The sequence below is a fragment of the Loigolactobacillus jiayinensis genome, assembly GCF_003946445.1.
In the GTDB taxonomy this organism is placed as follows: domain Bacteria; phylum Bacillota; class Bacilli; order Lactobacillales; family Lactobacillaceae; genus Loigolactobacillus; species Loigolactobacillus jiayinensis.
In genome coordinates this window covers 1-57,671 of record NZ_RHOF01000003.1, presented here as the reverse complement: position 1 = coordinate 57,671, position 57,671 = coordinate 1, and the positions used below count along the sequence as shown (strand labels likewise).

Below are 57,671 nucleotides of genomic sequence, written 5' to 3'. Positions count from 1 at the left end.
AATCCAGTAGAAATTTACGAAAATAAAAACTTTGAAAATTTAACTGAAGCTTGGCTGGTATCTGGGACTTATGGTGATCATTATAAGTGGCGTCTAGAACGAGCAAATGGCGTTCCTGAAAAGCTGATCACTGGCGATGGCGATCCTTACGACAAATTCAAAGCTTGGGCCTACACCATTGAACATTCTATTGGCAATCCTCTGTATGAATGGACTCATTTGGAATTGAAACGTTTCTTCGGTATTGATACGCTTTTGTCCACTAAGACAGCACCAGAGATCTGGGAAAAAGCGAATGCCTTGTTGGCAACCGATGCTTTCAAACGGCGCAACTTGATCAAACGGTTCAATGTGCGTGTGGTTTGTACTACAGATGATCCTATCGATGATCTGAAATATCACAAGTTATTGCAATCCGAAAAAGCCTTCAAAACCTTACCAGCTTTTCGACCAGACAAAATTTTGAATATCACTAAGCCTGGCTATGGTGACTATGTGGCCAAACTAGCTGAAGTATCTGGTGTGGCCATTAACAGCTTCGCGGACGTGGTTGCAGCGTTACATCAACGCTTGGACTATTTTGCTTCCTTAGGCTGTAAATTAGCTGACCATGCTTTGGACATTGTGGTCTACGCTGACGCAACCGCTGCTGAATTGGACAAAGTTGTGGCCAAAGCACGGGCTGGGGAGAAATTATCTGACGAAGAGGTTGCGCAATACCGGACTGCTTTATTGAAGGCCTTCATGCGCGAATACCATCAACGTGATTGGACAATGCAATTCCATATCCATGCTTTCCGTGATTTAAATACAGCAATGTTCAACAAAGTTGGCCCTGACACTGGCTTTGATGCCATGAACGATCGGCCAATTGCGGAACCATTGACTAACTTATTCCAGTCGATGGAAGACGAAGATAACGTACCACGGACGATTTTGTATTCGTTGAACGCCAATGATTGGATGCCAATGGCAACAATGATGGGCTGCTACCAAAAAGACGTTAAACAAAAATTGCAATTAGGCTGTGGCTGGTGGTTTAACGATACCCGCGAGTTTATGCGCAAACAATTAACCGTTATGGCCCAAGAAAGCTGCCTACCAAACTTTGTTGGTATGCTGACTGATTCACGGAGCTTCTTATCTTGGACACGCCATGAATACTTCCGTCGTGTTTTGTGCGAATTACTTGGCGAATGGGTTCAACGTGGCCAATTACCAGATGACGACGCAACGCTCGGTAAAATGGTCGAGGATATTTCGTATAATAATGCCCACGACTGGTTCCACTTCTTTGAGAAAACTGAGTACTAATTGAGGATTAAATAAAAGCGCCGAGAAATAGGCAATAACACTCATTGTTAATCTTTGAGCAAAAAGCGTTATGGATAACTATTTAGATTAGGCTACTGAATGGCAGTAACATGATTATTTGGTAGCCTAATTTAAATACGCAAAATTAAGCTATTTTAGGCGGCTTTTATTTAATCATAATTGTGAATAATTTAACAGATTAATTGTTTGGGAGGCAATTTTATGCAACATACACAGCCAACAACACCACATATACCAATTAAGCCAACGGGTTCATCACAACGGCAACCAACGATTAGCCAAAAAATTTGTGATGATAATTTGAGCAAACAAATTCCGATGCGTCAAAAAATCGCTTATGGGTTCGGCGATTTTGGTAATGGCTTTATGTTTGATCTAGGTCAAGCGTACTTGACGAAGTTCTTCACCGATGCAGCTGGGATTGCTGCTGGTGCGGTCGCTGGTATTTTTGGGTTTACCAAAATATTTGATGCCTTTATGGATCCAATTGCGGGGACGTTTATTGATAATCGTAAACATATTGGTAGACGCGGTAAGTTTCGGCCAGTTATGTTAATCTCTGCAATTCTTTTAGGGGTTATGACGGTCGTCACTTTTACGATGCCTAATTTCTCAATGACTGGGCGAATTATTTGGGCTTACGGCACATATATGACTTGGGGACTGATCTATTCCTTCACCAATGATCCCTATGGTTCATTGGCCTCGGTTATGAGTCGTAACGTTGAGGATCGCAGCACCATGGCGACCACACGGCAGATTGGTTCTGTTGGTGCGCAATTTATTACCGGGATCGCCTTTATTCCAATCATGACCATGTTTTCCAATGAGCGGACAGGCTATTTTGTTGCCGCAGTGATCATGGCGATAATTGGTATTGTCAGTTTTATCATTTGTTATTTAGGTACCAAAGAAAATGTTAAAGTTCATCGTGATACGCATGCTAAAAAAGAAGGGTTCAAGGATTATCTTAAAGTGATTTTCACTAACGGTCCTTTATTCGCACTTATTTTAATGACTTTATTTACAATTTCAGCCATGAATACGAATAACCAAATGATGGTTTATTTCTGTCAATATAACTTGGGCAATATTGCCTTGCAGCCGTTAGTTAATGGCATTATGATGGGGACGTCGATCATTGGTGTTTTCATGATTCCGTTTTTAACCAAACACTTTGGTAAAAAGCGTACCGCAATGGCTGGGTTTATTGTTGGTGCGTCCGCTAACTTGATCAATTTTATTTTACCAACCAATTTGTGGACCTTCATTCTTTTTGTCACGATTGGTTACACCGGTTTAGCCATTCCAAATGGGATCACGTGGGCCTTTGTTTCTGACGTGATCGATTATGGTGAGTGGCATACTGGGATGCGTAAAGAAGCCATTACTTATGCAGCTTTTAATTTCTCACGTAAAATTGCCCAATCCTTGGCTGCCTTGGTTTCGGCTGGTGTATTAGCTGTTACTGGGTATGTGGCCAATAAACAGCAATCGCCCGATACTTTACGTGGCATTAAGGGTGCGATGACATTGTACCCAGGTGTTGCGCTGGTCTTAGCGATGATTATTGTTGGGTTATTGTACAAATTATCCGACACTCGTTATCGTAAAATTGCAACGGATCTAGACCATGGTAAATGGGAAAAAGGTCAGATTGGCGATAATGATGTTAAGTAATGATGAAAAAGAAAGGTAGATATTCTGATGGAACAACTTGAAAATGAGCAGTTCTTAGCTGTGATCGATGTTCATGGTGCTGAGATCAACCATATTTATAACAAACAAGACCACTTCGATTATATTTGGAACAACGATATTTGGCCGAAACATGCACCTGTTCTTTTTCCAGCAATTGGTCGTTCGAATGAAGATGCTTATCTATATCAAGGCAAAACTTATTCAATGCCGCAACATGGTTTTAGCAGTCAATATGATTTCACAGTTGTGTCTAAAACAGCGACTAAATTAGTTTTAACGTTAAGTGATAACCAGGAAACTTATGCATACTATCCTTTTCATTTTGCGTTGATTGTGACGTTCACCCTGACGACAACTGGTTTGCAGTTGAACTTTGTTGTACAAAATAAGGATGAAAAGGAACTCTCATTTTCGTTAGGGTCACACCCAGCTTTTAATTTACCAATTGCTGGTGAAGGCCAGTTTAGCGATTATCAAGTCACGCTTAGTCCAGCAGTTGCACAGATTAAGCAGTTTGAAATCGTTAAAACGCCGAATCCTTATCGATCAGGGAAAATTTTGCCATTAGCTGGTAGTAATAAAAACGTTATTTCGCTAACGCATAAGCTGTTTGATGCTGGCTTGATCGTTATTGAAAATAAGGGATTAACGGCAATTAAGGTCAGCTCACCAAAGAGCCAGCATGCAATTGAATTAAGTCTGAATGATTTTCGCTATGTGACGCTGTGGACTAAAGAAGGCGCTAATGCACCATTTCTGTGTGTTGAGCCATTTGCTGGACTACCAGATGTGGTTGGCACTAAGCGTGAATTATTGACTAAAGAAGCGAACACAGTCGTTGCCGCACAAGCAGCAAAGCAATTTACTTACGCGATGACGTTATCATAAACAAAGAGCAGAATAAGGACTGCAAAAACTTGCAGTTACTATTCTGTTTTTTGCGTTAATTTAAAAAGAAGGCCAATCTAAATGAAAACTTACGCCGGAGAACCGTTAAATATTTTGCACACGATTGGGTTAAAAACAATGTATCCAATCGTGCATTGTCAAATTGATTTTACGCAACCACTGGATAGCGACCGCTTAAAGTCCGCTGTCCAGCTAGTTGGCCAAGTCGTGCCGCAGATTTTTGGCCATTACGAATTGCGGCAAAATGCTTTTGTCGTGGCGCAAACTGATCCAGATAGTATTGTTAATAGTGTCGCTGCTACCGCACAGCCAGATGCGCTACCGTTAGACTTTATGCGCGATACGCAACTGAAGTTATATTTGCAGCCACAAGCTAGCGGACAGCGATTAATCATTATTATGAGTCATATTTTAAGTGATGGTGCGGGTTTCAAAGCATTGTTGTATCTGTTAGTTGATTGCTATAATCGAGGTGCGGTGGCAATTGCTGATCAACGGAATGATCAAAGTACGGCGCCGCTAAAACAGCTGATTGCGCAGCGTGGGCCTGCAGAAAAAGTTGGTGATGATCATCCGCGGCAGCCGCTATTTTTACCGCAATTAGCTGATCAAGCTAACGTCGAGTATCGGGTTGGCAGCACACGTTTTAGTGTAGCGGAAACAGCACGTTTAATCGCGTATGCAAAAAGCCAACAGGTCACATTGAATGATATGTTCATGGCCACCTTTGGTCAAATTATCCAACAATATAGTGGAGTACCTGATCTAACGTTAGCTTGTCCGACAGATATGCGCCAGTTCTTCCCACCAAGTCCAGCACTGCGCATCGCTAATTTCACGGCGCGTTACAACTTAGCTTTGCCTAACACCCGTGATCTGCCGTTATCCCAAGTGGTGCAAAAAGTTCATCAGCAGATGCAAACGTTGAAAGTCCGCCGCCAATTTTTGGATTCGGTGGCGGATCTATTAAAACGGGCGCAGACTGATTCGATAGTCGCTTTGCAGCAGGTCGCCGAGGCTAACTATCATGTGCGGCCAATCGCTTATACCAATTTTGGTGTGATTGATGCTAAACGGGTGAAATTCAGCGGTACTGCAATCACCAATTTTATTATGACTGGTTCGTTCCGTCGTGCGCCGATGTTTCAAGTTGCAGCAGGGACGTTCGCGGCACAACTGACTTTGGCCTTTAACATGATTGGCAGTCAACTAGAATATCAGTTTGGCACGATGATTTTACGACAAATGCGGCAGAATTTACTGGCACTCGGTGACAAAAATTAGGGCAACGTTCCGTGTTTCTAAGAATTTTGCTAAAAAACTAGCATTACTGCGTTATTTTGCTTAAGATAAGAATGAATATGAAAAGGCTAACATAGAGAGGATGTTTGAAGTGAAATTACTAACATTTGGTGAAATGATGCTGCGTTTGAAGCCACCAGTTAATAGTCGGATTTTACAAACTAATTCGTTTGAGGCAGCTTATGGCGGCGCCGAAGCCAACGTCGCTGTATCATTGGCATTGCAAGGTGATCAAGCGGCTTACTTAAGTAAATTACCAGCTAACTTGTTAGGCGATACTGCAGTTGGTACGTTACGCAAGTATGGCGTTGATGCAGGTGCTGTGTTACGTGGCGGCCCGCGGATCGGCATTTATTTCTTTGAAAAAGGGGCCAGTGTTCGTGGCACCAACGTGGTGTATGATCGTGCCGGCAGTTCTTTTGCGACTGCGACGGCGGATGAGTTTGATTGGGCCAAATTATTGCAGGGCGTCGACTACTTCTATTTCTCAGGGGTGACACCAGCAATCTCAGCTGAATTGCAACAAGCTGTTTTGAACGCGTGTGCATACTGTAAGGAAAATAACATTACCGTGGTTTGTGATATGAACTATCGGGGTAAAATGTGGACACCTGAGGCGGCGCAAGCCTTTGCGGCCAAAGTGATGCCGTTTGTTAATATTTGCTTGGCACATGATGAAGACTTTGAATCAACGCTGGGCATCAAAGCATTTGACGGTGATATGAGTAATGGTATCGCACAGAAAGATAGCTTTGAAGCGGCAATGAAGCAAGTCACAGAGCGCTATCCTAATTGTCACACTGTCGCGAGTGTGCTGCGTAACATTCATTCAGTTGAAGATAGTCAGTGGTCGGCCTTGATGTTACGTGACGGCAAGTTCTACGAAAGCCCAGTTTATCAGATGCACGTGTTTGAAGGCGTTGCGGCAGGGGATGCTTTTGGCGCAGGATTGATGCATGGGTTCCTGAATGACTACCAACCACAAGAACAGCTCAACTATGCGATTGCAGCTAGTGTATTAAAATTAACCATTAGCGGCGATCTTAATTTGGTCAACGAAGCAGAAATTTGCAACGTAATGACCAGCGGTAGTGGCTCAGCAATGAGTCGTTAAACGTGAACATAAGTCTTGTCAGCAATTATTTTGCCGTCAAGGCTTTTTTTATTACTAAAATTTTAAAAATGTAATATTCAGTATGCAATCTAAATCGATTTACCTAAATTATGGTAACTATCAAAAAAATACCTGAATATTTGTCAGTCGAATAAAAATTTGCGTAACTTTTTGATCATCTTTTCACGTTTTACTAAAAAATAAGTACCTTTTTCTTTGTCACATTATTTCAGCTGTAACAACTGGTTTCATTGCTTTTTCAATATAAAGCGATTACGCAATCTGTGAAATCGATACAAAATTCGGTAATAATGTATATTGCGTACAAGTACACAAATGCGTTTTAATGTACTCGTAAACGTTTACCGGTTCACGCAGAACCACAGGAATTTATGATCTTTATTTTTTATAATTATTTGTGTTTGGAGGAATCATTGTGCAAAAAGAAGGTACAATCTCAAGAGATGAATTGACAGGTACAATTGATCTATTAATTCACAATCTGGTTAACTTAAGCGATCCGACAGGTAAGTCGGCGGTTAAAGTTGCGGATGGTTCCATTATCGATAACAAGAGTTTTGACTTCTGGGAATGGACTTCTGGTATCGGTTTATATGGGATGATGAAGTATTACCAGATGACTCGTAAGCAGGAAGTTCTTGATCGTATCGTTAAGTGGTACGACGATCATTTGTTCCGCAAGACGCCAGTTGAGAAAAACATTAACACAATGGTCCAAATGTTAACGTTGGCATACTTGTATGAAGAGACTGGCAACAAAGCTTACTTGCCTTACCTACATTCATGGGCAGACTGGTTGTATTATGAATTACCACGGACTGAGCTGGGTGGTTTCCAGCATGTCACTTATGGTGATTTGAATCCTAATGAAATGTGGGACGACACGTTAATGATGAGTGTCTTGACCTTGACTAAATTAGGTAAAGTCTTTGGCAATCAGGATTACATTGAAACCGCTAAGGAACAATTCTTGTTACACATTCAATTTTTACAAGATCGTCACACTGGCCTTTGGTTCCACGGCTGGACTTTCAATGACAAAAATAACTTTGGTGCAGCCTTCTGGGGCCGCGGTAATTCTTGGGTGACTATTGTAATTCCTGAATTCTTAGATTTACTCGACTTACCAGAAAACGATGGCTTCCAGAAGTTCTTACTGACTAGCTTTAAGTATCAACTTGATGCCTTGAAGAAATACCAAGATGATAGTGGTCTTTGGCATACTTTGATTGATGATCCAAGTTCTTACGTTGAAGCTTCAGCAACTGCTGGTTTTGCTTATGGTGCGTTGAAAGCGGTACATGAACACTATGTTGGTGATGAATATCGTGAAATGGCCATGAAAGCTGTCAAAGCTTTATTAGCTAATATTGACGATAAAGGCGGATTAGCCCATGTTTCTGGTGGGACACCAATGGGTAAAGATAGAGATTTCTACAAGCATGTGCCGATTGATATTATGCCTTATGGTCAATCAATGGCAACGTTAGCTTTGATTGAATATTTGAAAGAATTTTATTAATCTGAAATACACGCTACAGGTGGTGCTGTAATGGCGCCGGTAACCTGACATTATAATATTTTTCGATTTTTGACTTGTACGTGTACGACTAAGATGAAATATAAGGAGAGTAGAACTTATGAAAGATTCAACAGATACACCAGCCCAAGCAGCTGCCGGTCTGAAAATGGTCAAAACCAATGCTCATCCCTTTGATTGGCGGGATAAGGTTGGTTATGCCTTTGGTGATTTAGGGAACTGTTTTATCCTAGGTTTGGTTAACAGTTTCTTAACAATTTATTATACGAATGCATTAGGTATCTCTGGTGCAACAGTTGGTATCTTGTTCTTAACGGCACGGTTTATTGATGCCTTTGCCGATGTTACTGTCGGTCGTCTCGCTGATATTACCCCATTAACCAAGAACGGTCGTTTTCGTCCTTGGATTCGTTGGGTGAAATATCCATTCTGTATGATCACAGTTATTTTGTTCTTACCATTCGTTAAAGATTGGTCAATGACTGGTCGGGTTATCTATGTCTTTATCACTTATTTAGTTTATGGGATCTTGAATTCATGTATCAACATTCCTTATGGTTCAATGGCATCCGCTATTAGTGATAACCCTGATCATCGTGCGTCATTATCAACTTCACGTTCAGTTGGTTCTGCCATTGGTGGTGCTACAACAGGTTTTGTTATTCCTTTGTTAGTATATCAAACGGCATCTAATGGCCAAAAGACCGTTTCTGCTTCACGTTTCTTCATGGTTTCAATTATGTGTGCGGTTATTGCCTTTGCCTGCTACTTAGTTATCTATAAGATGACGACTGAACGGGTTCAAGTTGAAAAGACTGAAAAAGTTTCTGTTGGTCATTTACTTAAAGGCTTGTTTACTAATAAAGCCTTAATGGCCTTGGTTTTCGCTGATTTCTTCTTAGTTATCAACCAAAACTTGTCTGGGACGTTAGCAACTTACTTGTTCACTGATTACTTCAAAAACAGTACGGCATTGTCCATTGCCTTGCTGTTCACTTACGGGACCGTTATTGTATTAGCCCCATTTGCCACTAAGTTGATTTCAGCTTTTGGTAAAAAAGAAGCCAGTATTGTCTGCTTGGCTTTTGGGACCGCAATGTACTTGATCATGTACTTCTTGCATTTAACTAATCCATGGGTTTACTTGGTTCTATTGTTCTTAGCAACAATTGGTTCAGGTATGTTTAACTTGATGGTTTGGGCATTTATCACCGATGTTATTGATTATCATCAATATTTAACTGGTTATCGTGAAGACGGTACCGTTTATGGTGTTAACTCATTTGCACGTAAAGTTGCCCAAGCCGTTGGTGGTTTCATTGGTGGTTTCATGTTAACTGCAATTGGTTATATTTCTTCAACTAGTGGTGGTGCAGTACAAACGCCACAAGTTGTTAATCGGATCTATGCTATTGGTAACTTGATTCCTGCAGCCTGTATGTTCTTAGGCATGTTGACCTTGATTTTCTTCTACCCATTGAGCAAAAAGAAGATCGACGCTGTTGATGCTTCATTAGCTGAACGTCGTGCTGAAGAATTAGAGAAAAATTAATTCAAGTTATTGATATCAGATAGATTGGAGTGAGATAAATGGCTAGTAGTCATGATGAAGTAGAATTAGATTGCGAAAAGTTTGCTTACGCGGTTGTTAATAGTTATTGTCCTGATGAAAAGGATGATTTAAAAGCATCCAAGGCGGTGTTGACTCGTTTCCTAACGGCTTATTATTTGGCTGATAAATTCAACCATATGGAAAAGCATCAGTTTGATGCAGCCGAAGCTAACGGCGACAGTTTGACAATGAAATTGTTGGCGGAAGGCTTGAACAATATTCGTTTGAGCTAATAGCAGATGACAAAAAGCGTGACTACTTAACGGTAGCCATGCTTTTTTGTTTAATGTTTAATTGTAGCAAGCCTGTTTATCGGTGAACAATAAAACTGTTTCATTATTTAACTTGACCTAACTATTTGTTAAAAATTCGAACTTGTTTATGAAAATGTTGAGTGGCCAGTCCAGGTTAAGATTGATGTAAATAAAGCGCATAATCATCTATTCTAATTAAGATATAACCATAAACAATTGATTTGGTTTCACTTAAATTAAGTACCTGTAAATCAAATACAGTTTTAAGAAACAAAACATATTGCGCATTAGTTAATGAATGCGGTTTAATATAACTGTAAACGTTTGCTGATAACCAAGAGAAATTAGTGCTGTCTTTTGTAACCGACTAATAAAAAATGATTAATGGAGCGATTAATGATGAATTTAGGACTACGCGCACATGATGTGCAAATATTCGATGATGTGCCTAATTTAGCTAAACAATTAAAACAACTCGGATTCAATTCTATTCAATTCGCACCACGAGTGTCGCTGCAAAAGACAACCCAGACTGGTGCCAACGTCAGTTTTGGCTTAGCCAATCAAGTTAAGTGGGATTTTGCCCAGCAGGGTGTCCAAATTGCGGTACTAGGTTGCTACGTCAATATTATTCACCCAGACGAGAAGCAACGTGCCCAAGCGCTGGCTCAGTTCAAGCGCTATCTAGCGCGCGTCACATCATTTGGTGGTGTGCTGGTTGGCACTGAAACCGGCAGCGTGGATCCTGATTTTAACTTAACACCAGCTAATTACAAGCCAGAGGTTGTCGCATTAGCAATCAAGCAAATTAAAGCAATGGCGGCTGAAGCTGAAAAATTAGGCGTGCTGGTCGGCATTGAACCAGGTGTCAATCATCCCTTGCATGACCTCACAACCACTAAGCAAATGCTTGACGAAGTGGCGTCACCCAATGTAAAAATCATTTTAGATGCTGGCAACTTAGCCACACCTGCAGCCACTGATATTGTGGCAACCATCAAGCAAGCCTTAGATTTGTTCGGTGATCAGATTTACGCCTATCACTTAAAGGATTTCGTGATGGAAAATGGTCGCCCTCAAGGGGTGCCAGTTGGTGAAGGAATTGCTGATTTACAAGGTGCGGTTAAATTAATTGATCAGGCCCAGCCGGGGGCATACGTTATTTTAGACGAAACGCCACAAGAACAATTTACGCGTTCAATTGAACGCTTTAAAGCAATGGCAGAATATAAATAATTTAATCATTTATAGAAATGGGGGCGTGTACATGGCAACTAATTATGTCGCGGTCGATATCGGCGCTTCTAGCGGACGATTAATGTTAGGCCAATTAAAGCAAGATAAACTGGTGTTACAGGAAATTCATCGGTTCACGAACGGTTTTGCCGAAAAAGATCAGCACGAATGCTGGGATATTGAACATTTAATGAAAGAAATTTTTACTGGCTTAGAAAAGGTTAAGCAAATGGGTATCGATGACGTCAAACTTGGCATTGATACTTGGGCCGTCGATTATGTGCTAGTTGGTATGGATGGTGAAAAAATTCATGACCCGATCAGTTACCGCGATAAACGCACAAGTACAGCGGTGGCGGAATTAACCAGTGCATTACCCAAAGACTACATTTATGAAAAAACTGGGATTCAATTCCTTGATTTTAATACCTTATACCAACTGTATAAGGAAGATAAAACGGCCTTAGCGAAAACCGATAAAATCATGATGATTCCTGATTATATTGGTTACGTGTTGACCGGCAATGCAGTTACTGAAGTGACCAACGCATCGACCACCCAAATGTTGAATTTGCGTGAAGGACTGTTTGACCAAGATTTGCTAAAAGAAGTCAATGTACACGCTGAACAGTTTCCGCGGTTGGTCGAAGCCGGTACGGTGTTAGGCAACATTCGTTATAAGTGGCATTTACAGTACGACATTCCCAACACGGAAGTGATTACTGTTGCCACCCACGATACGGCGTCAGCGGTGCTTGGCACACCAGGTGAAGGTAAAAACTGGGCCTTTCTTAGCTCAGGTACTTGGTCATTGTTAGGTGCAGAATTGAATACACCAGAAAATGGTCAGGCCGCATTTGCCGAGAATTATACCAATGAATGGGGCGCGTACGGGACCTACCGCTTCTTGAAAAACATCATGGGCTTGTGGATCTGTCAACGCGTTAAGCATGAATACAATGATCGCTATAGCTTCGCTGAATTAGCCGCTATGGCCGCTAAAGAAGTTCCCTTCCAGCAATTCATTGATGTTAATGACAAACGTTTTGAAAATCCAGCTAATATGATTACTGAGTTGCAAGATTATTGTCGTGAAACTGGTCAAGTGGTGCCGGAAACGGTGAGCCAAGTGATGATGGCAATTTATAGCAATTTGTCCTTGTTCTACGCTAATGAATTGCAAAAGCTTGGTCAAATTTTAGGGAAGCCAATCGATACGCTGAATATTGTTGGTGGCGGTTCTAATGTTGCCTTAATGAACCAAATGACTAGCACTTTGGCTAACGTTAACGTGTTAGCGGGCCCAAGTGAAGCTACGGCAGTTGGTAATATCTTAGTCCAAATGATCACCAATCATGACGTCAAAAACATTCAACATGGCCGCCAATTGATCAAGTCATCATTTAATATTAAAAAATTCACCGCAGAAGCTGATAAGTACCAAGCTGTTTTGGCTAATTATCAAGCCTTCTTACAAAAGCAGAATCGAGGAGTTGCCATTTGAAACGAATCGGCCAAATTATGTATTTGCACCACGACGCCTACGCCGAGTACCAAAAGCGCCACAACAACTTATTTCCAGAAATGCGTCAAGCATTAAAAGAAGCTGGCGCGCATAACTATTCGATTTTTCTAAATCGGGAAACTGGGCAGTTGTTCGCTTACTTAGAAGTCGATAACGTTGAGAAATATGACGCGATTGCTAAAACGGATGCCGCTAAAAAATGGTGGGCGTATATGGAACCGTTGATGGATACCAATCCAGATAAAAGCCCTGTTACAGTGGATCTGGATGAGGTTTTTCACTTAGATTGATAATGGCAACTGAACTAGTAGAAACGTGTTTTAGAAGGCAACTGCTTATAGGCACCAACCCAGCTAATTTATTGATTTAGGCTAGGAACACCTTTTAAAACACGCTTAAGGAGGAACACATAAATGGTAAATGTACAAAATGTTGAAAAAGCTTACGAAATCGCCAAACAGCGTTACGCTGATATTGGGGTTGATACAGAAAAGGTCATGGCACAATTGAAGGCCATTAAATTATCAGTTCATTGCTGGCAAGGCGACGATATTCATGGTTTCTTATTCCCCAACCAAGAATTAACTGGTGGGATTGGGGTCAGCGGTAACTATCCTGGGATTGCACGGACACCTGACGAATTAACTGGTGATTTACACGAAGCCTTATCACTGATTCCTGGCCAACATAAAGTGCAGATCCACGCAATTTATGCCGTCACTGATAAGAAAAAAGATTTAAATGAACTCGAACCAGAAGACTTCAAGTATTGGGTTGATTGGGCGAAACAAGAAGGCGTTGGGCTGGACATGAATGGTACATTCTTCTCCCATCCAATGGTTAAAAACAACTTCACGTTAGCTAGTCCTGATCCAGAAGTTCGTAGTTTTTGGATTGAACATGGCAAACGTAGCCGCTTGATTGCTAACTATTTAGGTAAAGAATTAGGTCAACAATCAGTTAACAACTTCTGGATTCCAGATGGCTTCAAAGACAATCCAATCGACAAAGAAACACCACGTTTACGCTTAGTTGATTCATTGGACCAAATTATCAAACAAGAATTACCAGAAGAAAACACAATTGAAGCTTTCGAAGGTAAATTATTCGGCACTGGGATTGAATCTTACACAGTTGGGTCACATTTGTTCTATAACAACTATGCGTTGACCCGCAATAAGTTATGGACGATCGACGCTGGACACTGGCATCCAACTGAAGATGTTTCCGACAAGTTCTCAGCCTTCTTACCATTTGGCAAAGGCTTGATGTTGCATGTTTCCCGTCCAGTTCGTTGGGATAGTGATCATGTTGTTATCTTTGACGAAGCATTAGTTCGCATCGCCCGTTCATTGGTTCGCGATAATGAATTAAGCAAGACGAACATTGGGCTTGATTTCTTCGATGCAACGATCAACCGGGTTGCTGCTTGGGTTATTGGCGCACGGGCAACTCAAAAAGCCTTGTTGCAAGCAATGTTGGCACCAATCGATCAATTGCGTAAGGCTGAATTCAATTTTGATTTCACCACACGTTTAGCAGAAACAGAAGAATTGAAATCTTATCCATTTGGCGCTGTTTGGGACAAGTTCTGCTTGGACAACAATGTACCAGTTGGTAACGACTGGTTGAACAACATTCATGATTATGAAAAGAATGTTCAATTCAAGCGTGAAGGCTAAAAATAGCGACAATGATTGAAATGGTGGTCGTCATGGTTAACGTGACACCATCTAACCAAATATGAGCACACAAGAATGATTTTATTTTAAATTTAGGTATAAGCAAAGAAGAGGAGTCGACAAAGAATGGCAAATTTTAATGATTCAGTTTATGTAGAAAAAATGTGTGAATTAACTAACCGGTTGTATGGACATGGCTGGGACGAACGTAATGGTGGTAACGTCAGTCTGCGGATCGATGCTGAAGATTTGGCTCAATTTGATGATGTTAAACAAGTTATTCGTAACATTCCAATCGAATTTGATGCGACAGCATTAGCTGGTGATTACTTCTTAGTTACTGGTACTGGCCGTTACTTCAAGAACGTTATCAAGTACCCAGAACGTGATGCTGGTTTAGTTCGCATTGCTAAAGACGGCCGTAGCGTTGATCTATATTGGGGCTTCAATGATGGTGGCCAACCAACTAGTGAATTCCCATCTCATTTGATGACACATATTGAACGCCTAAAGCAAGACGATAACCAACGTGTTGTTATGCATTGTCATCCAACTAACTTAATTGGCTTATCCTTTACCCAACCATTGGATGAAAAGGGCTTAAGCAAGCTGTTATGGAAGATGCAAGCAGAGTCCTTAGTTGTCTTCCCTGAAGGCTTAGGCGTAATTCCTTACATGACACCTGGTACCAACGATATCGGTGCTGCAACTGCTGCTAAAATGGCTGAATTCCGTGTTGTTATGTGGCCACATCATGGTATCTTTGCTTGTGGCGACTCAATGGATGAAACGTTTGGTTTGATTGAAACTGTTGAAAAGGCAGCTATGATCTACACAACGATCCAAGCCCAAGGCGGTAAGATTTTGCAAAGCATCACTGATGATGATTTACGCGATTTAGCTAATTCATTTGGCGTTGTGCCAAATCCACGTTTCTTAGCTTTAGATAAAGTAAACGCATAACACGATTAGGGACCAATAGCAGGAAGCTGCTTGCAGTCCCTTTGTGCGTGTTTAAAATGAAAACGGATACATTCAGCTAAGGAGATGTATGTATGGAACTTAATATTAAAGATCATGGTGCGGTCGGCGATGGCGTTACTCTTGATACGATTGCAATTCAAAAAACAATTGATGCCGCGACCGCTGGTGACAAAATTGTTTTACCGGCCGGCATTTATCTGGTTGGCTCAATCTTTATGAAAAGTGAGCTGCAGTTGGAATTTAAATCTGGTGCCCAATTATTAGGGAGTAAAGACATTGCTGACTACCCAGAAATCGACGCACGGGTGGCCGGTGTAGAAATGAAATGGCCTGCTGCAATCCTTAACGTACTGGAATGTCACGACGTGAAAATATCTGGTCCTGGTATTATTGATGGGCAAGGTCCGCATTGGTGGAACCTTTATTGGGGTGAAGACAAAAAAAGCGGCAAACGCAAATGGTACGACGAACATGACCTCCGCTGGATTGCTGACTATGAAATCAAACGACCACGGGAAATCCTTGTTTACAAGTCACAACAAATTGCCGTTAGTGATGTCACACTGCAGTATTCTGGCTTTTGGAATCTACAGCTCACTTATTCTGATCACGTCGATGTGCATAACATCCGTGTTTGCCAAAATTATGGTCCTAGCACAGACGGCATTGATATCGACTCTTCAACAAATGTGCGCGTGCATAATTGTCAGTTAGCTTGTGGCGACGATTGTATTGTGATCAAGTCTGGTCGCGATGGCGATGGCTTGCGCGTCAATAAAATTTCCGAGCATATTGAAATCGATCACTGCCAAATCTACTCCGGTTACGGCGTTGTTATCGGCAGTGAAGTCTCTGCTGGCGTCCGTGACGTTTACATTCACGATATTAGTTTTGACAACTCAGATTGCGGTTTCCGCATGAAATCATCGCAGGACCGGGGTGGTTTTGTCGACAATATTCGCGTTGAAAATCTCACTATGAATAACGTTCAGTTCCCATTTTCATGGCTAATGAGTTGGCATAACGAATATAATCGCAAGGTGCTTAACGGCAAAAAAGAGATTCCTGATTTTTGGCTAGCAGTTGCGGAACAAATTCCAGAAAATCAGAAGAAGACTAAAGTTAGCAATATTACGGTCAAAAACGTTACTGCTACATTGGCCAAAGACTACAGTTTACCGGCGCGCGCTTTTGATTTAAAGGCCTTTCCGGATAAACCTATGGCCAATATAACCTTCAGTAATGTTAAAATTGCCGCTAAGGAATTTGGTCATATTGAAGCCATCGATAATTTACAATTCGATCATGTGACCGTTGACGTGCAGCAGGGGAATAACGCGGTGAACGATGAATTTGATAATCGGTAAATGAAAAATGCCCGTCTATTCTGCAGGTTCTTTCTGAACTTTGTCTGCCAGCTGAGCTAGTTAGCTTCCATTACGTCGCCAGTGGACGGAACGAGTGCGACTTGAACTTGGCGATCTTTGCCATAGTTCAATCGACAACGGGAAGCACGTTCTATTGGGCGGTTAAGTGCTAAGTCCCTGATACTTTTCAACTTTAGTTGTTAAAAACGAGTGACAGTGGCGCGTTGGCGAGCTAATTTTCCCTGAATAAAAACAAAAGCAGGCGACTCCATTTCAGCAGTCAACGGTTGAACGTTCAAGTGTTGATTTGTTTAAGTGGCAAAGTTAGTGGTAATCAGAATACAAAACACCGATAAAACAGGCAGAAAACTGTTTTATCGGTGTTTTTATGTGCATATAACCTATTTTAAAACTACGAATCACTATAACTGCCGGTTAACCCTAATTGAGCCACCTAAACGTTCAATCTAATTCACGAAATAATGCTCAAACGCTGCCAAAGGTGGAATGGAGGCGCTGGCGTTATCAGCTGTGTCGATGGTACTTGGTGACCGTGGTCGCCTAGTACCATGCGCGGCTGGCAAGATCCATTTTCTTTTCCGATTGGGCTTAATTGGAAAGAAAATTAGCTTGCCAACGTGCCACGCGTTCCATACGCCAGCGCCGGAATGGGACTAAACTAACTCTGCCTACGAGTTAATAGGATAGCCCAGCTTCGGAAAGAACCTATTTTATAATAGGCAGGCATTTTTTAGTGCAAACGATGCTTTAATTTGTGGAAAATATGTTGATCAGCCCAGCCGGTGACCGGGCCTTGCGTAATCAAAGAAATAACAGTACCAACATTGAACGCTAACAAATTACCACTTAATGCCCAAGCAACTAGTAAAACTAGAATTGGTGGAATATAGCTAACGTATTGCGCGATGGCAGCTTTGCCATTGAAAAAGTTGAAACGCAAAATGTAACTGAGATCATCGTTGGGATGCAGAATAAGATTGACCCGTTGATAAATTGATACCGCCACACCAATCAGCACCACACCGATAATATCAAGGACGATCCGCGTGGGCATGCTCAACGACATAATGCCAGCTTTTTCCATAACTGCAGTAAATTGTTGAACTAAGTAGCTAAAAGGCGAGATGTAGAGCAGGTTACCGACTACCCGGCGCCAATTAAGTTGACGAATCAAAATGGCGTTGATGAAAATAACCGCAAAGCCATAAATAAAGAGAATGACACCTAAGCCAATGTGCGTGTACGACGACAAATTAGCTGCTGATGCGGTCCAAATGGCACTCCCTAAATTTGTGGCCACAGTTAGCGCATTAGCAAATGCATTTAACAGAATTGAAAAAACGAAAAAAGCCAGACTTTCTATTGCCGTTAACCGGCGCAACCCCGTATCTGTTGTAATCAATGGTCTACTTACCCCTTAATCTAATTTTCTACAGCTTAGCAGACCAGATTTGATTTAGCGAATAAAACAACGATAAACGATAAAATCGACCATAAGAACTAAGAATGTGCAACAAGTAAGTGTGGCTCATTAAAAAATTGGTCTAGTTGTTAGCAATCGAATTAAGTTAAGAATGAAAAATGTTAAGTTAAAGTGATTTACCAATTGTGAATGATTGCACATTATCCTAAAATCAGGTATCCTTATTATATAAGGGCATTTATTTTGATTATAGCTAATAGTATTTTAATACTACAATTAAATGTTCAGCTTGTTTCATGATATTATATTGGATAATTATTTAGTTGAACAATTGGTTTACTTTTTAAGGCTGTTATCTTTAATCGCGCCCTTAAATGAGCAATGGTTTGAAATGGAGGGACTTGTACGTGCGTAGTTTTAGCTATATTGGCTTAAAAAATTATTTAGCCACCTTAGAAAACTTTAGTGAAGTTGAAGTTATCGTTATGGAAAGTCCAAGTCGTAGTTATCAAGTTTGTCTGCATAAGTTGCAAGACTTGGAACGGCTGACAACTAAGGCAATTTTTAATGTCGATTGCCAAGCCATCAAGCAATGACCAGCTATTAGGTCGCCAAAACAACCAGCTTAGTGCTTGCCACTAGTGCTGGTTGTTTTTTAGTCCCAATAGCCTTGATGGACTGCGGCGGCTTGCACTTCTAGCTCTTTAAACGGTCCCACAACAGTAATATTTTTTTGACCATGGCGGTAAATTTCGCGCGTTGGCAAATCAAAAGTTGGATTCACGTCGTTACTACCGGTAAGCTGCAATAATCGGCGCTCTTCCATGGCGTAAACAACACGGCCAATATTAGCCCAATAAATCGCACCAGCACACATAACGCAAGGTTCTGCAGTGGTGTATAAGCTATATTGCCACAGGTCGGCTTTGCTGTATTTGTGGGAGGCGCGGGCGGCAAGAGTGCATTCTGCATGACCAGTACAAATGTGTTCGGTTAACTCAATGTTACCTTGTTCCATTAAAATTTCGCCATTCTGGTCGGCGAGTAGGGCACCGAATGGCGTATTACCGCTATCGCGGGCTGCTTGAGAAATTTTGATGGTACGGTGTAATAGTTTTTGATCGGTTGCGTGATCAATCATTGGTAAAATCTCCTTTTTAGTCAAAAATCGTTTTTTTACCTTCTACTACTAAGCCTGCTACAATCATCACTACCGTTAACAAAATCAGCGCTAATAATAATAGGGTCCATGAATGTAGCCAACCATAAACTAGGCCAAATGATACTGGGCCAACTGCAGCTAATAGATAGCCCATTGCTTGTGCCATGCCTGAAATGGCCGCAGTTTCAGCTGCCGAGGTGGCTTTTAGGCTGAACAGTGTCATACACAGGCCAAACATGCTAGTGCTGGCAACGCCAAGAAAAATACAAATCAGTGTCAGATACCAAATGGCGTGGCTTGGGATTAATAAGCCAGCTAGGCCACAAATAAATAGGAAACCAATTAACCAAAGTAAACGTTGTTGACGGTCGACGCGGGCGGTGTAACGTGGCACTAAATAAGCCGCAGGTAAGGCAGCTACTTGAAATAAGCCTAACATTAGACCAGCAGTAGTCTGGGGTAGACCACGACTGATCATGATTTTTGGTAACCAAGTTAAAATCGTGTAGAACAGCAGTGATTGAATGCCCATCGTTAGTGTCATCCACCAAGCCCCTGGCGTGCGCCAAACCGAAGCTTTGCCCGCAGTGATTGCTGGCGGCAATAGTCGATGATTTAGGCGCAAGTTAGGCAACCAAGCTACGGCAATTAATAATGTGAAAATAGCTAAACTTTGTAAAACACCTTGCCAGCCGAATTTCACCGCTAAAGGAGCGCTGGCACCAGCACCAATTGCACTGAATAAGGTCATTGAAAATGTGTATAAGCTAGTGATTGGGCCGATACGATCAGGGAAATGATCAGTAATAATGGCTGGGACTAACACATTGGTAAAGGCAATTGCGATGCCAATGAACAAAGTACCGATCAGTAATAAATTAGTGCTAAAAACACGGGTGAAATTACCTAAAGTCAGCACTAACAGGGCAATTAAAATAGTGACCTCATTGCCTAAAATACTGGCGATCCGCGGAACAAAAGGCGACAAAACAGCGAAACATAATAGTGGAATCGTGGTTAAACTACCTAACAAACTAGCTGGTAGTTGAAAACTCTTTTGAATATTATCGAGAATTGGCGGAATTGCAGTCAGTGGCATGCGTAAACTGGTGCCTAGCGAAATAATGCCTAATAATAGCCAACGGTAACGCTTTTGCATAAACTGGCACACTCACTTTCTGATTTTAGAACATAAAAAAATTATTGATGCATATGTGAATAATATAACCGATTATCAGTCAATAGTAAACGCTTGCTTTTTAAACTGAACGTCAAGTGGTTAAAGGTGCATTATTTTTGCCGACTGCGTTTTTTCACAAGGCTGTTAGATATTAATATACGTAAATTAGCGTTATTTGATTTAAAGTTGTAAGCATCAGTTGCAAATTTAACCGCTTCCATCTTTATTTTGCCGCACTTCTATGCTAAGCTTTAGGTTCAAACTAACTCGGAGGATTTTATTTTATGAAGATTGTCGTACTTGCGGGTGGACGTAGCCCAGAACGCAACGTATCATTGTCATCCGGCGCCAAAATCACCAATGCACTGCGGGAAAAAGGTCACGCTGCCGTGTTGATCGATTTATTTTTAGGTGACACGCTAAGCGATGTTCATACAGTGGCGGAAGTTTTTCAACGGCCAGCACCAGCAGCTGACTATGCGATCAGCGAAGAAATCATTACTAATGACGCCATCGATGCCTTACGAACGGACGCCACCAAGGGGCTATTTGGTCCCAATGTATTAGAAATATGTACCGCCGCGGATATTGTGTTCTTGGGCCTGCATGGTGAAGCTGGCGAGAATGGCAAGGTCCAAGCTACTTTTGATCTGTTTGGTATTTGTTATACGGGTAGTGATTTTATTTCGTCAGGCGTTACCATGAACAAGCGGCTAGCTAAGCAGCTATTGCTACAAAATAAAATCACAACGGCGCGCTATGCCACGGTTAAAGTCGGCCAAGCAACACCAAAACTGGATTTTAATTTTCCGATAGTGGTTAAGCCTGCTCAGGGTGGGTCCAGTATTGGGATGGAAATTGTGTACGATCAGGAGACGCTAGTAGCGGCCTTGACCACAGCTTGGCAGTTTGATAATGAGGTGGTGCTTGAGGAATATATTGCTGGGCGCGAATTCTCGGTTGGAGTACTTAACGGGCAGGCGTTGCCGGCAATTGAGATCACAGTGGCTGATGGCTGGTATGATTATGAACATAAGTATCAGGATAACGGCGCCACTTACCAGACGCCACCACAGATTCCCGCTGCAGTTCATCAGCAAATGCAGGCGATGGCGCTACAAACAATGGCAGCCTTAGGACTGACTAACTATGGCCGCATCGACTTTTTATGGGATGGGACGACGATTTATGTCATTGAAGGTAATTCGTTGCCAGGCATGACACCGCACTCGTTGCTACCACAAGAAGCGGCCGCGGTTGGCATTAGTTATGCTGATTTATGTGAGCAAATCATTGCTGGTAAATTAGCGCAAGGAAAAGTATAATACGCTTGTGAATGCATATTTCAAAAATGTAATCGCTATCTTAATTGATGTGCTTTAATAAAGTTGGGAGGCTTTTTTATGAGCAAGGTTTTTCTATCCGCGAAGTTGCCAGCTGCGACAACCCAGATTTTAACTGATCATCATTTTGACGTCCAAATATATGCCGGTAACGGCTTGATTTCACACGCAGAATTATTAGCTAATGTGCGTGATATTGATTTTCTGATTACCCCATTATCGACTCAGGTTGATGCTGAAGTTATTGATGCTGCGCCAAAATTGAAATTGATTGCTAATTTTGGTGCCGGTTTTAATAATATTGATGCTGCTTATGCTCGAACCAAAGGAATTGCAGTGACCAACACGCCGGCAGTTTCCACCAATTCAGTGGCGGAAGTGACGGTTGGCTTGATGCTAGCTTTAAGCCATCGAATTGTTGAAGGCGACCAGCAAATGCGGACTACTGGTTTTCCTGGCTGGGCACCACTGTACTTTTTAGGGCATGAAATTGCTGGTAAAACGCTAGGTATCGTCGGTTTTGGTAATATTGGCCGTGAAGTTGCGCGTAAAGCACGCGCATTAGCAGTGAACGTTCAGTACTGGCAGCCACATCGCTTAACGGACCCTGAAGAGCGCAGTTTAGGTGTGACTTATGTTGAATGGCATGAATTGGTGACTAGTAGCGACTTTATCAGTATTAATGCGCCACAAACGGCAGCCAACCACCATCAATTTGATGCCTCTGTTTTCCAGCAAATGAAGTCAACCGCTTATTTGATCAATGTTGGGCGCGGGCCAATTGTTGACGAGGCAGCATTGCTCACAGCGTTGCAGCAACATGAAATTGGTGGTGCGGCACTGGATGTTTACGAACATGAACCTAAAATTACCGCGGGTTTAGAAAAATTGACCAATGTGATTTTAACACCGCATATTGGGAACGCAACGGTTGAAGCCCGGGCAGCAATGGGAACAATCGTTGCGAATAATGTTGTTTTAGTTGATCAAGGGCAAACCGCTAAATTTGTTGTGAATCCTTAATTTATCATTTCGGTAGCTAGGTCACTAAGTCGATCTAGCTATTTTTTTTGCGATTTTTTCAGAAATTAATATAAGCTTACTTGAATTTAAAACTTTTTTCATACATTCTTAATATAATTATAATGAAATCTAAATTCAATGAAGGAGTTGTACTGAATGATAAGTAAAAGACACCGAATTAGCGCTATATTTACGGTTATGCTATTAATGTTAGTCACTGTTGGTTTATCTGGCTACAAATTCGATGTGACTCAATAAAGGCTTGCTTTTTCTATTATGTACTAACATAATAGACGTGAGGTGAACGTGATGGTCGAAAAAAAACAACCGCTGCATCAACAAATTGCAATTGATCTGCGACGTAAAATCCAAAATGGCACCTATCCTGAAAAGCAATTGATTCCTAAAGAAGTGGACTTAGCCCAGCAATATCAGGTTAGTCGACCAACCATTCGGCAAGCAGTTCAAACGCTGGTCGATCAGGGCTTTTTGGAGAAGCGTAAACACCGCGGTACGCTGGTTAAGCGGGCCAAAATTGAGCAGGCATTTACCCATGTGATCAGTAGTTATAATCAGGAAATCGATCAAACGGGGATGCAGCCGCAGACCAAGGTGTTGGTATTCAAAACAGAGCCAGCTAGCGCTGAAGTTCGGCAGCAATTAGCCTTACCGGTAGCCGCAAAAGTGTATAAGTTAGTGCGTTTACGGTATGCGGATCACACGCCGCTAGTTTTAGTCACCACTTATTTACCTCAGACACTATTGCCACAATTGGCACCACTGGATTTTAGCCAAGTGTCTTTGTACGCAAGCTTAGCACGGCTGCATCACACTGTCGTGCACGTACGGCGTAAGTTAGAAGTTTTAGTGGCTGATGAAACTAGTGCTGATTTACTGGATACTAAAGTAGGCGCGCCACTGTTTTATTTTCACACTCAGGGTTATACCCGCGATGAACAACCAATTGAATATTCGATTGCGAAGTACCGTGGTGATTTAAATTACTTCCGCTTAGATATCGACCAAAAAACGCCTTGAACTATATTCAAGACGTTTTTTTGAGCCAAGTTAACGCTGTTTTAAAGCTTCAATAATTTTGATCCCAGCGCTGGTGCCGATTCGCTCGGCGCCGGCGTCGATCATTGCTAAAAAAGTGTCCGCATCGCGAATGCCCCCAGCTGCCTTAACCTTGACCTTATCACCGACTGTTTGTTTCATTAGGCGAACATCTTCAAGCGTGGCGCCGCCAGTACCGAAACCAGTTGACGTTTTAATGAAGTCCGGTTGAACCGCCTTAGCAATTAAGGCTAGCCGCTTGATTTCATCCTTGGTCAGATAGCAATTTTCAAAAATCACTTTGCAGGGGAGGTTGTGCTGATGACAGCAAGCAACCATCTGGGTCATTTCAGATTTGATGTAGTCATAATTGCCGTTTTTAACTTCGGTTTGATTGAGCACATAGTCGATTTCTGTTGCGCCATTTTTAATGGCGTCCTCAGTTTCAAATACTTTAGCGGCAATTGTGGTTTGCCCCAGTGGAAAACTGATTGCTGCACCAACATCAATATCAGTATCAGCTAAATATTCCGCGCAACGTTGGGATTGAACTTGATTGATTGCAACCATTTTGAAGTGATATTGTTTGGCTTCGGCACAGAGTTTTTGCATATCTGTTGCTGCGGCATCGGCATGTAAATTGGTGTGGTCGATCATGCGGGCATAACGATCTAATTGTTGTGGTGACATAAGCAGGCTTCTTTCTATATGTAATTACATATAATGATAAACCGTTTTCTTGTGTAAGTCAAATTAATGCTTGACGGTGTTGGCTAAACAACGTAGAATGATTAGAAAATGATGAGAAAAGGTGTTGCTATATGTCTGTTGAAAATGTTCGTCACTATTTTGAACAATTTGGTATTAGTCAACGAATTGTTGAATTACCTGAATCAAGTGCCACTGTGGCTATGGCGGCTCATGCATTACATACCCAGCCAGAGCGAATCGCCAAGTCGCTGACCTTTGCGGTGGCTGATAAACCAGTTATGGTCGTAATGGCCGGGGATGCGCGGATTGCCAATCCCAAATTTAAAGCACAATTTCAGGTTAAGGCGCGTATGTTACCGCGCGAACAGGTTGAGTCGCTGATTGGCCAACCTGTTGGCGGTGTTTGCCCATTTGCCGTTAAAGCAGGTGTGGCGATTTATTTGGATCAATCATTACGCCGGTTTCAAACTGTTTTCCCAGCAGCCGGCAGTACTAACAGTGCCATCGAATTGAGTTTACCAGAGTTGGAACAATATTCGCAGGCTAAAGGCTGGATCGATATTGCCAAAACAGCATAAAAAATCAGCGCGCTTGAGATAAAGTCGAGCGCGCTGATTTTTTGGTAACATAAAAGCCGCGCGCAATTCACGCGGCCTTTAAACTGGATCAGTCAGCAAATGGTGCTTTGCCTAAATAAGCGCTGATCATCCAAATATTCTTATCAGTTTCATCTTTGAAACCATTTAACATGTCTTGGGTTGGGAAATCCTTTTCAGCATCGGTGACTTCAATACCCTTTTGATATTGATCACGTAAATACTTGAATTGGTTAACTAAACGTTGCATGAATTCAGTCATTGTTAATTGGTCGAATTCAACCTTTTCATCAGGTAAACCAGTATTTTCGATGAATTCGTGAGTTGTTGCAACAGGACTGCCGTTTAGGGCGATTAAGCGTTCTGCAATTTGATCGAGTTGTTCACTAAGCTGGTCACCATACTCATCCATTAATGGATGCAGACGGAAGAAGTTTTCGCCGCGCATGTACCAGTGTGTTTGTTGGACGTTGACCTTTAATTGGCTGATATCAGCGATCAGTTGATTAAGTTGCGCCTTAGATTTTGGAAAGTCATAATTGTAAGTTGTCATGATTAACCCCTCTTCTTATTATTGGTCACAATAATACTATAACAGTTTAGTAAGCGTTTTACAAATCAGACGCTTGTTGCCCACTGCTGATATAATTGTGCAATAATAGCGACGCTGTGACAGGTGATTGCCGGCGTCATTATTGGGCTAGTTAATTTTTGTTGCCGCCATAATTGATTGAAATGGCGAATTTCAAAAGCGAATTCGCTGTTTTGTGTAACTTGCAGTTCAGTGACTTTTCCCCCAGCAGTGTACAGAGTGGCGTGATCAGATTTCCAATAATCAGGGATGACGACTTTGCCACGTGTGCCGTAAATGATCATACGACTAGCTAATGGCGTTTTGGCGGTAATGAACAAGTGAACGAGTATAGCTTGTTCGGTTTGCAGCACGACATCACTTTGCCAATCAGCTGCTGGTGCCGGTGGCTGGCATGCACCGCTGTAATGACTAAATTGTTGGCCAAGTAAGTATTGAATATAATCCAGTGGGTAGGCGGCACTGCCGTGAAATGCGCCACCGCCGGCCGCTAGATCATTGAACCAGCCGATATCAGTACCACCAGGGTGATAACTTTGGGCATCGATCCAGCTAATATCGCCGATTGAACCAGCATCCAGTAATTGCTTGATTTTTTGCGTTAGTGGTAAGAACACAGCCTTTTGCGCCGCCATTAACGTGCAGTGATGCTGTTTGGCAAGCGCAAATAATTCCTGAGCTTGCGCCAACGTCAATGTAAATGGTTTTTCTAGCAGCACACTTTTCCCGTGTTCAAGCGCTAATTTGGCGCCAGCATAATGGCCGCCGTTGTACAGCGGAATGTAGAGCACATCTAAATCAGGATCAGCAACTAATTCAGCGTAACTACCGTAGGCGCGGGGGATGTTGTTGGCTTGGGCAAAACTTTGCGCACGACTTAGATGACGTGTGCCGATTGCTAATACCTGCGCTTCACCAGTTTCGCGTAAACCCGCCAAAAAGCGGGGCGCAATTTGTGCCGCACCCATAATACCGTAATTGATCAATTTCAGCGTGACCACTTCCTTAATTAGATTAAACCTAGCAATTTTGCGGGTATTTGTAAAGTAGAACAAAAAACACGCCAAGATCAGCGTGTTTAAAGTTCATTAAAATTGGCCATTGGGAATGCCTGGACCAGTATTGCTCTGGGTGCCATCAGTTGTACCAGCACCGTAATCGGTCGTGCTACTGCTTTCACTGCTAGTGTTGCCGTCGCTATAAGTGCCAGTACCATAATCAATGGTACTATCTGAGCCATAAATCGTGTACGTGGTGTTATTGATACCATCAAAGTACGGATTTTCTTTATTCAGCTTCGTTTCCTTATTGCTGACGGTTTCGGCACTAAGGTTTAACTGTTTCCGTAATTTCTTGGAAACACGGTTGATTTCTTTAGTTGAAGCAATCTGGTAAGAACTGCCATTGATGTACGCATCTTGACCTTGCAACTGGTCAGAAATCATCGTATTAGCTGCGGAACGGTAATTGGTAGCTAGGCCCTTCATATCAGAGAAGCTCAAATCAGTTTGTAAATTCTTTTGTACGACAGTCAGAATCTTTTGGTAGTTGGCCACGCCGTTTAGCGACAATAATTTTTTGGTGACTGCTTTGATAACTTGTTGCTGCCGTAGTTGGCGGCCATAATCGCCTTTAGGATCGTCATAACGCATCCGGGCAAAGGAGAGCGCCTGCTTACCATTTAAATGGTGCGTGCCTTTTTTGATCGTAATGTTATTAAAAGTGAAGGTAAGGTTGCTGGTAACTGTGACCCCACCAACAGCATCGACTAATTTAGCTAAACCACCCATATTGATGGTCAAGTAATAGTTGATTGGGATGTTGAGCAGGTTACTAACCGTTTTCTTAGCAGTTTTGGCGCCACCAATTTCATAGGCTGAATTAATTTTTTGAATGCTAGTTTCACCAGCAGCTGTCATTTCGGCCATTGTATCGCGCGGGATACTGACAAAGGTGGTCTTCTTCGTAGTTGGATTAATAGTGGCAACGATCATCGTGTCGGAGCGACCTTTATCCGTTCGACCATCGGCCCCAGTATCGATCCCGAGTAAAAGAATTGACAGCGGCTTTTTTTGTTTGACCACTGCCGATGCTTTACTATCGCTATCACTAGCCTTATAGATGTTATCAGCTGTTTTTTTAGTTTGGTAATAGGCATAACCAGCAAAGCCACCGCCCACTAATATAATAACGGCAACAATGGCAAGTAAAATTTTGGGCCAACGCCTAGTTTTTTTTCTGTGCAACATAAATTGATCCCTTCTTACTTCACGAATTTAGGTAAGTTTATTAGCAAAGTGCGTTACTAAGCTGTTGCGGTGGTCACCATTCTGATGGTAAAAAATTAAGGCGCACAATTGTCGTTAGTACAACTGCGCTCCTCAAATCCTGCGCCGCTTATTTCTTAGCAATTATAGCAGGTATGACTTAAAACAAGCTTAAATATTTCCATAAGATTACATGTCTTTTAATCGTAATATAAAAAAAGGCCGTGGCATAAGTGATCTGGTTCTGCCTGAAAGCTGGCTGTAGTGCTAATGTTGCGTACAGCCAAACTTCAGAAAAAACTAAAATTATGTCGCAGTCTCATTTTTATTGCCGAATATTATAGTTCAAGCGTAGCTAATGTTTAGGAGCTAACCGTTCTTACGGCACATCACTTTTCAGTTGTGGTCGATTCTGGCGGTAGTGCGAGCGTCCGTGTAACCTTGAACCAACTGATATAGGCGTTTTCAACGGCACCAACGGTAAAAGTGAAATCAGCGAGGGTGAAAACATCACCTGGCTTGACTGCCGGATGATCCTTCATAATGTAGCCAGTTAGTGTCACTAAATCAGAATCGTCAAATTCACGGCTTTTAACATTAAAGTAGCGTTCAAAATCATAAAGCGTAATTTTACCATTGACGCGGTAGCTACCGTCACTTTGTTTTTCAACATATTCTTCAGATGGAATCTCATTTTCATCCTTAACAGTACCGAATAGTTCTTCATAGATATCTTTGTCGGTGACGATCCCACTGGTACCGCCATATTCATCGACGACAACCACGATTGGTGTGCGCTTCTGGACCATTTGTGCGAGAACATTTTGTAACGAAGCTGTTTCAGGAACCGTGATGATATTACGTAATAATTTGCTGACCCGAATTTGGTCACTGGTTTCAGCTTGTTTGATCAAATCATAATTGTAGACGTAGCCAATGATTTTGTCTTTATCGTTGTCTTCAACTACAGGGAAGCGGCTAAAACCGTTGGCAATATACATTTTGATCGTTGCAGCGACAGTTGTGGTAACGTCCACAACTATTAGCGACGTACGATCGACCATGATATCTTTGGCGATTTTATCGTTCATTTCAAAGGCGCGTTCCATATAAATATAGTCATTACGCTCTAATTGTCCGCCAGTTACGGCATTTCGCGATAATGATAGAATTTCGGCCTGCGAAAAGTTTTCATTTTCCTCATCAGCTGGTTTTAAACCAATCAAACGAACAACACCGCTGGCTGAAGTGTTAAGCAACCAGACGAAAGGATAGAAAACTAAATGAAAATAGCGTAGCGGCGTCGTGATGAACATCATCGTCGGCAGTGGCATGTCGATACTAATATTTTTCGGGACAATTTCGGTAAAGACAACTTCTAAGTAAGTTAAGACAATAACACCGAGTACCGCACCAACTGCATGTAGTGCAGCAGGATTCATTAAATGGCTCAGGTTGAACACGTCGACTAAAATCGTTTCAACCGTGGATTCACCGATCCAGCCTAAAATGATTCCGGCAACACTGACCCCAACTTGGGTGGTTGATAAATATTCATTTAAATTATGCACCATGTGCAACGCGGTTTTAATCTTTTTCGATTGGCCACCACGTTTTTCTAATTCTTCTTCAAGTGCGCTTGGCCGAGTTTGTACTAGGGCAAATTCAGAAGCCACGAAAAACGCCGCAAACAAAAAGGTGATCAACATAATGATCAAATTTACAGCGATTTGACTACCAGTCACAATCATTCCTCATTTCAATCAATTTAGAACGCGTCCAGCTAGGGCAGCTTTATACCAATTAGTTATAAAACTAATGAATCAATTTTCCGCACAGGCTAGGCTGGACAACGGTTAAGCTAATTTTGGTGTAAAGCAATTTACGCCATAGGTCTCACTACCATATTCTAACATGTTTAGCTGACAAATTAAGTATTTGCAAGCAATAAGTCAGATAATTGATGTTACTATCATAAAATCAATAGGATAACATTATCGCACTTAATGACAGAATGTACAGTTATTTTTAAAGTGTGTCATGTAGCTTACACCTTTTAATTAAACGTTAAATCGGTCGCAAGTCGGTGGTTAGTTGGTCTAAGTCTGGTAAAGTTAGATTATTGACTGAAGATTAGCAGGTTTGAAGGATAAGAGGAGAGCTTAAACATGATCGTTACCATTATTATTGCGGTGATCTTAATTATGGCAGTGTACCGCGGGCTAAAGCGCGGTTTGATCATTCAATTACTTTATACACTAGGTTATATAGGTGTTTATATTTTTGCCCGCTTGACGGCGCCAAACGTGAGCGCTTGGTTAGCCACGTGGTCTGGCAGTGCGGCAGCCAGTTTAGGGGTTACTAACACAATTGCCTTTTTGATGATGATCGCGCTGGGGTGGTTTATTGTGCGAATGTTGGCGCGGTGGTCACGGCTGATCACTTGGTTGCCAGTGATCAAGCAAGTTAACGGTGTTGCCGGTGCGATAGTAGCTTTTGTACTAAATTATTTAGGTTTATTTATCGTGTTGACTGTGTTGAATTTTATTCCGAACACAGCCGTACAAAATCAGATTTCGCAATCAAGTGCGGCACAAGTTATCATCGATAAAACACCGGTGTTGACTAGTCAGCTATTACAAAAGTACTTATTCAATGATGAAAATAACGATAATAGTGATAGTTCTTCAACCGCCACTGATGAATCGATGTCGGATCAATCGGGTGAAGTAACCGCCACTGATACAGCTGCAATTTGAACTAAATAACTAACGCGGTAGCCGCTAAATGGCGCCGCGTTTTTTTGTGGGTTACCAAAATACAGGTGGCACACTATTTTTATAACTGCATTTTTAGGAAATAAAAAGCGCACTGTCAATGCTAAGTGGCGGATAGCATTTAGCGTTTGTTGAACGAATTTGCTGCGTTTTTCTTATTATTTTCACTTACGAAAACTTATTTTTTCTGCTAGACTAATCATTTGTGTTTGGAAATCAGTTTTGATTTACGACATAACATTAAAAAAAGGGGGAATTTTTCAATATGAAAAATTTCACAGAGGCTAAACGTTTGCCGATCATGGCTGGTTTACTCATTGGTGGCTTTATTGGTATGTTTAGTGAAACGGCACTTAATATTGCACTATCACCCTTATCGACTAAATTAGGAGTAACCACAGGTACGATTCAGTGGCTGGTGATTGGTTATCTATTAATGGTGGGGATTGTTTTACCACTGTCAGGCTTACTAACGCGCTGGTTCACGACACGGCAATTATTAATTTTTGCATTATGTGATTTTATTGTCGGCGCTTTGATTGCCGCTTTATCATCGACTTTTGCGTTCTTATTTATTGGTCGGTTGATTCAAGGTATCGGAACTGGTATTTTGTTACCACTGATTTTCACCGTTGCCCTAGCAATCTATCCCTTAGATAAACGTGGCTCTGCAATGGGATTGATTGGCTTAACGATCATGTTTGCACCAGCGCTTGGACCAACGGTGGCTGGTCTAATTTTAGGTGCGCTATCTTGGCAATACATTTTCTGGGTCATGATTCCATTTTTGGTCGTTGCTTTGCTCATTGCAATCAAGTTTACTGAAAACGTTGTGCCAATCACCAAGCCACATGTTGATATTTTATCGATTCTTTTATCGACACTCGGTTTTGGCAGTGTAGTTGTTGGGATTAGTCTAGCTAGTAATAAAGGCTGGACTTCAACAATTGTTCTAGGTAGCTTATTAGTCGGCATCGTCGCATTATTTTTCTTTGTTCGGCGGCAATTAAAGTTACCGGCACCAATTTTAAATGTTAAGGCTTTTGCTCATGGCGGTTTCTCATTAGGGACTGGCCTAGTCATGGTTGATTTTATGATCATTATGTCGTCAATGTATTTATTACCAATTTATTGGCAACGAGCGTTAGTAGTACCAGTTGCACTAACTGGGATGTTGATGTTACCCGGCGGTTTATTTAACGCATTCATTTCATCCATCTCTGGTCGTCTATACGATAGTGTCGGCCCACGGAAGCCGGCAATGCTAGGCTTTTTAGTAAGCATTGTTGGGGCATGAATGCTATTTTTCAGTAATGCTAATTCTAGTTATTTCTATGTTGTGTGTGCGCACATTATCTTAATGATCGGTGCACCGTTGGCAATGTCACCATCACAAACCCACGGATTAAATGCGTTGCCACCACAGTTATCACCTGATGGTAGTAGTATTATGAATACGTTAGAACAGATTTTTGGCGCCATTGCGACCGCTTTGGCGACTAGCTTACTAGGTGCCGGCGAGGCTGCTAGTAATGCCACTGGTGCTGTAAAAGTCGCCAGCGGCACGCATTATGGTTTTGCGCTAACAGTTGGGTTAGCCGTAATTGGTTTTATTCTGACTTTTGCCTTACCACGGAAACAAAAGAATGTGGCATAATTGCATTTGAAAACGCAACGTTGACAGTTGATTTGACTGGTAGCGTTGTTTTTTTGTTTAATTTCCATCATTTAACCCGATTTTCTGCTATCATTAAGGTTAAAATCGGGTGAAAGAGGTTACCAGTTAATGGATAAGCGCAAGGCATTAATCATACTGCAAGATCTATTGAAAATTAAATCGGTGAATAACCATGAAGCCCAAGTGGCTGATTATATTAAGTTACAATTTGACCAATATCCTGCGGCACAAGTAACTGTTGTTAACTATGCGCCGGGGCGATCGAATTTAGTGATCACGATCCATGGTGATCAACCGGGTAAAACGCTAGGCTTGTCAGGCCATTTAGATGTCGTTTCACCTGGTGATATTGGCGCGTGGCAACATCCCCCATTTGCTGGTGAAATGGACACGGAAAATGTTTACGGCCGTGGTGCTAGTGATATGAAAGGCGGCTTGGCAGCGCTGATTTACGTGCTATTAGACTTGTTAAAGCAGAAGCGCTCCTTTGCCGGTACAATTCGCTTATTTGCCACTGTCGGTGAGGAAACCGGTAATTATGGTGCCGCGCAGCTAACGCGCCAAGGTTTCGCTGATGAACTGGATGCGTTGATCGTCGCTGAACCGAGCCAGTTACAAGTTGAATACACGCATCGCGGTGTGATTGATTATGAGCTAGCGGCAACTGGTAAGGCTGCGCACAGCGCTAATCCAACGGCAGGGAATAATGCAATCGACCAGTTATTTCGTTTTAATACAGCGATAAATGAGTTAATGGCGCCGAAAACGCAAGTTGATCCTGTTTTAGGCCCGTTATTACATAATGTGACCCAGATTGCTGGTGGGGAGCAGATCAATTCAATTCCCGCGCGGGCGCGTTTGTACGGTAATATTCGAACAACACCACTTTACCCCAATCAGCCTTTAATGGCGGAGATCGAAGACTTAGTGGCGCAATTAAATGAACAGCCGGAAAATGAATTACAACTAACCTATCACTATCCGGAAAGTCCGTTGCCGGGTAATCCGCAAGCACCATTTGTTCAACTATTCCGCAAAGTTGCTAGTAACACATTAGGTCATCAGGTTGCGGCAGTCGGTGATGGTGGGGCCACGGATGCGTCGGAATTTATTCGTGCAGCGCAGAAATTCCCAGTAGTTATTTTCGGTCCTGGTAATGAAAGTGGGCACCAAGTTGATGAGTACGTGGCAATCAAAGACTATTTGGCCGCGATTACGATTTATCAGCAAGTGATTTTACAATTCTTACGGTAATCAAAAACGAGCGTGTGACATAAGTGAAATTATGTCATACGCTTGTTTTTTTAATTGTTGTTAGTCAGTTAGTGCTGCGTTCACTCGGCTACTTTTGTTAAGGTACTCTGGGTTAAAAAGTGTTGCAGTTTATCAGCGGTTGGGTAGCCGTCGTTATCACCGGGATGCTGTACGGCCAAAGCGCCAATTGCATTACCACGTTGTAGCGCGGCTTCAATCGATAGCCCTTCTAGGCGGGCAGTGATAAAGCCGACAGCAAAGCCATCACCGGCACCGACCGTGTCGACAACGTTAGCGACTTTAAAACCAGGTACAAAATAACTGCGTGTCTTTGTTTTGGCGAAGACACCCTTAGCGCCAACCTTGACGATCACTAATTTAGCCCCTTTAGCGAGGTAGAAATCTGCGATCACATTAGGATCAGTGCTACCTAGTAAGATTTGCCCTTCATTGATACCGGGCATCACAATATCGGCTTGCCCAGCAAAGTCGTTGATCGTCGCCACCATTTCAGCTTCCGAAGCCCACAAGGCTGGCCGCAGATTAGGGTCAAAAGTGGTCGTGATCTGCAGTTCATGGGCTTTGGTGATCAAACGTTGAAAGGCAGCACGGCTACTACTAGATAGTGCTGGGAAAATACCGGATAAATGAATGTGCTTGATTCCAGTGAAGTCAATATTGTCGATTGCGGTTGCAGTTAACTGTGCGGCAGCCGAGTTTTTGCGGAAATAAAAGGTGTTCGGATCACCGCTGGAAACTTTTTCTTTAAGTTGGTAACCTGTCCAGGCTTTAGGGGTGGTCGTGATATTATCAGTGGCAATTTTATTGGCTTGAATCGCGTTAATGATAAACTCGCCAAACGGATCCTGACCGACTTGAGTCACATACTGGCTGGAATGACCTAACCGTGAAACACCTACGGCCACATTTAATTCAGCACCAGCCAAAAATTTGTGGAATTGAGTTGCGTCAGCCAACGGCGTATCTAATTCCTGTGCGGCAAAAACCACTAGTGGTTCGCCAATTGTTAAAAATTCACTCATTATAAGCTCACCTCGGTATTATTATTTTTTAACTGTTGCGGCTTGTTTGATGGTTTCTGCTTGCGGTGCCTTAAGATCAACTTCGACTGAAGTGGATTCAGTTGCATCGGTTTCAAAACGCTGACGGTATTTAGCGGGAACGATTGGTAAACCTTTGCGGCGTGCACGCTTTTCAAAGTACATTGTGACGATTGGCGTTAGAATCGAGGAAACTAATACGCTGGTTGCAACGATAGCGGTGGCCGAGGCAGCAGTGCTAGCAAAATCACCATTGGTTGAAGCAATTGCGTAAGGAACAGCTACAGCGGCGCCGGCAGTGGAGGAAGCGGCCCAACCGGCGACACCATCGGATTTAGTGAAGAAACGATCGACAAAGGCCAAGGTAGCGCCGGAGACTAAGACAACTGCAAAGCCCATAAATACGCCGACGAAGCCAGATCTAATAATCATGCCAAAATTCAAGCTATAGCCAAGTGTGAAGGCGAAAAACGGTACTAAGGCGGGGACTACTGGCCCAAACATTTTACGGAAGCTATTATCTAAGGAGCCTAGGCTGATACCAATAACGAAAGGAATCAAGGTTGAAACTAAAGCTTGCCAAGGGAAGGAAGCAATTCCGGCAACGCCTAGAGTGACCATCGTCATAAATGGACCTGATTCAATACTGATAAAAGGGAAACCTGCCGCGTCTTCTTTACGCCCTAGCGAGGTCATCAAGGCCATGTATAAGCCGCCGTTAGTTTCATTAAAGGCGGCAATCACGGCTAAAACAGATAGGCCGGTGAATAAACCAGAAGTAATACCACCTTTGGGCAGTAAGGCATTTAGCGTCACGCCTAAGGTTGCCGCAACGAGAACCTTCGTAACCAGTAGCGAGAGTCCTTTTTTAGCAATATAGCTTGTTTGTTTTAAGTTGATCGTCGTGCCGACTGAGAAGAAAAAGATAAACAGGATCACTGAAGTTCCGGTTAAGTAACTACCGGTGAAGCCGCCGTAGAATTTATCAACGCCAGGCCAGAGTGTATTGACTAAGGTGCCTAGAAATAGGGGAACAACCATCATACCGCCGGGGATTTTTTCAATACTTTTTTTAATTTGCATCGGACGAACCTCCTGAAAATTGACTTAATTTTTAATTCACAATTATAGAAAAATAAATTACTTTAAGCTGATTGATTAGCCGCCATACTAGTTAAAATAATCACAATAAAAACGAAAAAAAGTGCGCTCAACTGCTGACGATGCGTACACCTTTAACCATAGCAACGTCAGTTTTATTATTGCCGCGTCCTGTCTGTAGTGAGTGCCACAGCTTACTTTTGGTGCAATAAAAGTCAGGTGAACTAGTGCTAGAATTATCTAAATGGCCATTTGCTGTGTCAAACAGTTATATCGTAGTGGCTAGGTGTGTAAGTAGGTGTTAGTTTAAAACCTATTGATAGCGACCTCCTTGTCTGATTTCTTAAACAGAAACGATATTGCTTTGTTTATGCTGTAATCATAAAATGCGCAAAATAAAAGCACAAGAAATATACTCACTTGTGCTAAAGATTACTTATGCTAATTGAAAGCGCTGTTTGTGCTTTGATAACAAAATGGCTGGGCTTGAGCTGCCTTAATGCCGATAGGCTACAGTTATTTGCCGACTAATAAAACCATTTGGCTAACGTGAGTCTAATTAAGCAGCGACGTTTATCTTAAAAAAGCATAAAAATTGCTTTATTTTTTGAAACCGATTACTTTTAATGTTAAGGCAACTGACTAACACAGAGACACCCAATAAATGCTTTAATGACCAAAAATTTGCTGAAGGTGAGGTTGATTCGATGCGCAGTTTCAGTCATATCGGTTTACGGCGGTATTTACTTGAGTTAGGTGAATTCAATGCGCTGGATGTATTAGTGTTAGAAAGTCCTAGCCGTTATTATCGCGTTTGTTTGCATCAGTTGCAGGATTTAGAACGCTTGACCAAGCAAGCTATTTTTAGTGTGGATTGTTAAGGTCAAAATTTTGAAAACCGGTAAACTAGTTTAACGCTACATAATTTAATGGATCAAAAACGATAAAGAACAAAAAAACGGTTACTGTGCTAATTTCAATTTCTAGTGAAATTAACCCAATAGCCGATTTTTCTAATCAGTTAAATATATTTTACGTAATTCTTGAAGGTCATGATCGGTCAGTTGCAACCCTTCATGTAAATAGTTGTTCAGATCACCGGATTCACGCTTAACTTGGGCCATTGCAGCAGCCAAGTAGTCTGCGTGAACACTATGCAATGAGCGGATGTTGGCAATTGTGTCGGCAGAAGCGTGCTGCGCCTTTAATTCGTTGAGCCGCGCATTGATATGCGGTGCCGCAATTTTATTAGTCAGCAGATAGTCAGTTTTTATTGTTTCTTGGTCAATGCCCAATGCAGCCATAAAGAAAACGGCGGCCATTCCGGTGCGGTCCTTACCGGCAGTACAGTGAAATAACGTCGCTGCACCATCTTTAGCGTTAGCCAGCAGAATTTCGAAGAATTGATGATAACTTTGTTTGGCGTGCGGTTCCGCAATCATATTGTGATAAACCAATTTCATGTGCTCGTGGCCATGATTGGGATTGCCTTGATATTCATTTTCTAATTCTTGCAAGGTTAACGAGTTTTGCGTTTGATCATAATTAAAGACCGGTAAGTATTTGTAAGTTGCATTAGCTGGTACTTTATCAGGCGCTTCCTTGACTTCATCGGCGGAGCGCAAATCAACATCAAATCGGGTACCATATTGGTCAAGGTAGGTGAGATCTTGTTGACTAAGTGGCGCTAAACGCCCAGAGCGCAGTACCTTATGATATTTAATGTGCTGGCCATTCATACTTTGATAGCCGCCTAATTCGCGGAAATTGTTACCAGTTGTGATCGGTAATGCGCGTAAAGCAGATACTTCTGTCGTCATCCATTCCAATCCTTCCATTATTTAGTTATATGCTGTTACCATACCATAAATAGGCGTTAAAAGCAGGTTAGCTGTTTAGTCATCTAACACTTCAATACCGAGTACAGTCAAATGACCATTGGCGACCAGCTGGATGACTAATTTAGCCATGTGTTCTGGTGAAAAATCGCTATCGGCGTGGACCCACCAATTAACGGTACCAATGAAAATCGATGTCATATAGGAAATAATAAAGTCAGTGGGGATTTTTTTCTTATTATGTGTGATCAATAAATGCTCAAAAATATCAGCGTAATGCTGGGCCAATAAATCATGTAATAATTCGGAAAGGCGTAGGGAGTTAGCGCCATCTAAGGCTAACATGTAAAATTGGCGATTGGCTTTGATTTCAGTAAATAAACGAGTCAATAAATGCGTAACGGTTTTAATTTTGATTTGACTACCGTTAATTGTTTCGCCATCGAGAATTTTCAAAAAAGGAATCATACTAGTTGTAAAAATCTGGTCGTAAAGGTCTTGCTTGTCCTTAAAATGAGCGTAAAAAGTTGTCCGATTGATCATCGCCTTATCAGCAATTTCCTGGATTGTGACGGCTTCAAACCCCTCTTCTTCAACTAATTGCATAAAAGCAGAAAAAATCATTTTCTTGGTACGGAGGATACGTAAATCAACTTTCTTAGCCATTTTTGTTGCTCCTTTTTGGACACAGGTAAGCGGCACTTTTTTCAAGTCTAGTGCGAATCAACTATAAGATATTCTAATTGGAATGACGTAGTAAATAAATTGGATTAGGCTCTAATTGAGAACCATTTTCAATTGTGAAAAAAATCGTTAGCAGTATTTTGTAATCGGTAAAACTTTTTAAAAAGTTAAACGACAATTCATTTTAATCCGTTGTTTATCACACAAATCAATGGAAATTGCTGATTGAATTTTTTTTGTGAAGTCGTAAACTAAACACGAATAGTATAACAGACATACTGTTGGATATTCAACAGATGTTTGCTATCTAATTTGTACCAAAAACTGTTTTTGAACGGTTTTTGGGAAACCTGGTGTAACGTGTTGGAATGACGTGACTTCTTCCGTAATCGTGTGGAAGTGAGTTCTAGCATACTGATAAACGTGTAAAAAAAGCAGCTTATTCCACATAACGACGCTAGCAAAACGATCCACTGTGTGGTTCTTATTTGTTAGCTAAGTTATGTTCCATAAGCAAATCGCTTTTTTTAACACTCTGATTTTAAAGGGGGATTTCGCGATGACGGAGAAACTTTATGGTGGCATTGACGTTGGTTCAACAACGGTCAAGTTGGTCATTATGGATGCGGCTCAGCAGACACTTTTTGCCCGTTATGAGCGGCATTATTCAGATGTAAAAGCAGCGAGTAAACGGATCTTAGAAGAGGCAATCGAGGAAATTAAGCCAACAACGCCGATTGCCTTCACAATTACCGGTTCTGGTGGCATGGGTTTGGCTAATTTGTTGCAATTGGAGTTCGTTCAAGAAGTAATTGCTTGTACGAAAACAGTTGAAACACTGATTCCACAAACCGATGTTAGTATTGAACTCGGCGGTGAAGATGCCAAGATCACGTTCTTTGGTGCGTCATTGGAGCAACGGATGAATGGTAGTTGTGCCGGCGGAACGGGTGCATTTATCGATCAAATGGCCACGTTACTGAAAACCGATGCAAATGGGTTGAATGAACTGGCTAAGGATTTTGAAACAATTTATCCAATCGCTTCACGTTGTGGTGTGTTTGCAAAAACTGATGTGCAGCCGTTGATCAATGATGGTGCGCGCAAAGCCGATATTGCGGCGAGTATTTTTCAAGCGGTGGTCAATCAGACAATCGCTGGTTTGGCGTCTGGTCATAAAATTAAAGGTAAGGTCGCCTTTTTAGGCGGACCACTATATTTCATGGATCAGTTGCGTGCTCGCTTTATTGACACATTAAACTTAGCACCTGAAGATGTTGTTTTCCCAAGTGATCCGCAATTATTCGTTGCCAAAGGGGCCGCATTGTACGCGCAAAAACAGCCGGTCATTAATTTGGTGACGTTATTGGATCGTTTAGAACACGGTGATGATCGTGTGATGCGGCCATCGCGCTCGTTGACACCACTATTTAAAAACGATGACGAGTTACAAGAATTCCGCAAACGCCACGCTGAAGCCAAAGTGGAAACACGCGATTTAGCTAGCTACCATGGTGTTGCTTTTCTTGGTATCGATGCTGGCTCAACCACGACTAAAGTGGCTTTGATGAGTACCGACCACAAGTTGCTGTATACGTATTATGACAACAATGACGGGGCACCACTGGAAAAAACTGAAACTATTTTAACCGATATGTACAGCAAGTTACCAGCTGATGTGACGATTGGCAAGGCTTGTGTCACCGGCTACGGCGAACATTTAATTAAAAATGCGTTGAAGGTTGATCTCGGTGAAGTTGAAACAGTTGCCCATTATCGTGCGGCACATTTCTTCCAGCCTGACGTTGATTTTATTTTGGATATCGGCGGTCAAGATATGAAAGCCATGACGGTTAAAAATAATGCGCTGACGACGATCAAGTTGAACGAAGCTTGTTCATCTGGTTGTGGCTCATTTATTGAAACTTTCGCAACTTCTTTAAAATATAGTGTTAAAGACTTTGCGCAAGCTGCTTTGTTGGCACAACATCCCGCTGACCTCGGTTCCCGTTGTACCGTCTTCATGAACTCAAAAGTTAAACAAGTTCAAAAAGAAGGCGCAACAATCGGTGATATTTCCGCTGGGTTGTCTATGTCCGTTATCAAAAACGCATTGTTCAAGGTGATCAAGTTGCGCCGTGCCGAAGATTTAGGCAAACATATCGTCTGCCAAGGTGGCACATTCTACAACGAAGCTGTTTTGCGGGCCTTTGAACAAATCTCTGGACGCGAAGTCATTCGGCCAAACATTGCTGGCTTGATGGGCGCTTATGGGGCAGCTTTGATTGCTGAAACTGCTTATGAAACTGGCGACAAAACCACTTTGTTAGATACTCAAGCGATGCATGATCTAACCTTTAAAAAAGAATTTATGCATTGTGGCTTGTGCGAAAATAATTGTGCCTTAACGATCACAATTTGCAGTGATGGTCGGCGCTTTGTCACCGGTAATCGTTGTGAACGTGGTGCTGCACGGGGCATGAAACAACGAGTACCTAAGGACAACGGCAAAGTTAATTTAGTTCAAGAAAAGTACAAGTTATTATTCAGCTACCGGCCATTACGGAAAAAGGAAGCACGCGGTGTCATCGGTATTCCGCGGGTCTTAAATATGTATGAAGATTATCCGCTATGGCAGACGTTCTTCACTAAGTTAGGTATTCGCGCTGTTTTATCACCAAAAGGGAGCAAGAAACAGTTCGAATCAGGGATCGAAACGATTCCTAGTGATACCGTTTGTTACCCAGCTAAACAGGTGCATGGCCACATTCAAGCGTTGATCAATAAGGGTATTCATACCATTTTCTATCCAGGTATTGTCTATGAACGTGTAGAAAATAAGGATGCACAGAACCATTTTAATTGTCCAATTGTACAATCATATCCCGATGTGATCCGTAATAACGTTGACGAGATCCGTGCTGGCGAAGTTGATTACCGGAACCCATTCTTGAACTTAGGTGATCCGGAATCAACTGTCCGCAACTTATACGAAACTTTCAAAGATTTTGGTGTGACTGAAGACGAAGTTAAGGTTGCATTAGACGCAGGTTACGCTGAATTGGATCATTTCAAACAACAAATTCAGGATCGCGGCGAAGATACGTTACGTATGCTGAAACAAACCGGCGAACGTGGTATCGTGCTAGCTGGCCGGCCGTATCATTTGGATCCAGAAATCAATCATGGGATCGCCCAAATTATCACTGCTGAAGGTTTCCATGTTTTGACCGAAGATTCAATTGCACATTTAGGTGATGTCAAAGGCTTACGGGTCGTTAATCAGTGGGTTTATCATTCTCGTTTGTATGCTGCAGCACGGGTTGCAGCGCGGGATCCACAATTGGAATTTGTTCAATTGAATTCATTTGGTTGTGGCCTAGATGCCATTGATACGGATCAAGTCGAAGAAATCATGACTCAGTACAATCGTCTGTACACTTGCCTGAAAATTGATGAAGGCACGAACATGGGTGCAGTGCGGATTCGTTTACGGTCACTAAAGGCGGCTGTCTCCGAACGGCGCCGGCGCCAGATCATGCCTGAAAAATTGCATGAAGACGATAAGCCAGTTCAATTCACTAAAGATATGCGTAAAGAGAAGTTTACGTTGTTAATGCCAATGATGTCACCCATTCATCAACAAGGGTTAGTCGACGTTGCCTTGCAAGCTTCTGGCTACAACGTGGTCAACTTACCAGTTGATGACCATTATGCCATTGATGAAGGACAGAAATTTGTCAACAATGACGCTTGTTTCCCAGCAATCATTTCTATCGGCCAAATGCTTGAAGCATTGCAAAGTGGCAAGTATGATCTTGACCACACGGCGGTGATGATGACGCAAACTGGTGGTGGCTGCCGTGCGACTAACTATATTCCGTTGATCCGCAAAGCGTTGAAGGACGCTGGCTTCGCGCAAGTGCCTGTCGTTTCCATGTCCTTAGGTAATCAAGGGGTTGAAGAAACGCCTGGCTTCAAGCTGACCTTACCACTGATTAAGCGAGTTGCCTTAGCCTTCTTGTATGGTGATTTGTTCGAACGAATGGTTTACCGCACACGACCATACGAAAAGAACCCTGGCGAAATCGATAAAATGCACGATCAATGGTTGGATTTAGTGAAGCCTAGTGTGATCAAAGGCAGTTTCCGTGAATTCAAGCATAACGTGCAACAAATCGTTAAAGACTTTGATACAGTGCCATTGCAACAAATAAACAAACCAAAAGTTGGTCTTGTCGGTGAAATTTTGGTTAAATATTCACCAATTGCCAATAACAATATTGTTCGTTTATTGGAACAAGAAGGTGCCGAAGCGGTGGTACCTGATATCGTCGGGTTCATGAATTATTCGTTGTACAACCAAATTTATCGTTATAAGCAATTTGGTTTTGCCAAAAAATCAGAGCTACTAGCCGAAGCAGCCTTGAAGTTGATCAAATGGTGTGAACAGCCATTACAAAAGGCTTTAACGGCTTCTAACCGGTTTGACGGTATTGCAGCAATTGAAAGCTTAGCACATGATGCCAGCAAGATTTTGTCGTTAGGCAATCAAACTGGTGAAGGCTGGTTCTTGACTGGTGAAATGATCGAGTTGCTCAAAAGTGGCGTCGACAATATCATCTGTATGCAACCATTCGGCTGCTTGCCTAACCATGTTGTCGGCAAAGGTGTTGTAAAAGAATTACGGCGCCAGTATCCACAAGCCAACATTGCACCAATCGACTATGATCCAGGTGTTTCAATTGTTAACCAGTTGAACCGTATTCGGTTAATGTTAGCTACGGCCAATAAAAACTTAGCAACGCAACAAACTGTGACAACTTCCGTTAATAGCGGACAAAAGTTATCTGCGGTTAGTTCCCGAGTATAAGAAATAGCACATAAAAAGCGTCTAGTGTAGGCGCTTTTTATGTGCTATTTGCGTTGAATTATTTTTATTTAGTAGTAATTCTGGTCGCTAGATCGATAAAACTGCGATCATCTTGCATTAGCGGAATGATCAGCTCATGACAACGAGCGAGTTTGTTGTCGGCAAACGTGAAAATCGAGATCACTTCGGCAAGCGCTTGATGGCCATTATGCTGCGTGGCGGTAAGCTGATAGGCGACTGTGATCGTTTGGGTTGTTTCATCGAAAACGACATCGTTAAAGTAGCTAAACACTAAGCGGTCTAAATTAGCGTGCAAATTCGCCAAATGCTGTTTGACTTGATCAGTATTAAACTGGTGGCCATTAGTGGTTTGCGTGTAATCGACTGTGAGATAGTTGTCTAGTTGGTCTAATGCAAAGCGACTCATGACATCACGGTAAAACGTCGTCATAAACTGGGTGGCCTGTGCTTTGTTCATCAGATAGCCTGCTTTCTGAATTGAATGAGAAAACGTTTTCTAACTAAATTATACGGTAAATTTTGATAAAACTCTAGATTTAATCAGGAAAAATAATTGAAAGTTCACAATTTTTCACAAGAAGCTTGTTTTTTTGTACTTGGCATTAACTAGCTGCCTGCTATAATTGGGTTATTCGTTAGGTGAGTGATTAATCACTACTCTAAAAAGGGGGATAAAGTTATGGCAGCTGCGATAATCAATTTAACGCATTTAGTTAAGAAATTTGGAACGCAAACTATTTTAAAGGATATTAACTTTACAGTTGTCCCAGGGCAGATCGTGGGTTTAATTGGACCATCTGGGGCGGGGAAGTCAACAATTATAAAGTTAACATTAGGCATGGAAAAGGCTGATAACGGGACTGCAACAGTATTTGGTCAAACGATGCCGCAACGCCAATTATTAGCCAAGATCGGCTATATGGCACAAACTGATGCTTTATACGAGACTTTATCAGGCCAGGAAAATTTAGTTTTTTTCGCTAAAATGAAAGGGCTGTCCAAGTCAGAAATAGTGCATGAAATAACGTATGTCGCTAAAGTTGTTGGTTTAACGGCGGATTTAAATAAACGCGTCAGTGGTTATTCTGGTGGTATGAAACGACGCTTATCGTTGGCAATTGCCTTACTAGGCCAGCCACAGCTAATCGTACTAGACGAACCAACCGTGGGCATCGATCCAGCACTGCGGCGCCAAGTATGGCGGGAATTAAATAAGTTACGGGATGCAGGCCGTAGCATTTTGATCACCACCCACGTGATGGATGAAGCGGAGCTAGCCGACCAAGTGGCCTTATTACTCGATGGCGAAGTGATCGCCTTTGACACGCCAGCAAAGCTTAAACAACAATACCAAGTTGCCACGATTGAAGACGTCTTTTTAAAGGCTGAGGGGGTGCAATTATGAGAACATGGGCGATTGCAAACCGCGTGATCAAGGAATTACTCCGTGATAAGCGGACGTTAGCGCTAATGTTTCTAGCGCCGATTTTTATTTTAATTTTGCTAAATTTCGTTTTTTCCGCTAGTCAGGCGACTGATGTGACAGTCGGTACTGTAGCAGTGCCCCAAGCGCTGCAACAAAATCTTGAGCAGAGTAAACATGTGACTGTGAAAAAATATACCAGCAAAGCAGCAGCGCAAAAAGGGTTAAAACAAAATCGGTTAGATGCTATTGTTCAGCATAAAACTGCTAACTATAGTTTGACGTACGCCAACACGGATGCTAGTAAAACCACGGCAGTTAAAATGGCGTTCAAAAACGCGCTGGCAACCAATACTATGAGCCAGCTTAAAAGCAAGCTAATGGCGACGACCGCCAGCCTCGCTAAGTTACGCCAGCAATTACCAAATGCACCAATACCGCAGCAGTCAGCAGCAAAAGTAGCTGCGCCAAAAATCACTAACCATTATGTTTACGGTGACAGCGACACTGGCTTTTTCGATAAAATATTGCCAATTCTAATGGGCTTTTTCGTGTTCTTTTTCGTTTTCCTAATTTCTGGAATGGCGTTGTTAAAAGAGCGCACCAGTGGCACTCTGAATCGACTGCTAGCAACGCCAGTCAAGCGGTCGGAAATTGTTTTTGGCTATATGCTTAGTTATGGCATTCTAGCCATTTTTCAAACGATTCTGATTGTACTGGTAACGATTTGGTTGCTCAAGATCAAAGTTGTGGGTAGTCTGATCAATGTGGTGGTGATCAATCTGCTGTTAGCGTTGGTTGCGCTGGCTTTTGGAATTCTTGTCTCCACTTTTGCCAATTCGGAATTCCAAATGATGCAGTTTATTCCAGTGTTAGTGATTCCGCAAATCTTTTTCTCCGGTATTATTCCGCTGGATACCATGGCTGACTGGGTCAAAAAAATTGCTGCTGTGATCCCGCTAAAATACTCGGGCGATGCCACGACGCAAATTATTACCCGCGGTGTTTCTATAACTAGCTTAGGCCTAGATATTGGCGTGTTATTCCTATTTCTAATTGGTTTAACTATTTTGAACATCGTCGGATTGCGGCGCTACCGCAAAGTTTAGTTGTTGGTCCCGATAACGTTATAAAAAAGAAGGGTGATTATGCAAACGACTATTTTCGATAATTATCGTAAGTGGGTACAGGATCAAACCATGCCCAAAGGAAAACGAGCGGTTTTGTTGGCAAGTTTAGACTTGTTTGCCCAACATGGGTATGCCAGCACATCCACTGCCCAAATTGCGCAGCAAGCTGCTGTTAGTCAAGCAACGATTTTTAAGTATTTTAAAACAAAACAGGATTTGTTATTAGCGATTCTCCAGCCAATCATTGAGAATTTGATTCCACAATACCGTGATGACTTTTTACCAAAAATTAATCAGTTCGCAACGCTGCCGACAATCGTTCATTTTATTGTATCTGACCGTTACCAGTTCATTAAGGCCAATGCGGATGCCATGATTATTCTATTGACTGAGCTATTGACGAATGACACCGTTCACCACCAATTTTTCGCAATGATTCAGTCATCACAACCGCTGTTTATGCAGCATGTGGTACCGGCCTTAAAAAAAGCAGGTATTCACGCTGACCTAGATTTAGGTGCCGTCATTCGCACTATCGTTGGCCAGCTGATGACTTATTTTTTCCAGCAACGCTTAATGCCGAATATACCAGTTGATGAAGCACATGATTTACAACTTATTGAAGCACAGATTATTCGTGCAATCGAAAAATAACGCCTGTAATTAGGCGTTATTTTTTTGTTCCACGTATTCTTTTAGCACAACAGCCTGATTATGTTGTTCATCCTTAGCACCAAATAAGAAAATGACAGTTGGCTGTTGTTGAATTAACTGCAAAAAAGCCGGTGTTGCAGGATTTTTTGCCAATTCAGCTAAATAACGTTGACGAAACTCAGGATATTTGGCGACATCGTGATTGAACCATTTACGTAGTTCATTAGTTGGTGCAATCACCTTATTCCAGTCGTCTAAGGCGGCATTAACTTTGCTAATGCCGCGGGGCCATAAACGGTCGACTAGGAGCCGGTAGCCGCTATGATCGGCAGGCTTGGTGTAAATACGCTCTAATTTAATGTTCAAAGTAAAACGATCCTTTCTACCAGCTGAACCAACAACGTCTTTATTTTTTTACGTATTGCTTCAGTAAAATCAAAATAACGTGATATGTTAAAAGCGCTAAGATTAGTGATCTAGCGTTTTAACGATCAGCGGGAGCTCAATTGGTGCGACTGCGTAAGCACTTGGTGCAGCAGCGTTCAGCTCAGCTTGTGAACCAAACCCATAAGTGACGGCGATACTTTGCAAGCCGTGGTCGTGGGCGCCGTTAATGTCATTTTCGCGATCGCCGACCATCACTAGCCGGTGGGCCTGATTAAGTCCAGTTTCGTGTTGGGCATAAGCGATAATTTCACTTTTACCAGCGCGCGTTTCATCCATGCTAGCGCCGTAAATAGCGGTAAAATATTGTCCTAGGTCAAAGTGCTCACTGATTTGTTGGGCGTATAGTTCTGGCTTTGACGTCGTGATGTACAGATGATAATGCTGTTGTAATTCGCTTAATGCTTCAGGGATGCCTGGATAAACCGCGTTTTCAAAGATGCCACGCTCAGCGTAATATTCGCGATAAGCGGTTAAAGCCAGCTGGGCGTCAGCAGCACTGAGTCCGGCATATTTTTGATATGAAGCCAGTAATGGCGGTCCGATAAATAACCTCAAAGTAGCAGCATCTAATTCAGGTAATTGCAATTTGTTTAGCGAATATTTGATTGAGTTGACGATACCAGTCTGTGAGTCAGTTAGCGTACCATCTAAATCAAAAAATAGGGCTTGTAGCATATGAAACCTCCTAAAAGTTTGGCGTATCTGCTATAGTTAATTATACGTGTTTTTTCAGAAATTTGGGCGAACGTGGTAAACTAATATGGAAGCAATCGTTGGATTGGAAAAAAGATGGCGTATGTCAGTAAGGAGTTTTTGAATGAATTTACCAAGTAGAAGCCAGACGCATCAACAAAATGTGATCAGCACATCGTCAAAGCGGCATGGTGCGCTCACCGTTTTATTGAGTATTTTGGCTACAATCTGTTTGCTACTGGCGGTTGGCACTGGCGTTGTTAAACAGCGCGTATTTAACGCTGATTATTTAGTCACTGAACTGGATAAAACCGATGCAGGTAAGCAATTAGCTGAGGTCGCCAATGCAGAACTTGCCAATGTAATCACGGATCGTGGCTTGCCCAGCTCGGTCACCCAGCAAGTTACAGCCACCGCCGCACGCCAAGATCTTGATCAAACCGTGCGTAATTTAATTGCTGGCACGAGTCAACCAATTTCGGTGAATCATATTGTCGCGCACGCAAAAACTAAGTTGACTAGTACCTTTGGCCAACAAAGTTCTGTCTTAGCTGAATATGGCGCGGCGAATACGGTCGTCAATGGTGTGACTAAAACCTTGCAAACGCGCTTAACTACTGAGTTAAATGTTCCGCAGGTCACTGAAGCTGCTGCAGAAGTGACAACCGTGAAGAAGATTGTTACCGGCGTCTTTTGGGGTGCCACAGTGGTCACGGTCCTCTGTTTAATGTTATTATTGTGGTTGGATCACAATGTCTTCCGCTTCGCCAAGCAATTTGGTTGGATCACGTTGATCAGTGGTATATTGATTTTCATCGTTTACTTTGGTGTATCAGCAGCTGGTGTGATTGAAATAGCAGCGATTGCGGCTAAATCCTTTAGTACTGCGGCTGCAGCCATTGGCAATGCGGTATTAAATAGCTACGCGCTACCAAGTTATATTTTGATGGGTGTCGGGCTGATCAGCTTGTTACTCAGTTTATTTGGTCGTAAACGGCGTAGAAATTAAATAGTTTAGACGGTTGGAGCAGATATGCTTTCAAGACAGTCCCTTCTAGGGTGAGGAGGGCTGGCTTGGTGTATCTGCTTTTTTGTTTGTCTGGTTTTTATGGTCGTTGCAATTAGGAAGAGGAGCGAAATTCGTATGGCATTTTTAGGAATTTTATGTTTAATTTTACTCACCACGTTATTGGCGGGGCATTTTAGCCGCAAACTGGGTGTGCCGGCCGTCATTGGTCAATTATTAGTGGGGATCGTTTTAGGCCCAGCGATTTTAGGTTGGATCCAACCCAGCAGCTTCATCCATGACTTTTCGGAAATTGGGGTCATTTTATTAATGTTTATGGCTGGCCTGGAAAGTGATATCGGCTTGTTAAAACGTTATTTGCGGCCAGGAATTTTAGTGGCAATGGTAGGTGTGGTGCTTCCACTAGGCTTGGTGACTTTAGTCAGCTTATGGTTCCACTTTTCGTTATTATTGGCGGTATTCATGGGTGTTATTTTCACAGCAACATCGGTATCGATCTCTGTGGAAGTATTACGCGAATTGAATATATTAGATAGTAAGGAAGGCACCACGATTTTAGCGGCTGCGGTGGTCGATGATGTGCTTAGCGTGATCATTTTAAGTGTTTTTGTCAGTATAAGCGGAGAAAATACCGGTGGTAATACGCCTAGTTTGTTGATTGGGTTTGTTGAACAGATCCTCTACTTTATTGGTATTTATTTCGTCGTTAAATGGATCGCGCCATTTTTAATGCATTTGTCACAACGTTTTCTGCTTGGTGCGGCCGCAACGATCATGTCGTTAGTAATCTGTCTAAGCATGGCCTATTTGGCGGATTTGATTGGTTTATCGGCCGTTGTTGGGTCCTTTTTTGCCGGTATTGCTGTGGGCCAAACGCCATATAAAGCTGAAATCGATCATAATATGGAACCTATTGGCTATGCGGTTTTCATTCCTGTTTTCTTTGTCAGTATTGGGTTGGAAATGAACTTCAAAGGGATGAGTGATGCCCTGTGGTTTATTATCGTTTTGACGATCGTAGCAACCCTGACCAAGTTAATTGGTGGTGGCCTTGGTGCGCGGTTAGCTGGCTTTGATTTGGCCAGTAGTTATACTGTCGGTGCAGGGATGATCTCGCGTGGAGAGATGGCGCTGATCATCGCCCAAATCGGTTATGAGGCTAAACTGATTGCCCCAGAGTACTACTCGGCGACGATCATCGTGATCGTGCTGACCACGCTAGTTGCGCCATTTCTGCTTAAGCATGCGGCAGCACGGCAGATACAAGTTCAAGGCCAAGTAAAAAGCCACGAAAATTAGCGTGGCTTAACGGGTAATTATTTGGCAAATAGTAACTGGATTTCCTGATTCGGCAGGTCTAAGTTGATGGTGACGTGCCGGTTGAGATCCTTAACTAAATGATAGGCAAAGGTAGCTTGCGCATCTGGGGTAGTTAGTTCTTGCGTGAATTCATGGCCGCTAAAATTAAAATTTTGCAGGATAAAAATGTGGTCAGTGACGTAGTTCAGATTGTTATCTTTATGGTTAGCACCGGGCTTCAAAACGCTATCGATATAATGATATAACGTAGGCAGATCGTGATACAGTGGTTCGGTTGTGTCGATGGTAATGTGAAAGGGCGCAGCTTGTCCAGGCAATTCATCATTTAAGGTGACTTGTGTTAATGCTTGATAAAGTTTCATTTCCGCAACCTTCTTTCTAACTGGCTTAGATAGCTTCATTATAAGCAAAATAAGCCGCGGCGTAAAATTTAAACCGTTGCACGAATCAGACAAATTATACTAACGACCGAAAACATGTTAAAATGGAGTGATGTTTAGGCAGATTATCTTAAATAGTTTGTGTATTGGGGATGGATCAGCATGACAATGTTCGTGCTTGTCGGCTTATTGATCGTTGCCGGACTGATTTATTTAACGGCGGAACAATTATTTGCTGGCTTTATTTCAATCATTATTTTTCTGGGTGAGCTTATTATCACCGGTAGCGGCGCAATACTAACGTTTGTGCTACAATTTTGCATTCGTGTTAAGCGTTTATTGGTTCGCGCTAAACAATTTGTACAAAGTGAATCTTGAAAAAGGGAGTCGTTGACAAATACTTTTGTCGCGGCTCTATTTTTTTGATCTAAGTTGGCAGCGGCCTAGGCGAAAGCCATTAACAGTTGGTGGAATTATCGCTGAAATCAATCGGTGAAGTGCCACGGTGGAACGATGCTTAACCTAGCTGGTGCCTGATGGAATCAACTAACGTGTTGATGGTAGCTATCTATTTTACTTGTGTCGAATTGACAGCGTAAAGTAGTGATTCGACGCATTTTTATCCGTTTTAGCGTTATTCTGCTGAACATGATAGGTGACACAACTAGGTAAGACGTTAGGCCGTTGCTTGGTAGCAATAGCGGAATAGCTAGTAAGTAAGTGTAGGAAAAATTGGTCGGGTGGGTTTCAAAGCAGGAATTCAAGCTAAAGTCGCTAAATGAGAACTGTTTTCATTTAGTGACTTTTTTATTTTTACCGCTAATTCATTGATATCAGTGATTTAAAACGGTATTCAACCTGAAAAAGATAAAACTTTTTTCTGAAAAAACTTGATTATTAGTAAATGCACAACTAAAATGAGATAAAAATTAAAATATTCTAATCTTAATCAAATCTGAGGTGGGATTTCATGATAGATCGTGAACAGACCCTCTATGAACCGCGTTATGAACACGCTGCTTGTGGGATGGGCTTTATTACTAAGGTCACTGGTGAATGTAGCCATCAGCTGGTTGAACAAGCATTGACCATGTTAGCCCGCATGAATCATCGTGGCGGTACCGGTGCTGAGCCGGATACTGGCGATGGTGCCGGAATTTTAATGGCGCTGCCAGATACCTTTTTTCGACAATATGCGCAGGAACAGTCCTTAACGTTACCGCCAGCTGGTGATTACGCTGTTGGAATGTTCTTTTTGCCACAACAACCAGCCGATAAGGAAGCTGAATTGGCAGCCATTACAACTGAAATTGGTCACGCCGGCTTTAACGTGCTGGGAACCCGCGCCGTACCCTATGTTTATGAAAATTGTGGACCAACCGCGCAACGAGTTATGCCAGGTTTTGCTCAAATATTGATTAACCGGCCGCATGATATTCCGGCAGGGCGTCCGTTTGAAGACGCTTTGTACCAATTACGCCGCCGCTTGGAAAAAACATTTGCTGCGGATGAATTTGCGATTGCCAGCTTATCTAGTCAAACGATTTGTTACAAAGGGATGCTACATGCTTATCAGGTTGGTTTATTCTATCCTGATTTGCATGATCCCGCCATGCAAACTAATATTGCCTTGATTCATTCACGCTTTTCAACGAATACATTTCCTAGTTGGGAGCGGGCGCAACCATTCCGTTTTCTGGCTCATAACGGCGAGATCAATACGTTAAAGGGTGCCGAAAACTGGATGGCTAGTCATGGCGTTGAAGTTTACAACGAAGAAGATTCTGATTCGGCTAAGTTAGAAAACTGTCTCGAATATCTCTACCGCAATGGTCGTGATATTCCGCAAGCGCTGATGATGTTGGTGCCTGAAGCATGGGGCGATGCAGTGCAGTTGCCAGCTGCGGAGCGAGCTTTTGACGAATATAATGCTAGCTTTATGGCCCCATGGGATGGTCCTGCAGCGTTGTGCTTCACCGATGGGATTCAAGTTGGTGCAGCCTTAGATCGCAATGGCTTACGACCATCACGGTATTTTCTGACCAAAGATAATTTATTAGTTGTTGCCTCTGAAGCAGGGACAGTCGATGTCGCACCTGAAGCTATTGCTGAAAAGGGGATTCTCGGTCCTGCCGATATGATTTTAGTCGATACCGCTGAAGGCCGTTTCTACCATACAGCTGAGTTGAAGGCGCATTACGCCCAACAATATCCTTATAGTCAATGGTTGCAGGACAATCAGTTGACCCTAGATAGCTTGCCACAGGCTGATGTCACTGAAAATCTGTCATCAGAAGCGCTACAGACGTTGTGGCGCCGGCATGGTTATACCGACGATATCATTCGTGAAGCCATTATCCCAATGGCAAAAAATGGTGAAGAACCGATTATTTCTATGGGCTTCGATTCACCGTTAGCGGTATTGTCAGAGCGGCCGCAATCGCTGTTTACGTACTTTAAACAACAGTTTGCGCAAGTTACCAATCCGCCAATTGATGCGATTCGAGAGAAATTAGTAATTGGCACTGAACTATTTATTGGCCGTGACGCTGATGTGACCACTGACACGGCTGCTAATGCTAAGAAAATTAAGTTAGCGACGCCGATGCTTAGTTCTACAGATTATGAACGACTTCGGCACTTAGACATGCCTGATTTCAAATCGACTGAAGTGTCATTGTGCTACGATAAAAAAGCACGGCCAAATCGGTTAGAACAAGCACTAGATAGTCTCTTTCAGGCCGCAGAAGCTGCTATTGATAATGGAACGACAATTTTAATTTTAACTGATCGTGGCGCGACTGAGGATAAATTAATTATTCCTGTACTATTGGCTGTGGCTGGCTTAAACAATTATTTAGTGGCCAAAGGTAAGCGGGGCCAGGCGTCGATCATTGTTGATACTGGTGAAGCCTGTGAGGTGCATCATTTTGCGGCCTTGATTGGTTATGGGGCGTCGGCGATCCATCCTTATGGCGCTTACGCTACCTTAGGGGCATATGATTTAGCTGATCATGTTGAAACTTTCCGGCAGGCTTGTGAAAAAGGCATTATCAAGATCATGAGCCGGATGGGGATTTCGACGATTGCTGGTTACCAGGGTGCGCAATTATTTGAAGCAGTTGGTTTATCTTCTGCTGTGGTGGAACGCTACTTTACCGGAACGGCTAGTCGTATTGGCGGCTTGTCGCTGGAACAGATCGAACAGGAATATTTAGCGCGTTATGATCACGCTTATGGGCCTAAAGCGCATGATCCATTACCATCTGGCGGTAGCTTTAAGTTCCGTGCGGAAGGTGAGCATCATTTGTATAACCCAATGACGCTGTACAAGTTCCAACAAGCTGTTCGTGGCGGCAACTACGAGCTATACAAGGAATACGCCAAAGAAATGCGTGATGAAGAATTAACTAGCCCGACGACATTGCGTTCGTTATGGACGATTAGTTCTGATAAGCCAGCGGTACCGTTAAGTGAGGTTGAGCCAGTTAGCGCTATCGTTAAGCGTTTCAAGTCCGGCGCCATGAGTTATGGCTCCTTGTCCGAAGAAGCGCACGAAACGATTGCTGAAGCAATGAACGCACTAGGCGCTAAAAGTAATTCTGGTGAAGGTGGCGAAGCTCGTGATCGCTTTAAGCCCCAAGCTGACGGCCGTAATTTAAACAGTAAAATTAAGCAGGTGGCGTCAGCACGTTTCGGCGTTAATACCGAATATTTGATGAGCGCCGAAGAAATTCAGATCAAAATGGCGCAGGGGGCTAAACCTGGTGAAGGTGGCCAATTGCCGGGGATCAAGAACTTCCCTTGGGTCGCAGCCATTCGTGGTTCTGTGCCTGGTGTACGTTTGATTTCACCGCCACCGCATCATGATATTTATTCGATTGAAGATCTAAAACAGTTGATTTTCGATTTGAAGCAAGTTAACCCCAATGCTAAAGTGACGGTTAAATTAGTGGCTAGCACTGGTGTCGGTACCATTGCCACCGGCGTCGTTAAAGCAGGCGCTGATAAAGTCGTGATTTCCGGCTATGATGGTGGGACTGGCGCAGCACCACGTAACTCTGTCCGGGATGCTGGTTTACCATGGGAAATGGGCTTATCTGAAGCTCATCAGACCTTGGCGTTAAACCGATTACGGCAACGGGCGACCTTAGAAACCGATGGTAAATTAATGACTGGCCGTGATATCGCGGTTGCCATCATGCTAGGTGCTGAAGAATTTAGTTTTGCCCAGTTAACGCTGGCGTCGATTGGCTGTATTATGATGCGTGTCTGCAGTCTGAATACTTGTCCAACTGGGATTGCTACGCAGAATCCAGCACTCCGTAAGTTCTTTGCTGGTAAGCCAGAACATGTGATGAATTGCATGCGTTATTTAGCACAGGATCTACGTGAACAAATGGCGGCCTTAGGGTACCGGACGGTTGATGAAATGGTTGGTCATACGGAATTGTTAAAGCCACGGTTTATTGCTAAAGGTAAGGCTAAGTCGTTGGACTTCAGTCGAATTTTAAGCACGTCGATCGGCATTGAGCGTAAGTCGAATGATCCATTTGCGACGCCAGTACAGCAGCCAGAATTAGATGCTTTTGCGACAGAAGCGCTGCAAGAAACTAAGCCAACCGAAATTAGTGCGCCAATCAACAATGTGATGCGGACAGTCGGCGGTAGTATGAGCGGCTGGATTGCTGCACGTTTTGGTAATCAAACGTTGCCAGCGGGGCGGATCAGCTATCAATATACTGGTGTTGCTGGTCAAAGCTTTGGTGCCTTTATGACGCAGGGATTGGAACTAAAATTAATTGGTGAGGCTAACGATTATGTCGGCAAAGGGCTAAGTGGTGGTCGTTTGATCGTTCAAGCACCAGCTAAAGCACAAAAGCTGTATAGCACAACACCGATTGTTGGTAACGTGGCTTGCTTTGGTGCGACTGCTGGCGAGGCCTTTTTCAATGGCCGTGCTGGTGAACGCTTTGGTGTCCGTAATTCTGGTGCTGATATCGTCGTTGAAGGTATCGGTGATCATGGTTGTGAGTACATGACTTCCGGCACAGTAGTCGTTCTGGGCAGTACTGGCCGCAACTTTGGTGCTGGGATGTCTGGCGGGGTTGCTTATGTCTATGATCCCGCGAACAAGTTTGCTGCTAATTGCAATTTGGAAATGGTTGAACTGTTCCGTTTAGGCGAAACTGGCGATGATCATATTTTGAAACAATTATTAGAGAAGCACGTGTACTATACTGAATCAACTAAAGCCAAAGCAATTTTAGCTGACTGGACTAATCAGAAGCAGCATTTCGTCAAAGTTTATCCGCAAGATTTCCGGCATATGAATGAAATTATGGCCGATTTAGCCGCCAAAGGCACGCCGCAGGCACAATTAGCGGAAAAGGCGTTTGCCATTGCTACCGGCGAGAATGTGTAGAGAGGAGCGAATGCAATATGGCTGATCCATTTGGTTTTATGAAATACCCCCGCAAGAACGATCCGTATCGCCCAATTTATGAACGGGTGCACGATTTTAAAGCGCTGGAAGAAACACTACCGGAAGCAGCACGGCGGCAGCAAGCTGCTCGTTGTATGAATTGTGGTGTACCTCATTGTCACTCAGGCTTCTTCTATGGTGGTGGCCGTGCAGTTGGTGGTTGTCCCAATGATAATTTAATTCCTGAATGGAATGACTTGATTTATCGTTACGAAGATAAAAAAGCCTTTGAGCGCTTAACGTTGACTAATTCGTTACCTGATTTTACCGGTAACGTCTGCCCTGCACCTTGTGAGGTTTCCTGTAATGAGGCGTTAAATGGTCAAGGCATCACGATTCGGAACAATGAGCGGTTTATTATTGAGCAAGCGTATAAGCATAATTGGGTCAAAGCAAGTGGCATGCCGGTTCGCCGTAATGGGATTCCCGTTGCGGTGGTTGGTAGTGGCCCCGCTGGTTTGGCCGCGGCTTGGCGCTTGAACCAGCTTGGTTACAGCGTGACTGTATTTGAACGTAATGATCGTCCTGGTGGGTTAGCAATGTATGGCATTCCTAACATGAAATTGCCAAAAAAAATCGTTGCGCGGCGAATCAATGTGATGAAGGAAGTTGGTATTAAATTTGTCGTCAATACCACAGTTGGTAAAGACGTCACTGCCGCTGAGTTACAGCAACAATTTACCCGAGTGCTCTTAACTATTGGCGCAGGGGTAGCACGTGATTTGAAGGCACCTGGCCGTGACTTGGCTGGTGTACAATTTGCGGTTGATTTCTTAACCACTGCTACTAAAGCAGTGGTCGCTGACGGTACTGCAGCAACCCAACGCTTAGCTGGTAAAAAAATAGTTGTTATTGGCGGCGGCGATACCGGTAATGACTGCATTGCGACTGCTGTTCGTCAAGGCGCTAAAGACGTGAAACAACTTGAAATCACTGCCGCCGCACCCGCACAACGGGGTACCGATAATCCATGGCCAGAGTGGCCACGAATCAGCAAGTCTGGTTACGGTCAAGCTGAGGCAAAGGAATTATTTGGTGATGTGATCACACAATATGAAACCACCGCTACCGCCTTTAATGGCACGGCTGGCCAAGTGACTAGCTTGACTACTAGTAAAGTAGCTAAGTTCCAACCAATTGCAGGCACTGAGCAAGAAATGCCGGCTGATCTTGTGTTGCTGGCGTTAGGCTTTACTGGTGCAGCGACTGATGTGTTTGATCAATTTGGCGTTCATGAAATTTACGATGGTTATAATACCAACGTTGATCAAGTTTACGTTGCTGGTGATGCTCGCCGCGGCCCTAGCTTAGTCATTTGGGCGATTCGTGAAGGTCGCTTATGTGCCGAAGCAGTTGCCCAATCGATTACGGCAGTTGCTGCCGCACAGGCATAAATATAAACATTATTCCGCATTGAAGTGCTTCATAATTGTTAGACAAAGAGTCTAATGATTGTGGGGTACTTTTTTATTAAAAAAGCGCTTGCAATAAAAAGTCAAATAAGATAGAATTTGACTATCAAACGTACGTTCGTGTGTAGAAAGGTGGCCAGCAGATGACAGATAAAATAGTGCTTTTAGAGCGAGCCACGCCGAATGATGGCCATTACTTATATGTTGTTGGGCAAGACATTTATCGGCTGCAAGAATTGTATCAGCAACGTATAGTTATTCCGACTGTGCACGTTAATAACGGGAAGGTCACGGTTATCCAGTAAAATGGCGCAGATAAGTATCAGATCAAATTAGCAAGAGTGCCGTCGGCTATATTTGCCAGCAAGCAAATAAAAAAGAAGCGGCCAAGGCCACTTCTACTGGGTCTACACTTTCTGGTATTGGTGAATAACTAATACCGGTTTTTTGTCTGTTT

At 42.7% G+C, this 57,671-nt stretch carries 50 protein-coding genes and 1 other annotated feature (1 of these 51 running past the window's edge); of the genes, 34 read left to right on the top strand and 16 right to left on the bottom strand.

The features are described 5' to 3' along the window. The 14 genes from uxaC to EKM80_RS01675 form a co-directional block, all read left to right on the top strand. A protein-coding gene (uxaC, locus tag EKM80_RS01740) for a glucuronate isomerase (protein WP_125551399.1) crosses the window boundary here: on the top strand, window positions 1–1,314 show its 3' portion. It extends 102 nt beyond the left edge of the window; 1,314 of the gene's 1,416 nt are visible here — the last part of the coding sequence; its start codon lies beyond the left edge, outside the window; it ends in the stop codon at window positions 1,312–1,314. 339 nt (window positions 1,315–1,653) lie between these two features. Beyond that, complete coding sequence (locus EKM80_RS01735; RefSeq protein ID WP_225418784.1) at window positions 1,654–3,015, top strand: glycoside-pentoside-hexuronide (GPH):cation symporter; 1,362 nt, start codon at window positions 1,654–1,656, stop codon at window positions 3,013–3,015. Window positions 3,016–3,042: 27 nt separating this feature from the next. Beyond that, on the top strand, window positions 3,043–3,924 hold the full coding sequence (locus EKM80_RS01730; protein WP_125551397.1) for an aldose 1-epimerase family protein: 882 nt from the start codon (window positions 3,043–3,045) through the stop codon (window positions 3,922–3,924). A gap of 81 nt (window positions 3,925–4,005) precedes the next feature. Then, entirely contained in the window at window positions 4,006–5,229 is a 1,224-nt protein-coding gene (locus EKM80_RS01725) for a hypothetical protein (RefSeq protein WP_125551396.1), read from the top strand. A gap of 109 nt (window positions 5,230–5,338) precedes the next feature. Next, window positions 5,339–6,361, top strand: coding sequence for a sugar kinase (locus EKM80_RS01720; RefSeq protein WP_225418779.1), 1,023 nt, complete (start codon window positions 5,339–5,341; stop codon window positions 6,359–6,361). A gap of 436 nt (window positions 6,362–6,797) precedes the next feature. Further along, complete coding sequence (gene bglB, locus EKM80_RS01715; protein WP_225418778.1) at window positions 6,798–7,904, top strand: beta-galactosidase BglB; 1,107 nt, start codon at window positions 6,798–6,800, stop codon at window positions 7,902–7,904. Window positions 7,905–8,022: 118 nt separating this feature from the next. After that, window positions 8,023–9,474: an MFS transporter gene (locus tag EKM80_RS01710; RefSeq protein ID WP_125551394.1), complete on the top strand. Its 1,452-nt coding sequence runs from the start codon at window positions 8,023–8,025 to the stop codon at window positions 9,472–9,474. A 38-nt stretch (window positions 9,475–9,512) separates the two neighbouring features. Continuing rightward, on the top strand, window positions 9,513–9,767 hold the full coding sequence (locus tag EKM80_RS01705; RefSeq protein ID WP_191985919.1) for a hypothetical protein: 255 nt from the start codon (window positions 9,513–9,515) through the stop codon (window positions 9,765–9,767). Window positions 9,768–10,184: 417 nt separating this feature from the next. After that, window positions 10,185–11,024: a sugar phosphate isomerase/epimerase family protein gene (locus tag EKM80_RS01700; protein ID WP_164509479.1), complete on the top strand. Its 840-nt coding sequence runs from the start codon at window positions 10,185–10,187 to the stop codon at window positions 11,022–11,024. Window positions 11,025–11,055: 31 nt separating this feature from the next. Then, window positions 11,056–12,528: a rhamnulokinase gene (rhaB, locus tag EKM80_RS01695; RefSeq protein ID WP_125551392.1), complete on the top strand. Its 1,473-nt coding sequence runs from the start codon at window positions 11,056–11,058 to the stop codon at window positions 12,526–12,528. Then, complete coding sequence (rhaM, locus tag EKM80_RS01690) at window positions 12,525–12,839, top strand: L-rhamnose mutarotase (protein ID WP_164509478.1); 315 nt, start codon at window positions 12,525–12,527, stop codon at window positions 12,837–12,839. Before rhaB ends, rhaM begins: the two co-directional genes overlap by 4 nt. Window positions 12,840–12,962: 123 nt before the next feature. Next, window positions 12,963–14,231, top strand: coding sequence for an L-rhamnose isomerase (locus EKM80_RS01685; protein ID WP_125551391.1), 1,269 nt, complete (start codon window positions 12,963–12,965; stop codon window positions 14,229–14,231). Between the two features lie 126 nt (window positions 14,232–14,357). Further along, window positions 14,358–15,194: a rhamnulose-1-phosphate aldolase gene (gene rhaD, locus EKM80_RS01680; protein ID WP_125551390.1), complete on the top strand. Its 837-nt coding sequence runs from the start codon at window positions 14,358–14,360 to the stop codon at window positions 15,192–15,194. Between the two features lie 92 nt (window positions 15,195–15,286). Further along, window positions 15,287–16,582, top strand: coding sequence for a glycoside hydrolase family 28 protein (locus EKM80_RS01675; RefSeq protein WP_125551389.1), 1,296 nt, complete (start codon window positions 15,287–15,289; stop codon window positions 16,580–16,582). 751 nt (window positions 16,583–17,333) lie between these two features. Here the strand turns inward: EKM80_RS01675 and EKM80_RS01670 are convergent. Further along, window positions 17,334–18,005 carry a YczE/YyaS/YitT family protein gene (locus EKM80_RS01670; RefSeq protein ID WP_125551388.1) on the bottom strand — a complete coding sequence of 224 codons (672 nt, stop codon included), beginning with the start codon at window positions 18,003–18,005 and terminating at the stop codon, window positions 17,334–17,336. A gap of 428 nt (window positions 18,006–18,433) precedes the next feature. On the opposite strand from EKM80_RS01670, the gene EKM80_RS01665 reads away from it, so the two are divergent. After that, on the top strand, window positions 18,434–18,622 hold the full coding sequence (locus EKM80_RS01665; RefSeq protein ID WP_125551387.1) for a hypothetical protein: 189 nt from the start codon (window positions 18,434–18,436) through the stop codon (window positions 18,620–18,622). Window positions 18,623–18,681: 59 nt separating this feature from the next. Here EKM80_RS01665 and EKM80_RS01660 read toward each other — a convergent pair whose 3' ends face one another. Together EKM80_RS01660 and EKM80_RS01655 are read right to left on the bottom strand one after the other, a co-directional pair. Continuing rightward, complete coding sequence (locus EKM80_RS01660) at window positions 18,682–19,167, bottom strand: nucleoside deaminase (protein ID WP_125551386.1); 486 nt, start codon at window positions 19,165–19,167, stop codon at window positions 18,682–18,684. 16 nt (window positions 19,168–19,183) lie between these two features. Beyond that, the gene (locus EKM80_RS01655; RefSeq protein ID WP_125551385.1) at window positions 19,184–20,347 is read right to left on the bottom strand and encodes a CynX/NimT family MFS transporter; all 1,164 of its coding nucleotides are present in this window, start codon (window positions 20,345–20,347) and stop codon (window positions 19,184–19,186) included. A 305-nt stretch (window positions 20,348–20,652) separates the two neighbouring features. On the opposite strand from EKM80_RS01655, the gene EKM80_RS01650 reads away from it, so the two are divergent. The 3 genes from EKM80_RS01650 to EKM80_RS01640 all read left to right on the top strand — a co-directional run bounded on the left by EKM80_RS01650 (window position 20,653) and on the right by EKM80_RS01640 (window position 23,772). After that, on the top strand, window positions 20,653–21,693 hold the full coding sequence (locus tag EKM80_RS01650) for a D-alanine--D-alanine ligase family protein (RefSeq protein ID WP_125551384.1): 1,041 nt from the start codon (window positions 20,653–20,655) through the stop codon (window positions 21,691–21,693). 78 nt (window positions 21,694–21,771) lie between these two features. Continuing rightward, window positions 21,772–22,734: a 2-hydroxyacid dehydrogenase family protein gene (locus EKM80_RS01645; protein ID WP_125551383.1), complete on the top strand. Its 963-nt coding sequence runs from the start codon at window positions 21,772–21,774 to the stop codon at window positions 22,732–22,734. Window positions 22,735–23,043: 309 nt separating this feature from the next. Beyond that, entirely contained in the window at window positions 23,044–23,772 is a 729-nt protein-coding gene (locus tag EKM80_RS01640) for a GntR family transcriptional regulator (RefSeq protein ID WP_125551382.1), read from the top strand. 30 nt (window positions 23,773–23,802) lie between these two features. Here the strand turns inward: EKM80_RS01640 and deoC are convergent, their stop codons facing one another. Further along, complete coding sequence (deoC, locus tag EKM80_RS01635; RefSeq protein ID WP_125551381.1) at window positions 23,803–24,480, bottom strand: deoxyribose-phosphate aldolase; 678 nt, start codon at window positions 24,478–24,480, stop codon at window positions 23,803–23,805. A gap of 131 nt (window positions 24,481–24,611) precedes the next feature. On the opposite strand from deoC, the gene EKM80_RS01630 reads away from it, so the two are divergent. Then, on the top strand, window positions 24,612–25,079 hold the full coding sequence (locus EKM80_RS01630) for a YbaK/EbsC family protein (protein WP_125551380.1): 468 nt from the start codon (window positions 24,612–24,614) through the stop codon (window positions 25,077–25,079). A gap of 88 nt (window positions 25,080–25,167) precedes the next feature. Here EKM80_RS01630 and EKM80_RS01625 read toward each other — a convergent pair whose 3' ends face one another. The 4 genes from EKM80_RS01625 to EKM80_RS01610 all read right to left on the bottom strand — a co-directional run bounded on the left by EKM80_RS01625 (window position 25,168) and on the right by EKM80_RS01610 (window position 29,701). Further along, window positions 25,168–25,650 carry a Dps family protein gene (locus tag EKM80_RS01625; protein ID WP_125551379.1) on the bottom strand — a complete coding sequence of 161 codons (483 nt, stop codon included), beginning with the start codon at window positions 25,648–25,650 and terminating at the stop codon, window positions 25,168–25,170. 65 nt (window positions 25,651–25,715) lie between these two features. Further along, entirely contained in the window at window positions 25,716–26,744 is a 1,029-nt protein-coding gene (locus tag EKM80_RS01620) for a Gfo/Idh/MocA family protein (protein WP_225418777.1), read from the bottom strand. 33 nt (window positions 26,745–26,777) lie between these two features. After that, complete coding sequence (locus EKM80_RS01615) at window positions 26,778–27,938, bottom strand: LCP family glycopolymer transferase (protein ID WP_125551378.1); 1,161 nt, start codon at window positions 27,936–27,938, stop codon at window positions 26,778–26,780. Between the two features lie 407 nt (window positions 27,939–28,345). After that, the gene (locus EKM80_RS01610; RefSeq protein ID WP_191985918.1) at window positions 28,346–29,701 is read right to left on the bottom strand and encodes a hemolysin family protein; all 1,356 of its coding nucleotides are present in this window, start codon (window positions 29,699–29,701) and stop codon (window positions 28,346–28,348) included. Between the two features lie 423 nt (window positions 29,702–30,124). Between EKM80_RS01610 and EKM80_RS01605 the strand changes: the two genes are divergently transcribed. The 4 genes from EKM80_RS01605 (at window position 30,125) to EKM80_RS01595 (ending at window position 33,665) form a co-directional block, all read left to right on the top strand. Further along, complete coding sequence (locus EKM80_RS01605; protein ID WP_125551376.1) at window positions 30,125–30,715, top strand: CvpA family protein; 591 nt, start codon at window positions 30,125–30,127, stop codon at window positions 30,713–30,715. A 283-nt stretch (window positions 30,716–30,998) separates the two neighbouring features. Then, complete coding sequence (locus tag EKM80_RS01600) at window positions 30,999–32,030, top strand: DHA2 family efflux MFS transporter permease subunit (protein WP_386699132.1); 1,032 nt, start codon at window positions 30,999–31,001, stop codon at window positions 32,028–32,030. After that, window positions 32,031–32,390 (top strand): MFS transporter, encoded by a 360-nt coding sequence (locus EKM80_RS15165; protein ID WP_386699131.1) that lies wholly within the window; start codon window positions 32,031–32,033, stop codon window positions 32,388–32,390. 129 nt (window positions 32,391–32,519) lie between these two features. Then, complete coding sequence (locus EKM80_RS01595) at window positions 32,520–33,665, top strand: ArgE/DapE family deacylase (RefSeq protein WP_125551375.1); 1,146 nt, start codon at window positions 32,520–32,522, stop codon at window positions 33,663–33,665. 80 nt (window positions 33,666–33,745) lie between these two features. On the opposite strand, the gene EKM80_RS01590 is transcribed toward EKM80_RS01595, so the two are convergent. Together EKM80_RS01590 and EKM80_RS01585 are read right to left on the bottom strand one after the other, a co-directional pair. Continuing rightward, window positions 33,746–34,708 carry a sugar kinase gene (locus EKM80_RS01590; RefSeq protein ID WP_125551374.1) on the bottom strand — a complete coding sequence of 321 codons (963 nt, stop codon included), beginning with the start codon at window positions 34,706–34,708 and terminating at the stop codon, window positions 33,746–33,748. A 21-nt stretch (window positions 34,709–34,729) separates the two neighbouring features. Further along, window positions 34,730–35,809: a 2-keto-3-deoxygluconate permease gene (locus EKM80_RS01585; protein WP_125551373.1), complete on the bottom strand. Its 1,080-nt coding sequence runs from the start codon at window positions 35,807–35,809 to the stop codon at window positions 34,730–34,732. 725 nt (window positions 35,810–36,534) lie between these two features. Between EKM80_RS01585 and EKM80_RS14805 the strand changes: the two genes are divergently transcribed. Further along, window positions 36,535–36,708, top strand: a complete 174-nt coding sequence (locus EKM80_RS14805) for a hypothetical protein (RefSeq protein WP_164509477.1) — start codon at window positions 36,535–36,537, stop codon at window positions 36,706–36,708. 132 nt (window positions 36,709–36,840) lie between these two features. Here the strand turns inward: EKM80_RS14805 and EKM80_RS01580 are convergent, their stop codons facing one another. Further along, complete coding sequence (locus EKM80_RS01580; protein WP_125551372.1) at window positions 36,841–37,647, bottom strand: tyrosine-protein phosphatase; 807 nt, start codon at window positions 37,645–37,647, stop codon at window positions 36,841–36,843. Between the two features lie 75 nt (window positions 37,648–37,722). Next, window positions 37,723–38,331: a TetR/AcrR family transcriptional regulator gene (locus EKM80_RS01575; RefSeq protein WP_125551371.1), complete on the bottom strand. Its 609-nt coding sequence runs from the start codon at window positions 38,329–38,331 to the stop codon at window positions 37,723–37,725. 577 nt (window positions 38,332–38,908) lie between these two features. On the opposite strand from EKM80_RS01575, the gene EKM80_RS01570 reads away from it, so the two are divergent. Next, window positions 38,909–43,222, top strand: coding sequence for a 2-hydroxyacyl-CoA dehydratase (locus tag EKM80_RS01570; protein ID WP_125551370.1), 4,314 nt, complete (start codon window positions 38,909–38,911; stop codon window positions 43,220–43,222). 64 nt (window positions 43,223–43,286) lie between these two features. Here EKM80_RS01570 and EKM80_RS01565 read toward each other — a convergent pair whose 3' ends face one another. Continuing rightward, entirely contained in the window at window positions 43,287–43,700 is a 414-nt protein-coding gene (locus tag EKM80_RS01565) for a nuclear transport factor 2 family protein (RefSeq protein WP_125551369.1), read from the bottom strand. 222 nt (window positions 43,701–43,922) lie between these two features. Here EKM80_RS01565 and EKM80_RS01560 point away from each other — a divergent pair, with 222 nt between their 5' ends. The 3 genes from EKM80_RS01560 to EKM80_RS01550 are packed head-to-tail and all read left to right on the top strand — an operon-like array spanning window position 43,923 to window position 46,450. Beyond that, the gene (locus tag EKM80_RS01560) at window positions 43,923–44,648 is read left to right on the top strand and encodes an ABC transporter ATP-binding protein (protein WP_125551368.1); all 726 of its coding nucleotides are present in this window, start codon (window positions 43,923–43,925) and stop codon (window positions 44,646–44,648) included. Further along, window positions 44,645–45,775: an ABC transporter permease gene (locus tag EKM80_RS01555; protein WP_125551367.1), complete on the top strand. Its 1,131-nt coding sequence runs from the start codon at window positions 44,645–44,647 to the stop codon at window positions 45,773–45,775. Before EKM80_RS01560 ends, EKM80_RS01555 begins: the two co-directional genes overlap by 4 nt. Window positions 45,776–45,814: 39 nt before the next feature. Continuing rightward, on the top strand, window positions 45,815–46,450 hold the full coding sequence (locus EKM80_RS01550; RefSeq protein WP_125551366.1) for a TetR/AcrR family transcriptional regulator: 636 nt from the start codon (window positions 45,815–45,817) through the stop codon (window positions 46,448–46,450). A gap of 9 nt (window positions 46,451–46,459) precedes the next feature. Here EKM80_RS01550 and EKM80_RS01545 read toward each other — a convergent pair whose 3' ends face one another. Together EKM80_RS01545 and EKM80_RS01540 are read right to left on the bottom strand one after the other, a co-directional pair. Next, the gene (locus EKM80_RS01545) at window positions 46,460–46,816 is read right to left on the bottom strand and encodes a DUF488 domain-containing protein (RefSeq protein ID WP_125551365.1); all 357 of its coding nucleotides are present in this window, start codon (window positions 46,814–46,816) and stop codon (window positions 46,460–46,462) included. A 102-nt stretch (window positions 46,817–46,918) separates the two neighbouring features. Next, window positions 46,919–47,572, bottom strand: coding sequence for an HAD-IA family hydrolase (locus EKM80_RS01540; protein ID WP_125551364.1), 654 nt, complete (start codon window positions 47,570–47,572; stop codon window positions 46,919–46,921). A gap of 142 nt (window positions 47,573–47,714) precedes the next feature. Here EKM80_RS01540 and EKM80_RS01535 point away from each other — a divergent pair, with 142 nt between their 5' ends. Beyond that, complete coding sequence (locus tag EKM80_RS01535) at window positions 47,715–48,599, top strand: hypothetical protein (RefSeq protein ID WP_125551363.1); 885 nt, start codon at window positions 47,715–47,717, stop codon at window positions 48,597–48,599. Window positions 48,600–48,610: 11 nt separating this feature from the next. Continuing rightward, window positions 48,611–48,659, top strand: a sequence feature (sodium ion sensor (DUF1646 type); this cis-regulatory element may regulate processes involved in with the transportation of sodium ions). A 75-nt stretch (window positions 48,660–48,734) separates the two neighbouring features. After that, window positions 48,735–49,916 carry a cation:proton antiporter gene (locus EKM80_RS01530; RefSeq protein ID WP_125551362.1) on the top strand — a complete coding sequence of 394 codons (1,182 nt, stop codon included), beginning with the start codon at window positions 48,735–48,737 and terminating at the stop codon, window positions 49,914–49,916. 17 nt (window positions 49,917–49,933) lie between these two features. Here EKM80_RS01530 and EKM80_RS01525 read toward each other — a convergent pair whose 3' ends face one another. Continuing rightward, window positions 49,934–50,299, bottom strand: coding sequence for a hypothetical protein (locus tag EKM80_RS01525; RefSeq protein ID WP_125551361.1), 366 nt, complete (start codon window positions 50,297–50,299; stop codon window positions 49,934–49,936). A gap of 180 nt (window positions 50,300–50,479) precedes the next feature. Between EKM80_RS01525 and EKM80_RS01520 the strand changes: the two genes are divergently transcribed. The 4 genes from EKM80_RS01520 (at window position 50,480) to EKM80_RS14800 (ending at window position 57,519) form a co-directional block, all read left to right on the top strand. Further along, the gene (locus EKM80_RS01520) at window positions 50,480–50,695 is read left to right on the top strand and encodes a hypothetical protein (protein WP_125551360.1); all 216 of its coding nucleotides are present in this window, start codon (window positions 50,480–50,482) and stop codon (window positions 50,693–50,695) included. 592 nt (window positions 50,696–51,287) lie between these two features. Further along, the gene (gene gltB / locus EKM80_RS01515) at window positions 51,288–55,742 is read left to right on the top strand and encodes a glutamate synthase large subunit (RefSeq protein WP_125551359.1); all 4,455 of its coding nucleotides are present in this window, start codon (window positions 51,288–51,290) and stop codon (window positions 55,740–55,742) included. 17 nt (window positions 55,743–55,759) lie between these two features. Continuing rightward, entirely contained in the window at window positions 55,760–57,196 is a 1,437-nt protein-coding gene (locus EKM80_RS01510; protein WP_125551357.1) for a glutamate synthase subunit beta, read from the top strand. Window positions 57,197–57,357: 161 nt separating this feature from the next. Continuing rightward, window positions 57,358–57,519, top strand: coding sequence for a hypothetical protein (locus tag EKM80_RS14800; protein ID WP_164509476.1), 162 nt, complete (start codon window positions 57,358–57,360; stop codon window positions 57,517–57,519). Window positions 57,520–57,671: the final 152 nt, after the last annotated feature.

What these genes read in the sequence shown, in the direction of transcription:
- EKM80_RS01730 (WP_125551397.1), top strand. Translation starts at nt 3,043, where the DNA reads ATGGAACAACTTGAAAATGAGCAGTTCTTAGCTGTGATCGATGTTCAT.
- EKM80_RS14805 (WP_164509477.1), top strand. Translation starts at nt 36,535, where the DNA reads ATGCGCAGTTTCAGTCATATCGGTTTACGGCGGTATTTACTTGAGTTA.
- EKM80_RS15165 (WP_386699131.1), top strand. Translation starts at nt 32,031, where the DNA reads ATGCTATTTTTCAGTAATGCTAATTCTAGTTATTTCTATGTTGTGTGT.
- EKM80_RS01540 (WP_125551364.1), bottom strand. Translation starts at nt 47,572, where the DNA reads ATGCTACAAGCCCTATTTTTTGATTTAGATGGTACGCTAACTGACTCA.
- EKM80_RS01550 (WP_125551366.1), top strand. Translation starts at nt 45,815, where the DNA reads ATGCAAACGACTATTTTCGATAATTATCGTAAGTGGGTACAGGATCAA.
- gltB (WP_125551359.1), top strand. Translation starts at nt 51,288, where the DNA reads ATGATAGATCGTGAACAGACCCTCTATGAACCGCGTTATGAACACGCT.
- EKM80_RS01645 (WP_125551383.1), top strand. Translation starts at nt 21,772, where the DNA reads ATGAGCAAGGTTTTTCTATCCGCGAAGTTGCCAGCTGCGACAACCCAG.
- EKM80_RS01705 (WP_191985919.1), top strand. Translation starts at nt 9,513, where the DNA reads ATGGCTAGTAGTCATGATGAAGTAGAATTAGATTGCGAAAAGTTTGCT.
- EKM80_RS01555 (WP_125551367.1), top strand. Translation starts at nt 44,645, where the DNA reads ATGAGAACATGGGCGATTGCAAACCGCGTGATCAAGGAATTACTCCGT.
- EKM80_RS01615 (WP_125551378.1), bottom strand. Translation starts at nt 27,938, where the DNA reads ATGTTGCACAGAAAAAAAACTAGGCGTTGGCCCAAAATTTTACTTGCC.
- EKM80_RS01685 (WP_125551391.1), top strand. Translation starts at nt 12,963, where the DNA reads ATGGTAAATGTACAAAATGTTGAAAAAGCTTACGAAATCGCCAAACAG.
- EKM80_RS01640 (WP_125551382.1), top strand. Translation starts at nt 23,044, where the DNA reads ATGGTCGAAAAAAAACAACCGCTGCATCAACAAATTGCAATTGATCTG.
- EKM80_RS01520 (WP_125551360.1), top strand. Translation starts at nt 50,480, where the DNA reads ATGACAATGTTCGTGCTTGTCGGCTTATTGATCGTTGCCGGACTGATT.
- EKM80_RS01600 (WP_386699132.1), top strand. Translation starts at nt 30,999, where the DNA reads ATGAAAAATTTCACAGAGGCTAAACGTTTGCCGATCATGGCTGGTTTA.
- EKM80_RS01590 (WP_125551374.1), bottom strand. Translation starts at nt 34,708, where the DNA reads ATGAGTGAATTTTTAACAATTGGCGAACCACTAGTGGTTTTTGCCGCA.
- EKM80_RS01630 (WP_125551380.1), top strand. Translation starts at nt 24,612, where the DNA reads ATGTCTGTTGAAAATGTTCGTCACTATTTTGAACAATTTGGTATTAGT.
- EKM80_RS01575 (WP_125551371.1), bottom strand. Translation starts at nt 38,331, where the DNA reads ATGGCTAAGAAAGTTGATTTACGTATCCTCCGTACCAAGAAAATGATT.
- rhaD (WP_125551390.1), top strand. Translation starts at nt 14,358, where the DNA reads ATGGCAAATTTTAATGATTCAGTTTATGTAGAAAAAATGTGTGAATTA.
- EKM80_RS01535 (WP_125551363.1), top strand. Translation starts at nt 47,715, where the DNA reads ATGAATTTACCAAGTAGAAGCCAGACGCATCAACAAAATGTGATCAGC.
- EKM80_RS01605 (WP_125551376.1), top strand. Translation starts at nt 30,125, where the DNA reads ATGATCGTTACCATTATTATTGCGGTGATCTTAATTATGGCAGTGTAC.
- EKM80_RS01530 (WP_125551362.1), top strand. Translation starts at nt 48,735, where the DNA reads ATGGCATTTTTAGGAATTTTATGTTTAATTTTACTCACCACGTTATTG.
- EKM80_RS01650 (WP_125551384.1), top strand. Translation starts at nt 20,653, where the DNA reads ATGAAGATTGTCGTACTTGCGGGTGGACGTAGCCCAGAACGCAACGTA.
- EKM80_RS01565 (WP_125551369.1), bottom strand. Translation starts at nt 43,700, where the DNA reads ATGAACAAAGCACAGGCCACCCAGTTTATGACGACGTTTTACCGTGAT.
- EKM80_RS01510 (WP_125551357.1), top strand. Translation starts at nt 55,760, where the DNA reads ATGGCTGATCCATTTGGTTTTATGAAATACCCCCGCAAGAACGATCCG.
- EKM80_RS01735 (WP_225418784.1), top strand. Translation starts at nt 1,654, where the DNA reads ATGCGTCAAAAAATCGCTTATGGGTTCGGCGATTTTGGTAATGGCTTT.
- EKM80_RS14800 (WP_164509476.1), top strand. Translation starts at nt 57,358, where the DNA reads ATGACAGATAAAATAGTGCTTTTAGAGCGAGCCACGCCGAATGATGGC.
- EKM80_RS01700 (WP_164509479.1), top strand. Translation starts at nt 10,185, where the DNA reads ATGATGAATTTAGGACTACGCGCACATGATGTGCAAATATTCGATGAT.
- EKM80_RS01595 (WP_125551375.1), top strand. Translation starts at nt 32,520, where the DNA reads ATGGATAAGCGCAAGGCATTAATCATACTGCAAGATCTATTGAAAATT.
- EKM80_RS01710 (WP_125551394.1), top strand. Translation starts at nt 8,023, where the DNA reads ATGAAAGATTCAACAGATACACCAGCCCAAGCAGCTGCCGGTCTGAAA.
- EKM80_RS01585 (WP_125551373.1), bottom strand. Translation starts at nt 35,809, where the DNA reads ATGCAAATTAAAAAAAGTATTGAAAAAATCCCCGGCGGTATGATGGTT.
- EKM80_RS01525 (WP_125551361.1), bottom strand. Translation starts at nt 50,299, where the DNA reads ATGAAACTTTATCAAGCATTAACACAAGTCACCTTAAATGATGAATTG.
- EKM80_RS01570 (WP_125551370.1), top strand. Translation starts at nt 38,909, where the DNA reads ATGACGGAGAAACTTTATGGTGGCATTGACGTTGGTTCAACAACGGTC.
- rhaB (WP_125551392.1), top strand. Translation starts at nt 11,056, where the DNA reads ATGGCAACTAATTATGTCGCGGTCGATATCGGCGCTTCTAGCGGACGA.
- EKM80_RS01580 (WP_125551372.1), bottom strand. Translation starts at nt 37,647, where the DNA reads ATGACGACAGAAGTATCTGCTTTACGCGCATTACCGATCACAACTGGT.
- EKM80_RS01655 (WP_125551385.1), bottom strand. Translation starts at nt 20,347, where the DNA reads ATGCAAAAGCGTTACCGTTGGCTATTATTAGGCATTATTTCGCTAGGC.
- EKM80_RS01625 (WP_125551379.1), bottom strand. Translation starts at nt 25,650, where the DNA reads ATGACAACTTACAATTATGACTTTCCAAAATCTAAGGCGCAACTTAAT.
- EKM80_RS01660 (WP_125551386.1), bottom strand. Translation starts at nt 19,167, where the DNA reads ATGATTGATCACGCAACCGATCAAAAACTATTACACCGTACCATCAAA.
- deoC (WP_125551381.1), bottom strand. Translation starts at nt 24,480, where the DNA reads ATGTCACCACAACAATTAGATCGTTATGCCCGCATGATCGACCACACC.
- EKM80_RS01560 (WP_125551368.1), top strand. Translation starts at nt 43,923, where the DNA reads ATGGCAGCTGCGATAATCAATTTAACGCATTTAGTTAAGAAATTTGGA.
- EKM80_RS01725 (WP_125551396.1), top strand. Translation starts at nt 4,006, where the DNA reads ATGAAAACTTACGCCGGAGAACCGTTAAATATTTTGCACACGATTGGG.
- EKM80_RS01675 (WP_125551389.1), top strand. Translation starts at nt 15,287, where the DNA reads ATGGAACTTAATATTAAAGATCATGGTGCGGTCGGCGATGGCGTTACT.